This is a genomic window from Nostoc sp. EspVER01, from assembly GCF_034530635.1.
Lineage (GTDB): Bacteria > Cyanobacteriota > Cyanobacteriia > Cyanobacteriales > Nostocaceae > Nostoc.
Genome location: NZ_JAVRCS010000014.1, coordinates 115,344 through 162,385, shown reverse-complemented (window position 1 = coordinate 162,385; position 47,042 = coordinate 115,344). Strand labels below are relative to the sequence as shown.

Annotated in this window: 39 protein-coding genes (1 of these 39 only partly in view); 28 read left to right on the top strand and 11 right to left on the bottom strand. The window is 41.6% G+C overall.

Going from position 1 to position 47,042, the window contains the following annotated elements:
* Positions 1–93 precede the first annotated feature (93 nt).
* The 13 genes from RMX69_RS14900 to RMX69_RS14840 all read left to right on the top strand — a co-directional run bounded on the left by RMX69_RS14900 (position 94) and on the right by RMX69_RS14840 (position 16,066).
* Entirely contained in the window at positions 94–1,257 is a 1,164-nt protein-coding gene (locus RMX69_RS14900) for a hybrid sensor histidine kinase/response regulator (RefSeq protein ID WP_322637904.1), read from the top strand.
* A gap of 1,139 nt (positions 1,258–2,396) precedes the next feature.
* A complete protein-coding gene (locus RMX69_RS14895; protein ID WP_289798972.1) occupies positions 2,397–3,122 on the top strand; it encodes a helix-turn-helix domain-containing protein in 726 nt (241 codons plus the stop codon).
* The gene (locus tag RMX69_RS14890; protein WP_322637903.1) at positions 3,016–5,736 is read left to right on the top strand and encodes a peptidase domain-containing ABC transporter; all 2,721 of its coding nucleotides are present in this window, start codon (positions 3,016–3,018) and stop codon (positions 5,734–5,736) included. The genes RMX69_RS14895 and RMX69_RS14890 overlap by 107 nt, the downstream gene beginning before the upstream one ends.
* 153 nt (positions 5,737–5,889) lie before the next feature.
* On the top strand, positions 5,890–7,413 hold the full coding sequence (locus RMX69_RS14885; protein WP_289798970.1) for an HlyD family efflux transporter periplasmic adaptor subunit: 1,524 nt from the start codon (positions 5,890–5,892) through the stop codon (positions 7,411–7,413).
* A 125-nt stretch (positions 7,414–7,538) separates the two neighbouring features.
* Positions 7,539–8,306 (top strand): peptidylprolyl isomerase, encoded by a 768-nt coding sequence (locus tag RMX69_RS14880; RefSeq protein ID WP_322637902.1) that lies wholly within the window; start codon positions 7,539–7,541, stop codon positions 8,304–8,306.
* A 1,123-nt stretch (positions 8,307–9,429) separates the two neighbouring features.
* Positions 9,430–9,657 carry a hypothetical protein gene (locus RMX69_RS14875; RefSeq protein WP_289798968.1) on the top strand — a complete coding sequence of 76 codons (228 nt, stop codon included), beginning with the start codon at positions 9,430–9,432 and terminating at the stop codon, positions 9,655–9,657.
* A gap of 119 nt (positions 9,658–9,776) precedes the next feature.
* Complete coding sequence (locus RMX69_RS14870) at positions 9,777–10,004, top strand: hypothetical protein (protein WP_289798967.1); 228 nt, start codon at positions 9,777–9,779, stop codon at positions 10,002–10,004.
* A 119-nt stretch (positions 10,005–10,123) separates the two neighbouring features.
* The gene (locus RMX69_RS14865) at positions 10,124–10,351 is read left to right on the top strand and encodes a hypothetical protein (RefSeq protein ID WP_289798966.1); all 228 of its coding nucleotides are present in this window, start codon (positions 10,124–10,126) and stop codon (positions 10,349–10,351) included.
* Between the two features lie 147 nt (positions 10,352–10,498).
* A complete protein-coding gene (locus RMX69_RS14860) occupies positions 10,499–10,738 on the top strand; it encodes a hypothetical protein (RefSeq protein WP_289798965.1) in 240 nt (79 codons plus the stop codon).
* 626 nt (positions 10,739–11,364) lie between these two features.
* A complete protein-coding gene (locus tag RMX69_RS14855) occupies positions 11,365–12,528 on the top strand; it encodes a phosphotransferase (RefSeq protein WP_322637901.1) in 1,164 nt (387 codons plus the stop codon).
* 599 nt (positions 12,529–13,127) lie between these two features.
* Entirely contained in the window at positions 13,128–14,228 is a 1,101-nt protein-coding gene (locus RMX69_RS14850) for a T3SS effector HopA1 family protein (protein WP_322637900.1), read from the top strand.
* Positions 14,225–15,265, top strand: coding sequence for an aldo/keto reductase (locus RMX69_RS14845; RefSeq protein WP_322637899.1), 1,041 nt, complete (start codon positions 14,225–14,227; stop codon positions 15,263–15,265). Before RMX69_RS14850 ends, RMX69_RS14845 begins: the two co-directional genes overlap by 4 nt.
* A 30-nt stretch (positions 15,266–15,295) precedes the next feature.
* Positions 15,296–16,066 carry a peptidylprolyl isomerase gene (locus RMX69_RS14840; protein ID WP_289798961.1) on the top strand — a complete coding sequence of 257 codons (771 nt, stop codon included), beginning with the start codon at positions 15,296–15,298 and terminating at the stop codon, positions 16,064–16,066.
* Between the two features lie 199 nt (positions 16,067–16,265).
* Here RMX69_RS14840 and RMX69_RS14835 read toward each other — a convergent pair whose 3' ends face one another.
* The 3 genes from RMX69_RS14835 to trmB all read right to left on the bottom strand — a co-directional run bounded on the left by RMX69_RS14835 (position 16,266) and on the right by trmB (position 18,510).
* On the bottom strand, positions 16,266–16,703 hold the full coding sequence (locus RMX69_RS14835; RefSeq protein ID WP_289798960.1) for a nitrogen fixation protein: 438 nt from the start codon (positions 16,701–16,703) through the stop codon (positions 16,266–16,268).
* 161 nt (positions 16,704–16,864) lie between these two features.
* Positions 16,865–17,095, bottom strand: a complete 231-nt coding sequence (locus RMX69_RS14830; protein WP_289798959.1) for a hypothetical protein — start codon at positions 17,093–17,095, stop codon at positions 16,865–16,867.
* Between the two features lie 761 nt (positions 17,096–17,856).
* Entirely contained in the window at positions 17,857–18,510 is a 654-nt protein-coding gene (gene trmB, locus RMX69_RS14825; protein WP_289798958.1) for a tRNA (guanosine(46)-N7)-methyltransferase TrmB, read from the bottom strand.
* Between the two features lie 399 nt (positions 18,511–18,909).
* On the opposite strand from trmB, the gene RMX69_RS14820 reads away from it, so the two are divergent.
* The 3 genes from RMX69_RS14820 (at position 18,910) to RMX69_RS14810 (ending at position 21,125) form a co-directional block, all read left to right on the top strand.
* Positions 18,910–19,638, top strand: coding sequence for a MotA/TolQ/ExbB proton channel family protein (locus RMX69_RS14820; protein WP_322637898.1), 729 nt, complete (start codon positions 18,910–18,912; stop codon positions 19,636–19,638).
* A gap of 42 nt (positions 19,639–19,680) precedes the next feature.
* Positions 19,681–20,373 carry an ExbD/TolR family protein gene (locus RMX69_RS14815; RefSeq protein WP_289798956.1) on the top strand — a complete coding sequence of 231 codons (693 nt, stop codon included), beginning with the start codon at positions 19,681–19,683 and terminating at the stop codon, positions 20,371–20,373.
* A 389-nt stretch (positions 20,374–20,762) separates the two neighbouring features.
* Positions 20,763–21,125 carry a phage holin family protein gene (locus RMX69_RS14810; protein ID WP_289798955.1) on the top strand — a complete coding sequence of 121 codons (363 nt, stop codon included), beginning with the start codon at positions 20,763–20,765 and terminating at the stop codon, positions 21,123–21,125.
* Between the two features lie 75 nt (positions 21,126–21,200).
* On the opposite strand, the gene psb29 is transcribed toward RMX69_RS14810, so the two are convergent.
* On the bottom strand, positions 21,201–21,908 hold the full coding sequence (psb29, locus tag RMX69_RS14805; RefSeq protein WP_322637897.1) for a photosystem II biogenesis protein Psp29: 708 nt from the start codon (positions 21,906–21,908) through the stop codon (positions 21,201–21,203).
* 209 nt (positions 21,909–22,117) lie between these two features.
* On the opposite strand from psb29, the gene RMX69_RS14800 reads away from it, so the two are divergent.
* Positions 22,118–22,714, top strand: coding sequence for a chromophore lyase CpcT/CpeT (locus RMX69_RS14800; protein WP_289798953.1), 597 nt, complete (start codon positions 22,118–22,120; stop codon positions 22,712–22,714).
* A gap of 85 nt (positions 22,715–22,799) precedes the next feature.
* On the opposite strand, the gene RMX69_RS14795 is transcribed toward RMX69_RS14800, so the two are convergent.
* Entirely contained in the window at positions 22,800–23,168 is a 369-nt protein-coding gene (locus RMX69_RS14795) for an STAS domain-containing protein (RefSeq protein ID WP_094351701.1), read from the bottom strand.
* A 252-nt stretch (positions 23,169–23,420) separates the two neighbouring features.
* Entirely contained in the window at positions 23,421–24,461 is a 1,041-nt protein-coding gene (gene hemF, locus RMX69_RS14790; protein WP_322637896.1) for an oxygen-dependent coproporphyrinogen oxidase, read from the bottom strand.
* Positions 24,462–25,060: 599 nt separating this feature from the next.
* Between hemF and RMX69_RS14785 the strand changes: the two genes are divergently transcribed.
* From RMX69_RS14785 to RMX69_RS14750, 8 genes are all read left to right on the top strand, one after another.
* The gene (locus tag RMX69_RS14785) at positions 25,061–25,585 is read left to right on the top strand and encodes an SRPBCC family protein (protein WP_289798951.1); all 525 of its coding nucleotides are present in this window, start codon (positions 25,061–25,063) and stop codon (positions 25,583–25,585) included.
* Between the two features lie 250 nt (positions 25,586–25,835).
* Entirely contained in the window at positions 25,836–26,906 is a 1,071-nt protein-coding gene (locus RMX69_RS14780) for an Mrp/NBP35 family ATP-binding protein (protein WP_322637895.1), read from the top strand.
* 160 nt (positions 26,907–27,066) lie between these two features.
* The gene (rodA, locus tag RMX69_RS14775; protein ID WP_322637894.1) at positions 27,067–28,380 is read left to right on the top strand and encodes a rod shape-determining protein RodA; all 1,314 of its coding nucleotides are present in this window, start codon (positions 27,067–27,069) and stop codon (positions 28,378–28,380) included.
* Positions 28,381–28,540: 160 nt separating this feature from the next.
* Positions 28,541–28,738, top strand: coding sequence for an NAD(P)H dehydrogenase subunit NdhS (locus RMX69_RS14770; protein WP_094351697.1), 198 nt, complete (start codon positions 28,541–28,543; stop codon positions 28,736–28,738).
* Between the two features lie 120 nt (positions 28,739–28,858).
* The gene (locus RMX69_RS14765) at positions 28,859–29,515 is read left to right on the top strand and encodes an HAS-barrel domain-containing protein (protein ID WP_322637893.1); all 657 of its coding nucleotides are present in this window, start codon (positions 28,859–28,861) and stop codon (positions 29,513–29,515) included.
* 148 nt (positions 29,516–29,663) lie between these two features.
* A complete protein-coding gene (locus tag RMX69_RS14760; protein WP_322637892.1) occupies positions 29,664–31,802 on the top strand; it encodes a cation:proton antiporter in 2,139 nt (712 codons plus the stop codon).
* Between the two features lie 513 nt (positions 31,803–32,315).
* Positions 32,316–33,266 (top strand): UDP-glucuronic acid decarboxylase family protein, encoded by a 951-nt coding sequence (locus RMX69_RS14755; RefSeq protein ID WP_322637891.1) that lies wholly within the window; start codon positions 32,316–32,318, stop codon positions 33,264–33,266.
* Positions 33,267–33,414: 148 nt separating this feature from the next.
* Complete coding sequence (locus tag RMX69_RS14750) at positions 33,415–34,806, top strand: UDP-glucose dehydrogenase family protein (RefSeq protein WP_289798946.1); 1,392 nt, start codon at positions 33,415–33,417, stop codon at positions 34,804–34,806.
* Positions 34,807–34,977: 171 nt separating this feature from the next.
* On the opposite strand, the gene RMX69_RS14745 is transcribed toward RMX69_RS14750, so the two are convergent.
* The 5 genes from RMX69_RS14745 to RMX69_RS14725 form a co-directional block, all read right to left on the bottom strand.
* The gene (locus RMX69_RS14745; protein WP_322637890.1) at positions 34,978–35,772 is read right to left on the bottom strand and encodes a DUF2993 domain-containing protein; all 795 of its coding nucleotides are present in this window, start codon (positions 35,770–35,772) and stop codon (positions 34,978–34,980) included.
* Between the two features lie 649 nt (positions 35,773–36,421).
* On the bottom strand, positions 36,422–36,727 hold the full coding sequence (locus tag RMX69_RS14740; RefSeq protein WP_100898458.1) for a DUF4090 family protein: 306 nt from the start codon (positions 36,725–36,727) through the stop codon (positions 36,422–36,424).
* A gap of 207 nt (positions 36,728–36,934) precedes the next feature.
* Positions 36,935–37,189, bottom strand: coding sequence for a hypothetical protein (locus RMX69_RS14735; protein WP_289798944.1), 255 nt, complete (start codon positions 37,187–37,189; stop codon positions 36,935–36,937).
* A gap of 72 nt (positions 37,190–37,261) precedes the next feature.
* The gene (locus RMX69_RS14730; protein WP_322637889.1) at positions 37,262–40,363 is read right to left on the bottom strand and encodes a phosphoenolpyruvate carboxylase; all 3,102 of its coding nucleotides are present in this window, start codon (positions 40,361–40,363) and stop codon (positions 37,262–37,264) included.
* A gap of 84 nt (positions 40,364–40,447) precedes the next feature.
* On the bottom strand, positions 40,448–40,702 hold the full coding sequence (locus tag RMX69_RS14725) for a hypothetical protein (RefSeq protein WP_289798942.1): 255 nt from the start codon (positions 40,700–40,702) through the stop codon (positions 40,448–40,450).
* A 458-nt stretch (positions 40,703–41,160) separates the two neighbouring features.
* On the opposite strand from RMX69_RS14725, the gene RMX69_RS14720 reads away from it, so the two are divergent.
* The 3 genes from RMX69_RS14720 to psbA all read left to right on the top strand — a co-directional run.
* A complete protein-coding gene (locus RMX69_RS14720; RefSeq protein ID WP_322637888.1) occupies positions 41,161–44,178 on the top strand; it encodes a DUF1574 family protein in 3,018 nt (1,005 codons plus the stop codon).
* Between the two features lie 97 nt (positions 44,179–44,275).
* Positions 44,276–45,775 (top strand): MBOAT family protein, encoded by a 1,500-nt coding sequence (locus tag RMX69_RS14715; RefSeq protein ID WP_322637887.1) that lies wholly within the window; start codon positions 44,276–44,278, stop codon positions 45,773–45,775.
* A gap of 352 nt (positions 45,776–46,127) precedes the next feature.
* Positions 46,128–47,042, top strand: the 5' portion of a protein-coding gene (psbA, locus tag RMX69_RS14710) for a photosystem II q(b) protein (RefSeq protein WP_289798939.1). It continues 168 nt past the right edge of the window; the window shows 915 of its 1,083 coding nt (coding positions 1–915); its start codon is at positions 46,128–46,130; the stop codon falls past the right edge of the window.

The following is a 47,042-nucleotide window of genomic DNA, read 5'->3' as shown; positions in this document are numbered from 1 at the left end:
TAATGAGTAATGAGTAATGAGTAATGAGTAATGAGTAATGAGTAATGAGTAATGACAAGATAGAGCAGCAATAGGGGGTGAAACCTGAAGATTATGGTTGTAAGCTACTCAGTAAAAATCTTGTTAATTGAGGATAACCTCGCTTCTGCCAGGTTGTTACAAGAGTTTCTGAAACAAGCCCAGTCCCAAGAGTTTACTCTGGTTCATGTGATGCGATTGGGGGAAGCACTTCAGGAACTAAATCAATGTAATTATGACGTTATTTTATTAGATTTAACTCTACCTGACAGTCAAGGATTGTCATCTCTACCTCCTCTGATCGATCGAGCGCCAAGTATACCGATTGTTGTCCTAACCAATACAAATGACGAAGAACTGGCAATTGAGGCAGTGCGGCAGGGGGCACAAGATTATCTAGTCAAGCGCCAGGTAAATGTAGATGTGTTGGTTCGTTCTTTGCGTTATGCGATCGAGCGCAAGCAAGTTTTAGAATCATTACGCACAGTCAATGAAACGTTACAAACTAGGGTTGAAGAACGAACTGCGGAACTGGTGAAAGCTAATGAACTCAACCAGTTCAAATCTGAATTTGTCTCAATGCTCTCCCATGACATCCGCAATCCGCTAAATACTATTCTTTTGGCTGCTGGATTGCTACAAAACCAAGATGAAAGATTAACCAAAGAGAAAAAACAGAATCATTTGAAAATGATTCGGTCGGCAATTAAAAACATGGCAAAGCTATTGGATGAAGTCACATTCATCGGTAAAGCTGATTCTGGTAACATGGGTTTTGAAGTCATCTGCTTAGATTTAGAAGCTTTTTGCCGCCAAATGGTCGATGAAGTTCGATTGATTGCAAATGATAAGCAACTGACTTTGGTGTTCGCCAGTTTTGGGCAATTAAATGACGCTTTATGGGATGAAAGCTTACTGCGGCACATTTTGGGCAATTTACTTAGCAATGCAATTAAATACTCACTACCGGGCGGCATGGTGCGCTTTGAACTAATTGGTCAGGAAAAAGCGGTAATTTTCCGAGTTCAAGATTGGGGAATTGGCATTCCTCAAGAAAATCAAAAACGACTGTTTCAGCCTTTCCGACGTGCGGACAACGTGGGAAATATACCTGGTACTGGCTTGGGGCTAGCGATCGCCAAAAAATGTGTCGATGCACACGGGGGAGAAATTGTAGTTAATAGTCAGGTTGGAGTCGGTACTACATTTACTGTCACTCTCCCTTTGATCGGAATTTAATTTGCCATTTGAGAACAAATAAATAAGTTCGTTTAAGACGGAAGTTAAAAAATATTGATTGCATATTAGCAGAAGTTAGCGCTTCTATCTGTGGATAGAATTATATTGTTTCTGGTTTATGAAGTTGAACTTCATAAACTATTGGTATCAACACTTCTCAAGTCCTAATCTCTTTTTTATACCATTCATAGTAATTTTCAATAAATTTTATAATTTCGGCTGCTTCTTTTGCCTCAAACATACTTCAGCAAAGAGTTCCGATAAATTTCCTAATTATTCTCTCATGAAAGTTATTGAAGACATATAAAATAGTGATTTTACATAACTTTACATAAAATATAGTTTTTGAGTAAGCATTGTAACGCCGATTTATCACTCTTATTCTTAAAGCCTTACAAAACCTAAATTTAGGCGTTTCATGTTGGTTCAAAACTTTGACGCATCCAAACCGAAATGTAGTCTGGGCAAAGGTTGTGGTAAATGCGATGCGTGCGGTGGGCATAGCCATTACAGAAATTGTGACAAATGCAGGTAAAAAAACTTAATTGCTCGTTCTTCAGAATTTACAAAGTTGATTTGTAGTTAATCTATATCTACATTGTAATTTTAAAGTAAAAATGAATACTTGTAAAATCTAGTGCCATTACGCGTTGTATATTCACTTAAAAACTGCTTTAAAAGTAATTTTCATCCTTAATAACAGAGATTTTGTGATGACTATTTTTCCTCTCGTTGCAAAAAATTATCTTTACAAAAATTTTATTAAAATTTAGCGAGTATTTCCGTAATTTATAAATTAGGAATTGTAATCTAATCTATATCTACAAAAGCAATACACGAAACCTGGCTGTAAAAAAATATCACTTGTTAACATTCAAGTCCTTGTATTGAATGAAAAACAAAACATGATAGTTATTACAGCTACAGCGTTTCCTAATCAGATGAGGTACACCATAGTCCCCTCCTCGCTTGCGGGGAGGGGTGGAGTTCTTGTACCTCACTCAACTGAGAACCGCTATGTAAGGAAAAATTAGCTTTTGCATATTTCTACTTATTTCTACGTAGAGTAGAAATAAGTGCTAGATCATGATTAAACATCAGGCATTCGTATATCTAAAAAACTAGTGAATTGTATGTGTATGTACGACTACCAAATGAGAATTGGAAGCAAGGATACAATTTTAACGAACAGTAAATATTTAACATCATTTCAGCGAAAATTACTGTTAGAAAATTTGGAAAAAACTTTACCTGAATCTTACCGACAGCGCATTGAAATCATGTTGTTGGCAGATGAGGGAAAAACTCAAACGGAAATTTGTCAAATTTTGGGGTGTTGTCCAGCAACAGCAAGATATTGGATACACATAGCCCGGACTGGGATGGCGCACCTATGGCAAGATTGTCCTATCGGTCGCCCTAAAGCAATAAATGACCAGTATTTAGAACGTTTGAAAGAACTGGTTAGTAGTAGTCCCCGCGATCATGGCTATGTTTTTCGACGGTGGACAACAAACTGGCTGGGGAAACATCTGGCAAAAGAATTTGGTATTGAGGTAAGCGATCGCCATATTAACCGACTGCTCAAACAGATGGGGTTATCCACGCTACCAAAACCCAGCAATTCTGAACAAAGCAGCACTGAACAGATCCAAGGTTCCAAAATTTTGATTAGTGACCTGAAATCGGCAGTTATTCCTGATAATTCCGAATTTTTACCTATTAACTTTGCAAAATTAGGAAAAGATGTAAATATTCATGGCGCAAGATATATCTGCTCAATTAGTAACTCTGCAAGATTTCAACAATACTCTGGGTTATTCTCTTTCGACAGAGGAATATCAACATTGTCTTCAACAAGGTAAATTTATCAACCCAAAAGTCGGCAAATTCTGGCAAGGAACTGATGCTCAACCAGGAATTTATATTGCGATCGCTGGTAAGGTCAGGTTGCTAGATAACGCCGATGAGTTAATCGCCACTTTAGAGGCAGGTGACTCATTTGGAGAATTTACCTTGTTTAAGGAGGGTGACTTTAAACCTTACGCTGCCAGGGCTTCAGTAAATTTGCAACTGTGCTTTGTTTCGGGTGAAGTGTTGTGGCCATTGATGGCTAAATATCCCCAAATTCGGGAGCATTTGTGGGCTAAGGCGCTATCTCGTAATCCCCAACAGATGGACTCAGATAACCCCCCAATACTGCCATCGGACTCACATGAAACACATATATTTTCAACGCCAGCAGTAAAGCCACACGAGAAAAAGATCAGCAAAGCCTATTTTCCCAACTCCACACAGCGAGTGGGGCATTTATTACAGCGTGTGATTCGGCGCTATCCGTATTTTGCTCAACAGAGTGGATCGGATTGCGGTGCAGCTTGTTTAGTAATGGTATCTCGCTATTGGGGAAAAAACTTTAGTGTAAATCGCCTGCGGGATATGGCCAATGTTGACCGCAATGGTTCGTCGCTGCGGGGGTTATCGGCGGCGGCGGAAAGTATTGGGTTTTCCACGCGACCTGTGAAGGCGAGTCTTGACCAATTGGCAAAGCAAAAATTGCCTGCGATCGCCCATTGGGAAGGCAAGCATTACATTGTTGTCTACCAAATTACCCCCAAACACGTCATTGTAGCCGACCCTGCCATTGGGCAACGCAGCCTCAGCCATACCGAATTTAAAGCCAACTGGACTGGTTACACATTGCTGCTGCAACCGACAGCCATGCTCAAGGACACCAAAGAGACTTCTACCCCCTTTTGGCAATTCTTTGAGTTGATGAAGCCTCACTCTTTGGTAATTCTGGAAGTGTTTGTCGCTTCTTTATTTATTCAGATATTTGGACTTGTTACCCCCCTATTCACACAGTTAATTTTAGACCGAGTGGTGGTGCAGCGTTCTGAACTCACCTTAACAGCGGTGGGTTTAGGGTTACTAATTTTTAGTTTATTCCGTGTGGCAATGACAGGGTTGCGGCAATATCTGTTAGACCACACGGCGAATAAGCTCGATTTAGCATTAATTGTGGGATTTATTCGCCATACCCTGCGGCTACCCTTGAGTTACTTTGAGTCTCGTTATGTTGGAGATATTATCTCTCGTGTACAGGAAAACCGCAAAATTCAACGCTTCCTCTCCGGTGAGGCATTATCCATCCTGCTAGATTTACTCACTGTCTTTATCTATTTAGGATTGATGTTTTGGTACAGCTGGAAAATGGCGTTGCTGGTGTTGGTGATTGTACCACCTTTTGTCCTGCTGGCATTGATTGCCACACCTTTTTTACAAAAGATTTCTAGAGAAATCTTTAATGCTGTTGCCCAGGAAAGTAGCTATCTGATTGAAGCCCTTTCTGGTATACGAACAGTTAAATCCACAGCGGTGGAACAGACGGTGCGTTGGCATTGGGAAGAGTTATTAAGTAAGGAAATAAAAACTAACTTTTCTGGGCAAATTATCAGCAATCGCCTGCAAATATTCAGCAACACAATTGAAGCAGTAGTAACAACTATCTTGCTATGGTTTGGGGCGTACCAAGTGATTCACAACCAGCTAACCATTGGGCAATTGGTAGCATTTAATATGTTACTGGTCAATATTATTACGCCCTTCCAACGATTAATAGTTTTGTGGAATCAATTGCAAGAAGTGGTGATTGCAGTAGAACGCATTAATGATGTCTTGGATGCCGAACCAGAAGAGGATTTGCAGTATCAGATGCGGCAATCTTTACCACCGATTCAAGGTAACATTCGCTTTGACAACGTGACGTTTCGCTATCACCCTGAAAGCGATATCAATGTTTTAGAAAATCTCAGTTTTGAAGTCCACAGTGGGCAAATGGTTGCCCTGGTGGGACGGAGTGGTTCAGGGAAAACCACGATTTCTAAGCTGGTTTTGGGGTTATATCCCCCCACAGATGGCAAAGTGTTGATTGATGGTCACGATATTACCAGTCTTTCATTGCGTTCTCTACGCGAACAGGTTGGGGTAGTTGACCAAGATACCTTTTTGTTTGGTGGAACGATTCGGGAAAATATTAGCTTGGCGCATCCTGGAGCTACTTTAGCAGAGATTATTGAGGCGGCGCGGTTGGCGGGCGCTGATGAGTTTATCAAAAAGTTACCTATGGGTTATGAAACCCAGATTGGTGAAGGAGGGGGACTGTTGTCTGGAGGACAGCGACAAAGAATTGCGATCGCTAAGGCGTTGTTAGGCAATCCCAAGCTGTTGATTTTGGATGAAGCGACTTCCCATCTGGATGCAGAGTCAGAAAGGATTATTCAGACGAATTTAAACACAATTCTTCAGGGGAGAACCACCTTAATAATCGCCCATCGCCTCTCAACTGTGCGGAATGCAGATTTGATTTTGGTGCTGGATCGCGGCGTGTTGATTGAGAGTGGGACTCACCAAGAGTTGATGGCGAAGCGGGGACATTATTTTTATCTCAATCATCAGCAGCTAGATGTTGCGGGATGAAAGAAGAGGACAGTTCGGATAGGACTTGATTCCCCCGCAGCGACCCCCTTAAAAAAGGGGTAAAGATCAGAAAAAGCCCCCCTTTTTAAAGGGGGTTGGAGGGATCTCCAATGTCCCCACTCCCAAAATCCAAAATTGATATCAGGAAAAATCATGCCAAACACATTAAATGGAAAGCTTGAAACTAAAATTTATGAGGTAGAACAGCGCGAGGAAGTTTTAACGGAGCAAACACCAGCTAGATCAACTGATGATTGGGCTTACGTGACCAAGGATTTACTTGATAGCTTACCCCAAGTTTGGACAAGAGGGTTGCTATATTTTTTAGTGGTGTTTGTATCGATCATTTTACCCTGGGCGATGCTATCTAAGGTGGATGAAACGGGTACGGCAAGAGGGCGACTTGAGCCAAAGGGAAAGACAGTTAGGCTGGATTCTGCTGTCGCAGGTACTGTTGCCGAAATTCGGGTAAAGGAAGGTGATTATGTTAGAACTGGGCAGACTTTATTGGTGTTAGAATCAGAATTAGTTAAGGCAGAATTGCGACAGGCACAGGAGAAGCTAGAGGGACAATTAAATCGACTTTCTCAGTTAAAATCATCAAAAAGTCAGTTAGTTGTATCTTTGACAACTCAACAGCAACAAAACCAATCTCAACAGTTAGAAAAGCAGACTCAAATCGATCAAGCGCAACAGAATCTGAATGCTCTTAAGAATTCCTATGATTTACAAAAAGACGAAAAATTGGCTCAAGTCAATCAGGCACGGCAAACTCTTGAGCATAGTCAAACTGCTAGTAAGTTAGTCAGCAGTAGTTTGGCGAGTGGCGAGCGAGAAGTTGAACGCTATCGCAGTCTTTGGCAGTCAGGGGTTGTTTCAGAAACTAATGTTGTTCAGAAGCAAGATATAGCTAAAGACAGGCAACAGTTATACGAACAAAATAAGTCAGATATTCAGCAGGCTAAACTACGTTTGGTAGAACAACAAAGTAGTTATGAGCGGACTATTCGCCAAGCCAATGCAGATATTGAACAGGCACAATTGCGAATTAAAGAACAGGAAAGAAGTTATCAAACTTTGACTCGTTCTGGTCAGTTGGCCCTGCTAAAAATTGACGAACAACAGAAGAATTTACAAACAGAAATTACTACGCTTCAGGCAGAAATTGCTCAAAATAGAAGTCAGATTGTCTCGTTAAAATTCCAGTTAGGACAACGAGAGTTAAGAGCCACCGTCAATGGTAGAGTATTTCAGCTACCGATACAACGGGCTGGGTCTGTGGTGCAGTCAGGAACAATGGTAGCAGAGATTGCGCCTCAAGCTTCGCCTTTAATGGTTCGAGCGCAAATGGCGACAACAGAGAGTGGTTTTTTGCGAAAAGGGTTGCCAGTAAAGTTAAAGTTTGATGCTTATCCATTTCAAGATTATGGCGTGATCGAAGGAGAATTGTTAGAGATTTCTCCTACTACCATAGAGGTGGATACACCTAATGGAAAAGTAGCAGCTTATGACTTACAAATTGCCCTAAAACAAAATTGTCTTGTTTCGGCTAATAAGTGTATTACCTTGCATCCTGGGGATACGGCGACGGCTGAGGTAATTGTGCGCCAGCGTCGGATTATTGATTTTCTGCTCGATCCATTTAAGCAGTTGCAGCAGGGCGGTTTAAAGTTATAGAGCGATCTCATATTATGTATTCCTAAACCTAACCACCTAACCTTTTTACAAGTAAAGAAGAAGAACACAAAGCTGCACTTCAGATAAAAACATTTAATGCCGTCTATCTACTTAGGAATAACATCATGCTACAAACTATCACTATTACCAACGAAGATATTGTTTCTCAAGTCAAACTATGTTGCAAAATTCCTGAGTTTGTTGAGGCAATTATTGCCCGCAAGGTTGTAGAAAACGCCGCATTTGAGGCGAGTCTCAAAGTAGAGACAGAGGAGCTTCAGATAGCAGCAGACCAAATCCGGTTAATGAACAAACTCAATAGTGCTGATGAAACCTGGGCGTGGTTGGAAAAACATAGTCTTTCCATAGATGATTATGAAGAAATTGTCTATAGCACCGTCATTTCTAATAAGTTAGCCGCTCATCTGTTTGCAAATAAAGTTGAACCCTATTTCTTGGAACACCAGCTAGATTATGCCAGTGTGGTCATGTATGAGGTTTTTCTGGATGATGAAGATTTGGCGATAGAACTCTTTTATGCAATCAAAGAAGGTGAGATAAGTTTTTATGATATTGCTCACAAATACATCCAGGATAGGGAATTACGTCGCAAAGGTGGATACCGGGGGATAGTGTATCGTCAGGATTTGAAGCCGGAAATCTCCGCTGCTGTCTTTGCTGCCAAGCCCCCCCAACTTCTCAAACCTATAGTGACATCTTCGGGAGTACATCTGATTTTGGTGGAGGAGATTATTCAACCGGAATTAGATAATGAGCTATACCAAAAAATTGCTTCAAATTTGTTTTCTGAATGGCTAAAGAAACAAATCGCTAAAGTTGATTTTGTTAAGCTGTTAGACTCTGATTTTTTAAGCTCTAATTCCGAAGCCTAACCTTAAGTCCTATTCTATTAGACATTTCCGAAAAAGAATCTCAAACCCTTATCCTGTCTAGATAAAACCTAATTTCTGGAGATATTTATTGGCAACAGGTGAACTTATTATATTTCTTTTCCCGTATCCTCTTGACAAAATTAGCATGGCTTTTAACCTCTTACAAATGGGTTTGGAGAGAGGTTAAAAGCCATGCCACAATATGTATTTTTCTTTTTTAAGATAAAATAACCATGCTAAATTTCCCTTGAAAAGAGAGACTCCGATTGCAGTTCTCTCTTTTTAAGGCTTCTTAGGGGAATCAATCAGTACCTAAAATTACTGCCAACCACTTTTCAAACAACCTCTCAAAGATGTAGTCGCTCAGACACGACATTAAAAGACAAAACTCTTACACTAATGTCTGTAAAAGTAGTCATCAAACCATTGACTTTTTCAATACAAGGGACTTTCAAAGAAAAATTATTCCAAAAAAAACAAGAGATAGCAGGTATTTAATAATAATTTTTATAAAAGCAGTTACCAACAGCAACCTCTTTTATCCTAATACGGTTCGGTTCAGATCCCCTCACCTCTGATAACCATCTTTTAAGCGGGTAAAAGCTGGTTATAGGTAAGCCTTTTTAAGGGGGAGATTGGGGGGATCTCCAAAAGATTAAAACGTTAACCAAACCGTATTGCCTTTTCTCCTATACAGTCTTATTTAGAGAGCCTTGTGTAGCAAGACCTTTGGAAGAAAATCGGACTAACCCTTTTTTATTACTCTCAACAGATAAAATTTGAGATTAGTCCGTGCAAGTGGACTTTGCCTCTGTAGCAGCAACTTCCAGTCGCCTAAATTATTCTTTTTCCAGAGTATATAAAAAAGTATTAATTATGCAATAAAGCCATACCGAACTATAAAAAGGTATAAGCCTTAGTAAAGCTCTATCCCAATATAATCTACTGTCAAAGCTATATTTTAATTTAGAGACATAAAAGCTTTAGTTGTGTCTATAAAAGCAACTTAAAAAGCTTGATTTTCAAAGTTTATTCAATAACAATGAAATCAAGGGGTTAAACAAAGTAAAGTTTAATCTTCTAGAAAAATTAGCTCAACTTAATTTTTTGAAGGAGAAACATCATGGCTTCCATTAAAATTTCTGAATTACGTCCTGCTGGTTCTGAATTGTTCCAAGATTCTGAAAGCTTTCTTCAGGAACTCGGTGCTCAAGAAATGGGAATCACAGGAGGTGCAACAGCAGCGATAACTCTAACTCTAATCAACAACAGTGTAATTGTTAGGACTATTATTGGCAATACTGCCAATGCTAACACATTCGGTAACGTCAACACAGTTGTTGGACAGTAACTTCAAGTTGTTGTTACTTAATCTGGCTACTAGCTCATAATCAAATCAAGGGTTAAACAAAACCAAGTTTAATCTTCTAACAAAATTAGCTCAACTTAATTTTTTGAAGGAGAAACATCATGGCTTCCATTAAAATTTCTGAATTACGTCCTGCTGGTTCTGAATTGTTCCAAGATTCTGAAAGCTTTCTTCAGGAACTCGGCGCTCAAGAAATGGGAATCACAGGAGGTGCAACAGCAGCAATAACTCTAACTCTAATCAACAACAGTGTAATTGTTAGAAGTGTGGTTGGCAATACTGCCAATGCTAATACATTCGGTAACGTCAACACAGTTATTGGACAGTAACTTCAAGTTGTTGTTACTTAATCTGGCTACTAGCTCATAATCAAATCAAGGGTTAAACAAAACCAAGTTTAATCTTCTAACAAAATTAGCTCAACTTAATTTTTTGAAGGAGAAACATCATGGCTTCCATTAAAATTTCTGAATTACGTCCTGCTGGTTCTGAATTGTTCCAAGATTCTGAAAGCTTTCTTCAGGAACTCGGCGCTCAAGAAATGGGGATCACAGGAGGTGCAACAGCAGCAATAACCGTATCTCTAATCAACAACAGTGTAATTGTTAGAAGTGTGATTGGCAATACTTTCAATGCTAATACCGTAGGTAACGTTAACACAGTTGTTGGACAGTAACTTCAATTCAGCTGTTGTTACTTAATCTGAGTACTAGATCATAATCAAATCAAGGATTAAACAAAACTAAGTTTAATCCTTGTAGACTGAATTTAGATGTGTTTACCCTGCATTGTAATTGACTCAATATCACAAGGAGAAAAGTAAATGCCCAATATCAAAATTTCAGAACTATATCCCCTTGGTTCCGATTTATTCCAAGATTCAGAAAGTTTTCTCAATGATATGACCAATGATGAGATACAGTCTCTCACAGGAGGTAGAAAACGCGGAGGACTGGTTGTCAACGTAGGTTCTGTTAATATTAATATAAATACAGCCTTTAGTGCTATTGCAAACACTATCAATGCAAATTCAATAGGTAATGCAAATTCAGCAGTCGGTTGATGATTAGCTAAAATACATCTTTAAGCTAAAAAAGTGGCTTTTTATAAATGTTTTAATGCTTCGTATATCATATCAATTGTATGGAGCATAAATGCTTTAAAAAAAGCTACTTATCTTAACCAATACATCTAGTTAAGTAAGTCAACGCTAAAAAACTCATTTCATTTATGTAATTAAATGTAAAATTAATGTATAAGTAATTATTTGAAATTTAATAAATTTTAGATCATTTATTTTAAAAAGTAATTATTATATAATATATAAAGCGTATTTAAGTTAGGAGCAATAAATTAACACTATCAAGATTAAAAATCTGTCTAACTTTTGGCTATCTTTCTATTTCAATTCTGAAACGTTTTTTAATGAGTTAACAGAAGATGAGCTAAACTTGTAAAAGGAGAATTAATAGATATAGAATTATTGCTTATAGCTTTTATTAACGAGCTTTTTAGCAAATTAGCAATCCCTACTTAACAAAACGCAACAAGTATTAATGGGCAAGGCTTTAATGCTTATACATGCAATAACATCAATACATCTCCATAATCAACGATAAAATTATTAGGTAGAGATCCTGGTAGTCTTGTTGGTATAAAATAACATAATCAAATGTTAATTGTTGAAATATGACTTTATCTTTGAGTTCTCAAAACATTTTTGATTATTTAATTAAGCTAGGTCTTTGTACTCCAGAAGACCAAGAATATAGCCAAATTGAACCGAAATACGCCAAAAACTTTAACTTATTACTGACTCTTACAAACCAAAGTAAACTTCTAATAAAACAAGAACCTCTTAACCAAGAAGGGAAAACATCTGGTGAATTCTTTCGGGAATGGCAAATTCAAGAATTTTTCCAGAAATTTCCAGAGTTAAGCCAAATGCGCGGCTGGATATCAGAGGGAGTGCATTTTAATCCAGATGATTCCATTATCATTTTTAATTACTTGGATAACTATCGTGACGTGATGGCTTTCTATAGCAAGGAAAATGTTTTTCCCACAGAAATAGCCTCTGCTATAGGCACAATTTTAGCCAGCATTCATAGTTTAACTTTCAACCATACAGATTATAAAGCTTTTTTCACTCAAGAACAGGGTAATCAATCCTCTCAAAACCTTCCTCATTTAGTTAAAAAACTGGGACGGATTGGCCCAGAAATTTTTGGTTCTGTTCCTGCTGATGGTCTGAAATTTTTTTCCTTGTATCAACGATATGACAGTTTAGGCCAAGCCATAGCTGAATTGGGAAATTCTTTAAAATCTAGTTGTCTAACACACAATGATCTGAAATTAAATAATATCCTTTTAGCTAATGATTGGGAGCAAGGTTTTGGCAACAGTACGATACGATTGATTGATTGGGAGAGGTGCAGTTGGGGAGATCCAGCTTTTGATTTAGGTACGCTCATCGGTAGCTATCTAAATATCTGGTTGAATAGTATGATTACCAGCAAAAATATGAGTATCGATGAATCCTTGCGGATGGCGACAACTCCCTTGGAGGCTATACAACCTTCTATTGCTGCTTTAGCGATCGCATATTTAAATCACTTTCCAGAAATCTTAGAGCATTGTCCTGACTTTTTACAGCGAGTTGTACAGTTTGCTGGTTGGAATTTGATTATCGCTATTCAATCAACCCTGCAATACCAAAAATCTTTTGGTAATACGGGTATCTGTATGCTGCAAGTGGCTAAGTCTTTATTGTGCCGTCCAGAAGCATCGATTTCTACAGTTTTTGGAATGCAAGCATCAGAACTTACATCCACAAGCTTATCTACCGTTTAACTTCAAGCAAAACAAGCCTTTTACTCATCTTGAAAAGAGGGCGATTGGTGCAGCGTCTCGTAGATAGAACGTCGCAGTCCCACCCTTGAGCAATATTTGATTTCAAGACGCTTGCGGACTCGCTACCGCTACCCTATCAAATGAGTGATGGAGTCGGTGAATAATCGCCAATTTATGTGTTTTTTCTGGTAAAATACTTGTGGTTTGCTTCATCCACACTAGTGTCTGATAAGCCTCTGTCCAGCTATATAATGACTACTGGCAAGAGACTCCGTTACAGAGCATAGAAGTTAAGTCAGCACATTTTGATTAATACAAGTTACCAATTGGTTTGAGAGGTAGCGCAAATAAGCCAGCATCTCATCTAGGGCAGTAAAACTTGTATGGTATAAGGTAAGAAATTCATAGTCTGCGGTAGGTCATTTCGTGGACTTTAAACAAAGCTCAACGCCTCCGTTCACATAGCTAGCGTCTTCGTAGGAGAAGCTGTCTTCTGGATTAGTTGAGAAGCCTAAACTGTACAGCTTGTTGTCAGTGTCGGAGTATGTCACAAAATGGCATTTTTCTTCCCATCTCCCTTTAGTTAAAGGCAAGCACCTATGCAACTACTAGATCCGTTGCCAATACAATTAGCAGCTATTCCAGAATCATTGCAGCATTCATTGCAAGATATAGTTAATAAAATTCACATAGAATCGAAATTTTGTATTCGCCATCCCGACTACAAACCCGTTGAAGTTACAGCTGAGACACTTCCACGATTTCAGCAATTGCCTTCAGATGTACAAGATAAATATTTAAACGCTCAACTATCTAATTTTCTCTACGGTATTTATTACAACGGTTCTCTCAAACGTGCTTTAGCAGTTGATGGGGAGGAAACAAATTTAGCAGTCAACCAAAATTTAGAAAATAACACCTTTCTCGGCGTAGATGTGGTATTTTACAATCGCCTCCATGAAAGCAACAAGGGTGAAGGCTACTTTAGTCCCGATTGGCTGGTGGTGAAAGAAGAATCAGATGGCGCTTTAGCAGTACACAAGGGTGGTTTGACTCTGCACATTGAACGCAGTAAACATTTACAACCGCAAGACGAAGCTGTGACTGTAGGAAATCCAGTTGCGATCAAACTACCCAAGAATTTGGTGCAAAACGGTTTTTACATGGCGGTTAGTAATGCAGGCTCTTACAGTGGTGAAAATATAGTAAGAGTCTATTTCAACTTAACTACTGATGGTGCAGTTGCAGTCATGGAAAGCTTGACTACTCAACTTAATGCCATCGCTCTGCCTTTCAACTTTAAAGCGTTATATAATCCTTCAGATTATGGGCGTCATGACTCAGCGGTACTTTACTTTGACAAAAACAACTATGAAGTTGTCCACCCAGTACTAGAAAAGGTTTATGCAGAACATCAATCCCATTTTCTGCCAGAAGTGCCTTTATTTACTAAACTTATCGCACCAGGGTTAGCGATCGCTGAAGAACCAGATCAGAAATTTGGCGAAAAAGAAAGCTTTGGGATGAATCGCTGTCAAATTATAACCAATGGTTTGATAGAAGCTTGGGAGCAAGAGGATAATTCGCCAGAAGGTCGGATGACATCGATTTTGGCACAATTCTCCGCACTGGAAATTGATCTGCAACGTCCTTACCTCAATGCCAAGTCTGATGATATTTACCCAGCTTTAAAGTCATGAAAATTACTCATCTTGCTCCTGATATTCAGACTCCTAATGTTCAGCCACAGTTAACATCTGCTGAGGAACTTGCCATTGCTAATAGTAGATTTGCTCAATCAGATCTACCTTTCTACCGCAAACTTGGGCGGACTGACTTAACTGTTAGTTGTTTAGGACTAGGAGGTGGAGGCCACATCTCCAGTGAGGATACCCTTTACGCCTTCGACCAAGGCATCAACTACTTTTTCTACTCCAGCGATTTACATCAATATCTTTATAGTTCGATGCGTCCTGCGCTCCGCCAATTATGCGGACGCGGTTCCTCAATGCGTGAGAAGGTAGTTCTGGCAACTGTCAGTTACATGATTAGAACCCCAGATACAGCATTCACCTATTTATTCGATCAATTTATCGACTTAGGTATTGACTACATTGATGTGTTTTTCTGGGGCTGGATTGATGAGCATAATCATCCTGCTTTTGAGAAGTGTATCAGGGCCTCTGACGATATCCGTGGCCCGGGGTCAGTAACTCAGCGCCAAATAGAAAGAGTATTTGGTATTTCCGAAAAGATGAAAGAAATGGGTGTGGTGCGCTATATTGGTGCTTCTTTTCACGACCACGATTTAGCAAAACAGTGGCTAAATAGCCCTTTTTTGGATGTTGCGATGGTGAGGCACAATGTGGCACATCGTACAGCCCAAAAAAAGGTGTTCCCCCATTTGGATGCCAACGATCCCTATAGACCAGGGATTGTCACCTTTAAGTCCGCAGGTATGATGGGTGCGCTCTGGGAACCCCCGGCTGGTTTACCAACTGGATGCTGGCAACCTTCAGTCCCAGATTTATATCGCTATTCTTTAAGTCAAAACTCTGTAGATGTTGCGTTAGCAGGTTGGCAAACTCGTGAACATGTAGATGCAGCAATTCAGGGTGTGCAAAAGGGCAAACTTACCCCTGAAGAAATCGACTACCTCAACCTTTACGGCGACTTACATCGCAACCACATCAAACCTCACGAAATCCCTACAGAACGTTTGCTTGTTGGCAGATAGAAAACACTATTACTTAGATATCATTAAGCCATGACCGAACAATTAGAACAAACTTTACCGCCCAAGGTTTTAACCAACGAACCCGTGCAATCTCATCCAGCAACCGATGCAGAAATTTTGACATATCTGCGTCATTCTGCTAGGTTTGCAGAAATTGCGATCGCTGCTGAACGTGAGGCATTAGTTTTAGCTAACTGCAACCAGTTAGGAATTGAAATATCTGATGATGAATGGCAAGCCGCTGGCGATGCTTTTCGCTTGGAACGCAAGTTATGGGGAAATGCAGAAACTAGTGCATGGCTGGAGGAGCAGCGCATTAGTGTAGATGAGTGGTCGCAAGGAATTAAAGTAGTACTGTTGGAGAAGAAGCTTAAAGAACATCTGTTCGGTGCAACAGTCGATGGCGCTTATGTTTCCAACCGCGACAACTACAGACGGGTAGCGCTATCGCAAATTCTGGTTACTGATCTGGCAACTGCTTGGAAAATCGTGCAAATTCTACGCGAAGGACAAGCTTCTTTCTGTGCTTTGGCTTTGGAACATTCTAAGGGTCAGCAGTCACAAGAAAATGGCGGTTTTGTAGGAGTTCGCTATTTAGTAGAACTGGTACCGGAAATTGCCAAACCTCTTACTGAAGCTAAGGAAGGTGAAATTATTGGCCCTGTGCAAACAAAAGTGGGGTATCACGTTATGAGAGTGGAAAAGTGGTTCCCGATAGAATTGAATCAAGCAGTGAGAGAACAAATTATGGACTCGTTGTTTCAAGCGTGGTTGCAAAATTTGAAAAATACCCACGATTAGGATTACATAAACATAGGAATGAAAATGAATGTAGAGACGTAGCACTGCTATGTCTCTACATGGGTTTTGGATAACTATTTAGTATTTTTTGAGTTTATAATCAAAGCTCTTTAAACATTTAGCTTTTGTGTTTATCTAATATGAAAATTCTCCTCATTAATCAATAAGTTTTTTGAAAAATATTGAACTTTGATTTGTTCTAATCAGATATTGGTGCCGCTACCTTAACTGCTAACTCAGATGCATTGTAGTTATCTGTAATAACTTGCGGACAACGCATACAAGCGGCTCTACCTTCTTGTTGCCACCACCGACAATTTCGGCGTATGGAACAGGGGGATAGTTCTTCTGCTACTACAGGTAACTTTTCTACAATTCGCATCGCTAGACGGCAATCTTGTCCATCAAAATGCTGACAACCTTTAGTAGCGCAAGGTGCTGCCATTCGAAAAATTTCCGCAGGTGTAATTGGACTAGCTTTTGCTATTAGTTCATCTGTGATAGGTTGGGGCTTTTTGAGATAAGCTACACGGGGTTCTGTTACTGTCCCAACGACTACGCCAAAGACAACACTATCCCAAGATTCGGGCCTAGCACTGGGACAGAGTGTAGTTTTATCCACAACAATGTCTTCCATCAATTGAGCCTCCAGTGGAGATAATATTTATGAATACAACGTCTCATACCATTTCTTTGTGAGGCTGCGCCAAATTTTCTTTCTTCTTTGTGTCCTTTGCGCCCTTCTCTAACGAGATGCTGCGCGAATGCGGTTCGTTCCTCATATAGTTTGGCGCATCTTCATACAGAATTGGTATCAGTTGGATTGGGTGCTATGATTCCTATAGTAGTAAGAATAAAAGGTGCTAATACTCCACCTGCAACGTTTTTTGCTTCTTCGTCAGACATAGATAAAAAAGCTTCTTCTGAATTCAAAACTTCGTTCCGACGTGTCACAGCATTTTTCACAGCATCATCAATCAAATCGCTAATCTCAATTTGACTGTTATACTTTCTTTCTTTCGCTTTCATCTTGATTTTCCTCTAATTTTTGACTAGTGATTATTTTTAGGCAATTATTATATTTATTAGTGTAATTGCCTATAGCGATTCTCGGTTGAGTGAGGTACAAGAACCCCACCCTCAACCCCTCCCCGCAAGCGAGCTATCCATTAGTCACATCTTTCTTTACAATCTTGAAACCTATGCTCTATAGCCGTCTTAGACACTGAAGAGTTAGGCATACTTGACAAATTCGCTTTTAATATTGTCGCTAAAACTGCGTTTTTATTGAGAATAAACAACGAACCAATAAGGGTTATAAAAGCCTGAGTCAATACTCTCACAAATGTTAAGAAAGATCCGGGTAATGGATAGGCAAGCGAGGAGGGGGCTAAGATGTACCTCATGTGATTAGGAAACGCTATAATATACCTTTATGTTAAAAACAAATAAAGCTAATTACTCTATTTTTTAGAACTTGAATAAGACAGAAATAAAACTTTTATGTCCCTAAAAAACGATAAATTTTGAGTTATTCTTATTTTATGTAGGGGGACATATAAGTTCCTCAAGCTGTAAACTCTTACATACCAATTAAACTTTCATATCATATTTCAGGCAATTTCAACCATTAACTAAAACATTTATGTCCCGAAAATATTGCCAACTGACAGAAAATATCTAATGTTTAAGTTGACTCTATATAAACTTAAAAAAAGATAGAAACTCTAAAATCTCAAGATAACAAGCCATATTGGCCATGGCGCTAGACTATCGCTCTAAGGCTATCACTACTCCTCATTCGCAACTTCTTGCTTGACAAACAAAGCTCGATAAACAGGCTCACCCTTTTTTTGCGTGCCTACTTCCCGTTCTGTGGGGACTGGGAGTGGATTTTCAGCGAACCATTCTCCTGTACCAACTTTCTGGTAAGCTGGATGAGCGGCAAAGCGATCGCGCATTTCTACAGCTACAAATTCCATATCTGATTGCAAAAATACCAACCCCCCAACCGCAAGATACTTAGCTAAGTCTGCCACTAGTTCTGGTTGCACTACACGACGTTTAGCGTGGCGGGTTTTAAACCAAGGATCGGGAAATTGAATAGTAACGCGTTGTAAACTTCCTGGAGGCAGGGAAGATAAAAGTGAGTGCAGTGAGTTATTCACATTGCAAAATAAATAGTGCAGGTTGGTTAAACCTAATTCAGAACGTAACTTATTCGCCTCCACCACCAGCGGTTCCCGAATTTCCAAGCCGAGAAAATTCCAGTTGGGTTCTATCTTGGCCATATTCAACAAAAACAGGCCCTTCGCGCAGCCAATATCTAAATGTAGTGGTTGATTTGGCTTTGCATAAATTTTTTCCAAGTCTTGGGGACTTGCTGGTGTTTGATACTTTTTACCAAGTGGATTAACATGCTGGCGGACTCGGACTGCTGCCAAAATTTGTTCTCCTTAACGTGAAAATATCCTGTGGTGAAATTTCAGGTTATATCAATTCAAAAAATGTTTGCGACCAAACACCCACCCTCACTGACACGCACCCTCCCCGAAGCCTTGGAGAGGGTTGGAGTAGGGTCTTATCTATGTATCGCATTGTTTTTTCAAATTGGTATTACAAGGAAGTCTAGCAAAAGTATGCCAAAAATTATCGGTCTATCATTCAATTGCCTACCTAGCAGCAAGTTTGTACAACAGTATCATTCAAATACGTCATTTTTGCACTGTTTTTTTAGGTTTTCGAGAAATTTATATTTTGGAAGTCCCTCATTTTGCATTAATCTCTAGAATTAAAATGCTTTAACACATTTGCTCTAATCGTGGAGGGAGGAAACTTAAACAGTGGATATTTTAGATTTGTTTTATAAGGGTGGGCCAGCAATGTGGCCTTTGCTAATTCTCTCGATTCTGGCGTTGAGTGTCATTTTCGAGCGTATATGGTTCTGGTTGCGAATTTTGACTCAGGAAAAGCAAATAGTCGATCGCATCCTGGATGCTGCCCAGGATAATTGGGAAGTAGCTGCGGACATTGCAAGACAAGCAAACCATCAACCTGTTGGGCGCTTTCTCTACGCCCCTCTACGTTTTGCGAAAAGTGATGCGGAAACCTTTCGACTAGCACTGGAGGCTACGGCAGAAGACGAATTAGCCGGGATGCGGCGGGGCGAAAAACTTTTAGAAGCCGTGATTGCTCTAGCGCCGTTACTAGGATTGTTGGGAACAGTTTTGGGTTTAATCCACTCTCTGCGTTCAATTCGGATTGGCGATTTGGGAACTGAATCTACTGCTGGGGTGACTACTGGTATTGGTGAATCCTTAATTAGTACGGCAAGTGGGCTAATAGTCGCCATTATTAGTTTGGTATTTTACCGCCTATTTCAAAGTTTTGTAGTCAACCAAGTCAAAGTTTTTCGGAAAGCAGGGAATGAAATGGAATTGCTCTATCGCCAGTCTCCTCCTGACTTTAGCAATAGGACATCAGCAATTGTGCCAGAAAATTTCACTCCACCCCGCAAGCCAGTAAAAACTAGGTTGCCTGAACCTCCTGAACCCCCAAATACACCTAATTAAGAGTCAATAATTCAACCCCTGAACCAGGCTTGAGAGTGAGACATGAAAGTTAATCTACATACTCCAATTGAAGAAGTCCAAATTCAAATCATCCCTTTAATTGATGTCGTTTTTTGTATCCTGACATTTTTTTTATTAGCGGCTTTACAATTTACACGGCAACAGGCAATAAATGTTGATTTGCCTAAAGCCAGCCCCAGTACAGTCTCTGGAATAACATCACAGAGTGGAAGTGTGATTGTTACCATCGATGCTGTGGGTAATACTTACATAGAAAAACAGCCTGTAAAACAGGAAGATTTGAGACAGAGTTTAAAACAGTATCTGCAAGCAAACCCTAATGCCGTTGTCGTGCTGAATGCTTCGCGCACCGCAACTTACAATGATGTGATTGAGACATTGGATTTGCTACGACAAGTAGGGGGCGATCGCGTTTCTTTGGGAATTATTCCTGGCCCATCTCAACCATCCATAAACTCGCCTAACGAGCCTGCTGTCCCCTCTTTTCCAATCAATCCTGGTGCTGCGCCACTTCCAGGCATCAATCCCGAAGGGAATATTACCCCAAAATTCCCCTTAGCACCTAATTCTGTACCCTTTCCTAGCATCACTCAGCCTCCAACTGGGCAAGGCATCAGTCCTATCAATCCTGGTATTTCTCCTGTAGTTCCTAACTCAACAGCGCCTCAAGCGCCTGTAGCACCCAAACAAACTCAACCTCCTCTTAAAAGATGAGATAGAGGGGCATAGGGCATAGGGCAATAATTAATAGTTATTCTCCCTTTGCCTCCCCTGCCTCCCCTGCTCCTCTGCTCCCCTGTTTCCTCATCCACCACTCCCCACTTCCCCTGCAAGCTTTTTCCCAAACCTAAAGATATCTAGAATAAATCTTGGCTAGATAAAAAAAAGCTGCTAATTTACAAATAATTGGTTGAGCTTTAAATATTTTTTCACCTATAGACTGAGCAATTTATCACCAATTACCATCCACATTTCATACCAAATTGGGGAAGGATGTCCAAATAGGTTAACAGATTGAAAAGCACTTGTATCAAGCGTCTTTCAGTGTGTCCTAGTTACGAATTACGAATTACGAATTACTAATTAGTATCAGGGGTTGTGGCATGAATATCGTGACGCTTTTAATTGTTTGGGTCGTAACCGCTATCAGCTTGTTGATAATTAGTAAGTTGCCTTTGGGAGTTGAAATTGATACTCCTGGTAAAGCGTTTCTTTCTGCCGCAGTGCTTGGTATCGTGACGGCAATAGTCAGACCGATTTTAAGCCTCATTTTTGCAGTACCAAACCTACTCACTTTGGACTTATTATCCGGCATTTTCACATTTATGATTGCCGTGGTTTGTTTTAGTATTGCTGCTTGGTTAGTAGAGGGCTTTCGCTTGCGCTACGGAATTTGGAGTGCTGTTATTGGGGCATTTACGCTGACTATAATTAACAGCTTAATCTACAAAATATTGGGCGTCTAAAGCTAAGAGTTAGGAGTTAGGAGTTATTAACAATTCCTCACTCATAACTCCTAACTCATCACTGCCAAATTCTAACTATTCGTTGGAACTTGGGGGAGCAAGTGGGGTAGTTGATTGTTGTTTACGTTGCTCGCGTTTTTTGCGATCGGCTGAGAGTATATCTGCCATCACTACTAGCGCTTGCGCCATTTTATCTAGGTTAGAACGGTATAACTCCAAATCCTTGTTGAGTTTGTCATCAGAAAGATGCAAGCCAGCAGCGATCGCTTTTAGCGCCTCAGTGAGTTGCTTTTCATCTTTGACTAATTCGGGATCTGACTGTTCTAATAACGAAAATACACCAATTGCGAACAAACGGTTGTATTTAAAGTTAGGATTATTGGCGATTGCTTGTAGGGTTGCTTGCAAGTCAGCATCTCTATCTAAGTAAGTAGTTTGGTCCAGCCACCCAATTAAATCTTTGACTGGCAAACCTTTAGCTACAGTTTGCAATCTCTGGGCATCCTGTCGATATTGTTGCGGATCTTTTTCTATAGCCTGACATAAGGCGTTAAAAATTGATTCTTGATCCCGTTCTGGTTGATAGCCTTCCATGAAGCGATCAAAAGTAGTGACGACACCCAAGGCATAAATTGGATTGTAGCTAAAATCGATATTTACTGACAGCAGATGCATTTCCACCATCAATTCTTCTACTACCCGACGATAAATAGTGTTGATCGGACGGGTGTGAAGATTGTAGAAAGTTCGCTTTGTATCAGAGACTGTACGGACGTTATTCACAAAGAAAAAAGAAATGTTAAGGGCGACGTATCTTTATTTTCTCGCTTAAAGGCTACTTTGCCAAGTTGAGCTTTTTGCGGGTGATGGTTTCATTTACAATATATACATATTAGAAGTATTTTATAAACTGATAGCTACAGGAGATCAGACCTTTTCTCTTAAAAAACTAGCCAAAAATTATTATCCTTAATGATTTATTTTTTGTATTTATGAACTTATCGCCAAAGTTAATTGCTTTAGGTGAGTACTTAGCTGGTAAATTTGATAATCGGGAACAAGCCATAGCAGAACCAGTTTGGTATGTCCACCTGTGCCTGTGGCAAAGACCAGTTAATCTGTTCGCAGAAGATAGTATCACCTTATTTGCCGAACAGGCTAACGTTATTACCTTAGATCAACCTTATCGCCAGCGAATTATCCGGTTGCGTCAAAGCAGCGACTCTGACGCAACGGTGGAAGTTCAATATTATATGCCTCAAGATCCAGGTGCATTAAAAGGCGCAGGTGATAATCCTGCTCTACTAAACACACTGACATCCGAACAATTAGATTTACTACCAGGTTGTATCCTAACAGTTACTCAGGAGAAACTAGCTGGCGATCGCTATAATTTTACCGCTACCCCACTACCAGAGAGTCATTGTAGCTTTACTTATCTTGGCAATAGTATCCATGTTTCTTTAGGTTTTGCAGCTACAGCGACAGAATTTCACAGCTACGACAAAGGAATTGATCCCGCAACTGGAAAAGCAACCTGGGGAGCTATTATGGGGCCTTATCGCTACACCAAGCGGAATCAGTATTGAATAACATAAAGTTATGAGTTATGAGTTATGAGTTATGAATTTTGAATCAACTCCTCACTCCTCACTCTTAACTTCTAACTCTTTTTTAGCTGGCAATGCTACGAGGTACACCTTCTAAAGCTTCCTCTTCTGTTTCAAAGATTTCAAAAACAGTATCCATCATCGTCACTTCAAACACGAGTTTGGCTTCTGGGTGTACATTACAGATGCGGAAACTGCCCTTGACTTTATCAGCATCACGCATTCCAGCTACCAAAGATGTAAGACCAGAACTATCAATAAAATTTACCTGAGCCAGATTTACAACTACATGGCGACTGAGTTTGGAAATACACTCTTGTAACTTCAGGCGAAATTGCCAAGCCGTGGTGATATCCAGACGGCCTGATGGTGTCAAGACGATAACGGTGTTTCCGTCTTGGGTTGTATAAGTTTTTTGGTCTATATGAATCACTAAAGCCCTCCCCGTGGCATTCCTTTTAAGATTAACTAGTGACAGAATTTTCTAATGCTGTCACTTGAGATTAACAAGCTATAGCTAAATTTGTCACCTTTTTCAGGTAAGTGCTTAACTTTAGTAGTTATAACTCACCAAAATAGTGGGGAGTGGGAAAGATGAGGGAGATGAGTGAGATGAAGGAGTTGGGGGAGATGAGGATAAATTATCATAACTCCTCACTCCTAACTCTTAACTCAGCACTCAGCACTATTTAGGTGTCCAGTTAATCCAATCTTGAGGTTTGAGGAAAGTTTCATACAACTCGGCTTCAGGGGAATTGGGTTCCGGTTGATAGCCGTATTCCCAGCGCACTAAAGGAGGTAGGGACATGAGAATTGATTCGGTGCGTCCATTGGTTTGCAGACCAAAAATAGTGCCTCGGTCATAAACCAAGTTAAATTCTACATAACGTCCCCGGCGGTAGAGTTGAAAATTGCGTTGGCGATCGCTATACTCTATCCCATTGCGCCGTTCTACAATTGGTACGTAGGCTGGTAAAAATGCTTTACCACAGTCTTGCACAAAAGCAAACAAATCTTCCCAATTGCGGGTTGCTGGTGTTCCCACCTGGTTGCTATAAATAGCCGCTTCTCCATTGGGATTTGGCCCGCGGTATAAAGCACCCTGGCCATCTTGGTAATCAAAAAATAGACCACCGACACCCCGTGTCTCATCACGATGCTTGAGGTAGAAATATTCATCACACCACTTCTTAAACACTGGGTAATACTCTGGGTGGTGTTGGTCGCAAGCCTGTTTTAACGTTTTGTGTAAATGTGCCGCATCTTCAGCAAAGGGGTAATAAGGTGTCAAGTCTAAACCACCACCAAACCACCACACTGGCCCCGCTTCAAAGTAGCGATAATTGAGATGAACTGTGGGCACATAAGGATTACGAGGATGTAATACCATTGAAGTGCCTGTGGCATAAAAGCCATGCCCCGCGGCTTCAGGGCGTTGGGTTAAAATTGAGGGTGGCAAATGGGAACCCTGAACTTCAGAAAAGTTTACACCTGCTTGTTCAAATATTGCACCATCTCGCAGCACGCGCGATCGCCCTCCCCCTCCTTCTGGGCGTTCCCAACTATCTTCATTAAATTTAGCCACACCATCTAGTTTTGCCAATGATTCGGTAATTTCGTCTTGCAGTTGTTTCATAAACTGACTGACCCTAGTCTGGGCATCAGGTGCTGGCAAAGACTTTGATGATTCTGCTTCTACAGTTGGTGTTTGCGAGTTGGTCAACATAGATTCCCGAACCTAAATTACAATTTCCAGAAAGCCACAAATTTTTCATTTTAAAATTTGGGGGAAACAAGCGCCAACAATCTAGCTCTATTTGCCCAACCCGCTTTTTCTTCCTGGGTTAAGCATTTATTCGATTGATGGGCATCACTAGAGTTATTTTCCCTCAAATGCGTATAGGCTTGTATATTGAATTAATTTTTTTTGAAATTCTTAATTGGAATATTCTGGTATAAAGACTAAATTTTAGTCTTAAGCTTGAATTATCAAGGATTTGACTGGTCTACTCAAAACTTTTTTGCCATATTGCTGATGTCGGCTGTTTGGGTCTGTATTGAATCGAGGCTTGCTATGTTTAGGGCATTTTTGAGAAAGTTTTAATTTAATGTGATCTCGACAAGTCTTATTTGACCTCTCCTCCAGCCCCTCTCCGACGCGGAGAGGAGAGCAAAAAACGGAATTTTTCTTGCTCCTCCCTTTCCGAAACGGAAAGAGAGGCTGGGAGGGAGAGGTTCATCGAACTCACGTTAATTTAGCAGTTGAACGTAATTGCACACCATACCAGAGTTACCAGAAAGTATCTAGGGAGGAGGATTAGGAAAATGCAAGGTTGGTTATCCAAATTCATCCACCGCAAACGTCGTCGGTTTTGCGCTTCTCTGGTGTGGACATATCGAGAGATTAGTTCTGCTTCTGTAGATGAACTGTGGCAAAAAGTGGTTGACTTAACAGATGTTTCCTGGCATCCACAACTTAAGAGTACTAATGTTCCTCACGGATTAGTACCCAAACCAGGATTAATTTTTCAAGCTGTAACACGCTTTTCGCCGATACCCATCAGAATTTTTGTGGAACGCGTCAATCCCAGAGAGATGTTGAGTATCCGAGTGATGGCGATTCCTGGAATAGAGGAACGGGTAACTTACCAAGTAGAGTCAACGGTTTGTGGTACTTGTTTGTCTTATTCTGTAACTCTACGGGGTTGGTTATCGCCCCTAGTTTGGTCTTTATCCCGTCCTTATGCAGACCGCGTTGCACGCTCTTTAGTCGAGGCCGTAGAAAAGACGGCATTACCAGCGGTATCTGGTAATAAAAAATCTCTTAATGACAGTTGTTTTGATTTTTAGGTACTGGGGAGCAGGGGAGCAGGGGAGAAGAGGTTTCCCCTCAGCAAGAGTGGCAGCGTGCCCTTCTGTCTCTTTTAAATGCCCATGACCAAAGAAAGTTAAGATTCTATTAGGTAATAATGCTATTTGCTAAGTTTTGTCACGGCAGTAACAGTGATAAAACTTAGCTGACCTTACTTAAGAAGGCATCCAGTTAATAGCTAAGATATTCCCCCCAAGTGTATTTATTCTTTTTGAATTTTGAATTTTTATGTACGATGTCCTCGATTCCCGCTCTGTTTTAGAAGTTTTGCGACCAGTGGAAGACCCAGAACTCCGCAAAAGTCTGGTAGAACTGAATATGATTCGCAACGTAAAAATTGATGGTGGTAAGGTTAGTTTCACTTTAGTGTTAACCACCCCTGCCTGTCCTTTACGTGAATTTATTGTCGAAGACTGTCAGAAAGCTGTCAAAAAACTCCCAGGCGTGACAGATGTCAGTATAGAAGTGACGGCAGAAACACCACAACAAAAAAGTTTACCTGATCGCACTGGTATTTCTGGAGTGAAAAATATTATTGCTGTTTCCAGCGGTAAAGGTGGCGTTGGTAAAAGTACGGTGGCGGTGAATGTCGCAGTGGCTCTAGCTCAAACTGGGGCGAAAGTCGGTTTGCTAGATGCTGATATTTACGGCCCCAATGACCCCACCATGCTGGGTCTGGCTGATGCCCAAATTGTTGTGCGTTCTACTGAAACCGGTGAGATCCTGGAACCTGCTTTTAATCACGGCGTCAAATTAGTTTCGATGGGCTTTTTGATTGACCGAGATCAACCAGTAATTTGGCGGGGGCCTATGCTCAATGGTGTAATTCGCCAGTTTCTCTATCAAGTGCAATGGGGAGAACTGGATTATCTGATTGTAGATATGCCACCAGGAACCGGAGATGCTCAGTTAACTTTAACCCAAGCAGTACCAATGGCAGGGGCAGTAATTGTCACCACACCGCAAAACGTAGCTCTGTTAGATTCTCGCAAGGGATTGCGGATGTTCCAGCAGATGAATGTTCCGGTATTGGGGATCGTGGAAAATATGAGCTATTTTATCCCCCCCGATCAACCAGATAAGCAATATGATATCTTTGGTTCCGGTGGTGGCTCCAAAACAGCTGCGGAATTGGGAGTGCCACTGTTGGGGTGCGTACCGCTAGAAATTTCCACGCGAGTTGGTGGTGATAGCGGTGTACCAATAGTTGTTGGCGACCCAGATTCAGCTTCAGCAAAAGCATTAACAGCGATCGCTCTTACCATTGCTGGTAAAGTATCAGTTGCTGCCCTGACATAATTATAAATTTTAATTTCTATCTACTTCCTGGGCTATGGCTTGGGAATACTAGAAATTGGGTGTTAGGGATTAGAGAAGTTGGGGAAGAATAAATATTGATTATTGACTAATTCTCAAACTCCAATCCCCAACAATTAAAGCTAAAGTCTAAACTGGCACAATGTTGTTAAAACGATCGCTCCCCAAAATTCGCTGGAAGTCTTGGGTTAAGCCCTGGCAGCATGTAGATTGGCTACTTTTTTGTTTGCCGATTGCTGTCAGTATATTTGGCGGCCTGATGATTCTCAGTACGGAACTGAAGCAGCCAGTAACTGACTGGTGGTGGCACTGGATGGTAGCGGGTATCGGCGTGCTTATAGCCCTGTTTTTATCTCGCATCCGTTACGAACTTTTGATGCAGTGGCACTGGGTAACTTATGCAATAACGAACTTCAGCTTAATCATAGTGATGATTGCTGGTAGTAGCGCCAAAGGGGCACAGCGGTGGATTCCTATTGCTGGTTTCAATGTCCAACCCTCAGAATTTGCCAAAGTCGGCATGATCATCACCTTAGCTGCTTTGCTACACAGGCGCACTGCTTCTACTCTCGAAGGTGTTTTCCGTGTTCTGGCAATCACCGCTGTACCTTGGGGATTAATATTTTTACAGCCAGATTTAGCAACATCAATGGTTTTTTGTGCGATCGTCTTAGGAATGCTTTACTGGGCAAATGCTAACCCAGGCTGGTTAATTCTGATGATTTCTCCGGTGGTTGCCGCCATTTTGTTTAGTATCTCTTGGCCTTTATCAGCACCAATAGTTTTATTTAAAGAACTATCTTTTGGCCCATTAGGGATAGTTTGGTCAGTTGCGATGGCTATTGTGGGCTGGCAAACTCTTCCCTGGCGTCGATTTGGTTTAGGTGCTATCGGTGCATGGACTCTCAATATCCTGGGTGGTGAATTAGGAGTCTTCGCCTGGAAGCATATTTTGAAAGAGTATCAAAAAGACCGACTAACTGTATTCATGAATCCCGATCACGATCCACTCGGTGCTGGATATCACTTAATCCAATCTCGCATTGCTATTGGTGCTGGTGAAATCTGGGGATGGGGTCTGTTCAAGGGGCCCATGACACAACTGAATTTTGTACCAGAACAGCATACAGACTTTATTTTCTCCGCAGTGGGCGAAGAATTTGGTTTTGTCGGTTGTTTAGTAGTGCTGTTTGTCTTCTGCTTAATTTGCTTCCGTCTACTGCATGTTGCCCAAACCGCCAAAGATAACTTTGGTTCCTTGTTGGCTATTGGCGTTTTGTCCATGATTGTGTTTCAGCTGATTGTCAACATTGGTATGACTGTTGGTTTAGCACCTGTGGCAGGAATTCCCCTACCTTGGATGAGTTATGGGCGTTCTGCGATGCTGACTAACTTCATTTCCTTGGGAATAGTAGAATCGGTAGCAAATTTTCGCCAAAGACAGAAGTATTATTGATTCGTCATTAGTCATTAGTCCTACCCTGTGGGTTCGCCTTTGGCGTTCTCGTAGAGTAGCCGCTGGCGCGTCTATGTCCTTTGCTAATGACCAATGACTAATGACAAATGACTATTAACAAGTATTAAGCTATTAAAAGGAAACAAGCGAGGCTAAAAAAATGATTCTGCCTGGAGCAACTGTTCGCGTCAAGAATCCCGCAGATACCTATTATCGCTACGAAGGACTCGTCCAACGGGTGAGTGACGGCAAAGTAGCCGTATTATTTGAAGGTGGTAACTGGGATAAATTAGTTACCTTCCGCCTGAGCGAATTGGAACTCGTAGAAACCACCGCCGGACGTAAAAAAGCCAAATAAGACTTAGTTAGGAGTGAGAAGTTAGGAGTTAGGAGTTATTATTCCTCAACTCCTAACTCCTAACTCTTAACTCTTAACTCAGCACTGGCTCAACGCCCCGCTATCGCTAACAGCACTCTCATGCGCCTCCCCCTACCACAGTTTGCCACTGGCGATCGCCATCCGAACCACATTGCGGAGGTGATTGAAACTACTAGTACCGAATTTTTAGCTCAGTGTTTAGAGCCAGAAGATTTAAGCTTTCCCTCCATGCCACCTTTTGGTAGTTGGGTCTGTTCTGTAGATGAAGAATCTGGCAATCAAATTTATGCTGTAGTTTATTATGCCACAACTATGCCCATAGATTCCGTACACCGGGCGAGAGCATTAGGGTTATCCTTGCAAGACTTACGGGAGGAACAACCTCAAATATTTGCCATGCTCCATACAGAATTCCGGGCTGCGATCGTGGGATTTGAACTATCTTCGCAAAATCAAAGTTATAACCAAAGAGTATATCAGTATCTTCCACCCCGTCCCCCGCAAATTCATCAAGCTGTTTATCGATGTGAACCAGAAGCTATCATTAAATTTACTGAAGAACTAGATTTTTTACGGACACTGCTGTGTATAAATGGTGCGCCAATCGAGTCTTTAGCCGCAGCTGCCATTCGAGATGTATACCAGTTACGCAAAGCTGACCGACAATGGCTAATTAAAGCTGGACGTAGCTTAAGTGTGCTACTGAAAGATGACTATGATCGCTTACGGTTCATTTTGAGTCAAATCCACCCGTAGGTAGTTAATTCTTAAATAATCGCTTAGTTAGTGTAAATTAAGAAGATTTTTGATTTTTCGTCAGGTGGCTTCTCTATTTATTCATATTGATCGGGCGATCGCCGCCAAGGTAATCGCTGTTTTACCATAGCCCCTTCAATTCCTATATATGGAACTAATATCACAAGTTCTTGTTCTGGAACCAACTTCCCAAGTTCTTGGCAAAGAACCAATTGTTCCCTTTGCTATTTTGCTGGTGGTCATCTTAGTTATACCCATCATGTTTGAGCGGCTAAGATTACCAGGATTAGTGGGTTTGGTTTTCTCAGGACTGGTACTTGGACCCTCCGGTTGGAATCTTTTTCAGTCTGACTCACCGATGATTAACCTACTATCAGACATTGGGTTAATTTATTTGCTGTTTGTCGCTGGGCTAGAAATTGATTTAGAACAGTTTCGCCGGAAAAAAAGTCGTGCCTTTGGGTTTGCTAGCTTTACTTTCTGTGTACCCCTACTCATGGGAACCTTAGTAGGGCTGATTTTAGGCTATGGCTGGAATACTTCAATCTTAATTGGCTCTTTATTCGCTTCCTATACCCTTTTGGCATACCCCATAATCAGCCGTTTGGGAGTGATAAACAACGAAGCTGTTACTGTCACCATTGGAGCTACGATTTTTACAAACATTGGTGCAGTACTAATATTAGCCATTTGTGTAGCGGTCTCTCATACTGGTGCATTCAGCTTTGCGAAACTACTCACTTTGTCTGGTTGGTTAATTATTTACTCTGTGGCCGTTGTGACAGGCTTTGATTGGGCAGGCAAAGAATTTTTCAAACGGTCTGGAGACGATGAAGGAAACAAGTTTTTGTTTGTGTTGATTTCTGTATTTCTGGCAGCTGTGGGCGCTCAATTGATTGGGGTAGAAAAAATTGTTGGTGCTTTTTTAGCGGGTTTGGCGGTGAATGAAGCGGTGGGTGAAGGCCCAGTCAAAGAAAAGGTGGTATTTATTGGCAGTGTGCTGTTCATTCCCATTTTCTTTGTTGATCTTGGCTTACTGATCGATCTACCCGCTTTTGCGAACAATCTGAACACGCTCAAGCTAACGCTGTTAATCGTAGTTGGTTTGATTATCAGTAAATTGATCGCCGCTTTGTTGACAAAACTGGTTTACCGCTATAAGTGGCAAGAAATGCTAACGATGTGGTCGCTGTCACTTCCCCAGGTTGGTACAACGTTAGCAGCAACGTTAGTGGGATATCAGGCTGGGTTGCTGCCACTGGAAGTATTACACAGTGTGATTGTCTTAATGCTTGTCACATCAACCTTGGGGCCGTTGATCACCAGTCGAATAGCTGTTGGTTTGAATTCCCCACCAGATGAAGATCCAGCACCACCCCTAGCTGAGGAAAACACATCAGAAACAGACAGTGCTTTTACTATAGTCGTACCTATATATAATCCTCAGACACAGCAGTATTTGATTGAAATGGCAGCGTTATTAGCACGTCAGTCTCATGGCAAAATTATACCCCTGGCGATCGCAGCAGCAGCTGCTCACATGGATGCGCCCCAGTTAGAAGCGTCTCTACAACGGAGTGAGTGGTTGTTGAATAAAGCCACGACACAAAGTCGAGCCTTGGGCGTAGCCGCAGAACCAATGCTGCGAATCGATGATGCTTTTGCTGAAGGAATTAGCAGAGCGGCTCGCGAACAAAAGGCTAATTTAATTGTGATGGGTTGGGGTAAACGGACTGGGTTACGAGCGCGTTTATTTGGGAATGTGATTGATGGTGTACTTTGGGCATCTCATTGTCCAGTAGCCGTGACACGTCTAGTAGAATCACCGAAAAAAATTCAGCGGATCTTAGTACCAATAGAAAACTTAACAGCACCGACATTACAACCTGTACAATTTGCCCAGATGCTAGCAGAGGCAAATCAGAGCCACATTACTGTGCTGAATGTGTGCGATCGCCGCACTAGTTCTAGTAAAATTGCTTGGAGGCGATCGCATCTCTCACTATTGGTATCTAAATTGGCTTTGGCCAATGCCCCAGAAATTCAAATTATTGCTCACGAAAATGTTGCCCAAGCAATTTTGCAGGCAGCAAGATTATATGATTTAGTAATTTTACCTTTTATACGTAATCGTACCAGTCCCGGAGGGTTAGCGATTAGCGATGTCACAACCCAGCTAGCCAGACAACTCACCTGCTCAATTATCATGCTTGGAGAACCGCAACGCACTCAAAGCACAAATTTAATTCTGTCTACTACGGTTAGCAGCATTACATCTGCTGTATGATGTAAGGCGGAATACAGTTCAAGTAAGTGGACTTGGGCTGCGTTAGCGTAGTCCGCACTTCTCTTACGAGACGCTGCGCGAACGACAAGCTCAGTGACCGCCGGAGGCATCAAATTTCCAAAAATATTGGCAATCAATGAATCGGCTGTAGGGATTTACATCTGTATTATTTGCATATATTTGTAGCGCGAGTGTCAACCCGATCTCGACTAATTTTTTGTATCCAATTAAAAACTCAATAGCCGTAAAAATACTTTATATTTTTGAAGATTTGATAAAGATAGGCTGAACAACAAACAATTTTTAAACAATTTTTGTTATTTTGCTAATTAAATTCTTAAGAAAACAGGTAAAAATATAACAAAACTACAACCGTGAAAAAATAAGTAAGTTCAACAACAATTTTTGATTGAGCCTTGTTCTTTTTTTTGTTTTGTATTTTTGTACCCAAGGTGGGTAATCTAAAAGTAAGTGCAATAGCTACTGAAAATATTTGTAAGTAACTGGGAAACTATGAGAATTTTGGTGACGGGCGGTGCTGGGTTTATTGGTTCCCATCTCATCGACCGACTAATGGCTGCTGGGCATGAAATAATATGCTTGGATAATTTTTACACTGGTCATAAACGCAACATTTTGAAATGGTTAGGCCATCCGTACTTTGAATTGATCCGTCACGATATTACCGAACCAATTCGGTTAGAAGTGGATCAAATTTATCATTTAGCTTGTCCTGCTTCACCAGTACATTACCAGTACAACCCAGTTAAAACTGTTAAAACTAACGTGATGGGAACACTGAATATGTTGGGGCTAGCTAAACGTGTGAAAGCACGGTTTTTCCTAGCTTCCACTAGTGAAGTATACGGAGATCCAGAAGTTCATCCTCAAACTGAAGAGTATAGAGGTAGCGTCAATCCCATTGGAATACGTTCATGCTATGACGAAGGTAAAAGAATTGCTGAGACTCTAGCATTTGATTACTACAGGCAAAATAAAGTTGATATTCGAGTTGTGCGAATATTCAACACCTACGGGCCGAGAATGTTAGAAAATGATGGTCGGGTAGTGAGCAACTTTATAGTTCAAGCCTTGCAGGGTAATCCTTTAACCGTATACGGTGATGGTTCGCAAACTCGTAGTTTCTGCTACGTTTCCGATTTAGTAGAAGGATTCATCCGCCTAATGAATAGCGACTACATTGGCCCAATGAACCTGGGTAATCCTGGTGAATACACGATTTTACAATTGGCACAAACAGTGCAAAATATGATCAATCCAGACGCGCAGATTAAATTCGAGGCACTACCTTCGGACGATCCCCGACGTCGCCAGCCTGATATCACAAAGGCAAAAACTTGGTTAAATTGGGAACCTACTATTCCTCTGGAAGAGGGTTTAAAACTAACAATAGAAGATTTTCGCGATCGCATTCAAAGCGATGTCAATAATTCAACCACCTGAGTGGCGTCTAGCGTCACTCTGAATTTTTATGCAGGCTAATCCCATCGGTAGCTAGTATATTTAGTTGCTGAGTTTTCCCAAATGTGTAAGTGTAAAATTGATAACTTCTTTTTGAAGATTAAGCCCAAATAAGTGAGGAGTTAAATAAATGCGTGTTTGCGTTATTGGTACTGGTTACGTTGGTTTAGTTACAGGTGCTTGCTTGGCTCATATTGGGCATGATGTAATTTGCGTAGACAACAACGAAGAAAAAGTTAAGTTAATGAAGTCTGGGCAGTCTCCAATTTTTGAGCCAGGACTCTCAGAAATTATGCAGTCTGCCATTCAAACAGAGAAGATTCATTTTACTAGCGATCTTGCTGCTGGAGTTTCCCACGGAGAAATTCTGTTTATTGCTGTGGGAACGCCACCTTTACCCACTGGTGAAAGTGATACTCGTTACGTCGAAGCTGTAGCCCGTGGGATTGGAGAAAATCTCAACGGTGGTTATAAAGTCATAGTGAATAAATCTACAGTACCCATTGGCTCAGGTGACTGGGTGCGGATGCTTGTTCTAGATGGTGTTGCAGAGCGGCAGAAAACACTGATACCCGCGGGTGGAGTGCCAAGTGATGAGAAATTACCTGAATTTGTAGCCGAGTTTGATGTAGTCAGCAATCCAGAGTTTTTGCGCGAAGGTTCGGCAGTTCACGACACCTTTAACCCTGATCGCATCGTACTAGGAGGCAATAGCCAAAGAGCAGTAGCCTTAATGCAACAACTGTATGCCCCGATTGTAGAACGCAAGTACGCTGAAGATCAATCTTTACCCCCAGTGCCAATTCTGGCAACAGACCTGAGTTCGGCAGAGATGATCAAATACGCTGCGAATGCCTTTTTAGCCACTAAGATTAGTTTTATTAACGAAGTTGCTAATATTTGCGATCGCGTCGGTGCTGATGTCACCCAAGTAGCCAAAGGTATCGGTCTAGATTCACGCATTGGTAACAAGTTTTTACAAGCTGGTATTGGTTGGGGTGGTTCTTGTTTTCCCAAAGATGTCTCAGCTCTGATTCACACTGCTGATGACTATGGTTATGAAGCCCAGCTACTAAAATCCGCTGTCAGTGTCAACGAACGTCAGCGGTTGATTGCTTTGGAAAAACTCCAACAAGTTCTGAAAATTCTCAAAGGCAAAACAGTCGGACTACTCGGACTGACCTTCAAACCCGATACCGACGACTTGCGAGACGCCCCAGCACTCATCCTAATTGAGCAGCTAAACAGACTTGGAGCCAAAGTCAAGGCCTACGACCCCATTATCTCCCAAACAGGTATGCGTCATGGTCTTTCTGGGGTGTTAGTAGAAACCGATGCTGAAAGACTAGCTGATGGCTGTGATGCTTTAGTACTCGTCACCGAATGGCAGCAGTTCAGCACTCTGGATTATGTGAAGATGGCAAAACTGATGGCCCACCCCGTTATCATCGATGGTCGTAACTTCCTCGACCCCGAAGCAATGATACGCGCTGGATTTCAATATGTAGGCGTGGGAAGATAGAAAGTTAGGAATTAGGAGTGATAAATAAAAATTAATTACAATCTATAATTAACAACTCCTAACTCCTTTCAAAATCAAAACCTAAAGATTTAAATTACCGCCTAAATGATTTTAGGCGGTATTTAATTTGTTTAAATCACTCTACTTTAATTTGTTGCCTATAATTTTGGATTAAGGACTATTTGGAATACGTTCAATTTCAGCATATCCACTGAAAATAATTTTTTTACCTTCAGTTTCTAATCGGTTGAGGCGCATTTTCACTCCATCAAGGTCAAAACGATCCAAATCGACCATATTATCTAAAATTTCTACCAGCGCTACGCTCAAGGTTTGTGAGATTTCCCGTTGTGCTTCTGGCACTTCGTCAAGTTGAATTTTCGGATCTTTGAAAGAAACTCGCCGCCGTCTTTCAATACCTACAGTTAAAATCATGCTCAAGGGTACGAGTTCGCCATTGTTTAAATCTGCTTTTGCTACAAGCTGTAAGCGATTTTCTGGCAATAGCTGTACCTGAACATCTGTAAAGGAGACTGGTTCACCGCCAGATAATTCTGTCAGTGATGGTACGGTGAGGTTAAGCAGGCGCTTTTTCACCAGTTCCGCATTAAAAGCTTGGTTTATGCCTGCTTCTGACAAGATTACTTGAGCGATCGCTTGAGTGGGCTGTTTAAGGCTAAGTTTTCCACTTAAAACCGAGCCGAAGTCAATGGCCACCGCATCAGTTTCAAACGACATCTCCTCAACCGCGAAATCTCTCCGAATCACCAAGCCACGACCGCTCATTTTGAAGCTATCAATGCTGCCTTGCAAGAGCTTGCTGGAGGGGTAGCAGCGCACAAAGACTTCTACTGACTCGCTTTGAGTAAACAGGTGGCGAATCGTTTGGCTGGCGACTGTGTTGAGCATTCGCTCTCCCCAATCTGTGCTTTTAGGATCTTGTAAACCAGTAAGTCCGCCGAACATGTGGTTTTGGGTCTCTAGAAGTTCTTTGTACTTTTGTAACAAATCGTGAAGAATACAGCAAGCGATCCCGTGATTAATTGTACTGATGGATAGGCGTAGGATAGCTGATGGTTGACGAGATGACGTATTAAATATTACTAATTAAACTTAGTAGGAAGAAAGTCGCAGCATTCATGACACTAGTAATCATACGCTAAAGTTTTATGTAGTAATGGGTTGAGAGTTAACACCCCACTTTTGGGTGTTAAGTGCGACTTTTAAGCAAGCTGCGTAGGCGCAGCCCGCACTTCTCTACGAGACGCTGCGCGAACGGCTGCGCTCAGTGACCGTCGTAGACATAGCTTGTCCAATAAATATATAGCTAGCGATCGCTCCACAGTTTTTATAATCTTAAATTCATTAATAAAGTTATTACAATTGGATGATTATATACCAGTGACGCTAGTCTAGATTGGTCATAATCGCGCACTCCGAGCCAGAGAAAATAGTTTTAAAAGTTATTGGCGGGATGCTTGGGTAAAAATGAATTTTGCTTGGGAGCGAATAAAACCAGAAAGATATCAGTGCGAAGGAGTGTCAGAGTTTGTCGCCAGACATCGCTAAAGTATCTTATTTCAACGAACTCCTAACTCCTAACTCCTAACTTTATTTATTTACCACTATAAAAAAAGGCAATTTCTTTTTCTTTTAGAGGTGCAAAACCAGCATCTACGAGTAATTGGTCGAGTTCTGCTTGGGGAATGTGTTTTGCACCAATCCGCACAATACGCGATCGCATCGTATTAGATACGCCACTGCGCTGTCTATTGCCTTCTAGTGCCATAACTTTACCATAAAGTTCTAGCTTGGCAGGTGGAATGGGAGAACCATCAAAATCAATTCCCTGTGCGATCGCTTCGTCAATCGCATCAGCTCCTGTAGTAGTCTGATTCCCTGGGTTAGTTTCGGTAGGCATGTTGATTTTCTCTTCTTCGCTATGGGTAGATTTTACCAGCCTTGCTGACACCAAAGCTGCCAACCTTCAAACTCACCGAAACACTTCTGAGTGCTGAGTAACGTTAGCGGATAGCTAAGGTTTAGCCCGTGCTGAGTAAAAAAGTAATCATCGTATTCAACGTTTTAACTATAGGGTAACTCAGTACTCAGCACTCCTAAAGTTAGACTAATCACGAGCTTGTCGCGTCACCACACCACCAACAAACGCCCCTAATATAGTTCCTGTCCATAGTCCTGTTGTACTACCTTGCCACATTGCACCTGGTGTCATCCAAGCATTGCACATCTCCTTTAAACCCCAAGGTTGGTTCTGGCACTTTTGGCTATGCAGCATCATGGTGATTTGCCCACTGGTGTAAGCGCTCAAAAAACCTGATGACAGTGCCAAGAAAGTGCAAATTAAAATTCTGTTTTTTGTCATTTGTCATTTGTCATTGGTCATTGGTCATTATGCCCTATGCCCAATGCCCAATTCCCAATGCCCCATTCCCAATCAACCTGTATTTCTCATCCCGGCTGCAATACCATTAATAGTTAACAATGCTCCTCGCAGTAACTCGCCTTTGCTGTAACGAGAATGAATGACTCCAGAAGTAGCAGCAGTATTTTGGGACTGCCGTAGACGCTTGAGTAGTGAAACTTGGATAAATCCCAAGGGTACAATTGTCCCATTACGTAACTGCACAGATCGTTGCAATACCGGATCGCCATCTAACAGCCGATTGTGATCGGTGATTTTTAACACTAAATCTCTTGTCAGATAGAACTCGCTGGCAATTTGGTCAAAAACCTTGGCAAAACGAAGTTGATCTTCTGGTTTTGAGAGTTCTTGGACGTAGTGGTGTGCCATTTGCATATCTACTTTTGCCAAAGTCATCTCGGCCTTAGAAATCACCATCTTGAAGAAGGGCCATTTAACGTAAAAGTAGCGTAGCAATTTCAAGTGTTCTTCTGGTTCTGCGTTCAGGAATTCTTGTAATGCTGTGCCAACCCCATACCACGAAGGAAGTAAAAAGCGAGTTTGCGTCCAGCTAAATACCCAAGGAATAGCTCGCAGACTGCTTAAATCTTTCTTACCAGATGGACGGCGTGCGGGACGGGAACTAATTTGCAGTTGGCTAATTTCTTCAATGGGAGTTACTTCGTGGAAGAAATCAACAAAATCAGGCTGTTCGTAAATTAAAGCACGATAATGTTGGCGCGATCGCGCTGCTAATTCTTCCATAATCTCATTCCAGGGTTCAATATCATCAAACCCTGTTCGCAGCAGACTAGCTTGAATCACGGCAGTGGTGATGGTTTCCATGTGGTACAAAGCCAAGTCCAACAAGGAATATTTGGAAGCTAAAACTTCTCCTTGTTCGGTAATCTTGATTCGCCCATTGATACTATGACCTGGTTGAGCCAAAATAGCTTCGTAAGCGGGACCGCCACCTCGTCCCACAGAACCGCCGCGTCCGTGGAAAATCCGCAAACTTACATCATAGTTTTCTGCTATTTGTTGCAGTGATTTTTGGGCTTTATGAATTTCCCAGTTGCTGCTTAAAAAACCAGAGTCTTTGTTGCTGTCAGAATACCCCAGCATGACTTCTTGCAAGTTTGTGGGAAGCGGGGAGGAAGCAGGGGAGCAGGGGAGCAGGGGAGCAGGGGAAGTAGGGGAGGATGAGTTTTCATCCACAACACTCTCTGCTTTTGTCTGTTCGTAGCCGCCGGCTAATAAAGCACGATATAACGGCAGTTCAAACAGTTTCCGCATAACGCTTCTGGAGCGTTGTAAATCTTCTACTGTCTCAAATAGGGGGACTACTTGAATAGTTCCGACGGCGATGGCGGGGTCAAAAAGTCTGGCTTCTTTGGCTAACAGTAGTACTTCTAGCACGTCGCTCACGTCGCGGCACATGCTGATAATGTAAGTTTGGCAGATGTTGAGACCAAATTCTTGTTGGAGCGATCGCACGACGCGAAAGGTTTCAATGACATCGTTGGTTTTTTCCGAAAATGGCAATTCTGCCGGAATTAATGGCCGACGGGTTTGCAGTTCTCCTGTAAGCCAAGCAACTCTTTGCTCCTCGGATAGTTCGTTGTAAGGTTGAGGTAATATTTGCAGGTATTCCAGGATTTCATTGAGCGCGTCGGCGTGGCGAGATGATTCTTGGCGGATATCTAACTGTGTCAAGTTAAAGCCAAAAATTTCTACCTGACAGATGAGATTTTCTAATTCTCGACAACTTAAACCTGTTTCTGTCAAGTTGCGCTGAATCATGCGCAGTTCTGCTAAAAAATCGGCTCCCGAACGATACAAGGGGCTATCTTGATTTGTTGGCGTTTCCCGATTGTACAAAGCGAGATTGCGATCGCGAGTATTTTCCAGCCGTTTCAGTACGTAAGCCAGTTTGAGCCGATAGGGTTCTTGTCGATAACGCAGTGCCAGTGCGTCATATACCTCACTCAACTGGGATTGATCCGCTTCTAAAGATTCCAGTAAGTCTGGTAAAACATCACTCCAGTGCATCGACACACTCAACAATTCAATCAGATTTTTCACTGACTGAATATATCTCCCCAGCACCATTTTGCGCTGATAGCAAGCCGTTTTCCAGGTAATTTCGGGTGTCACTGATGGGTTTCCATCTCTGTCTGAGCCTACCCAGGAGCCAAAAGAGCAAAAGTTTTTACTCGGTGGTTCTAGCCAAGGAAAGGTATTGGATAGAGTGTGTTTGAAACGTTTATACAGTTGGGGAATGCCATCAAATAAAACTTCTTGGAAGTAGTGCAGGGCATAATCTACTTCATCTAGCACTGTGGGTTTAAACTGGTGAAGTTCGTCTGTACGCCACCACAGGCGAATCTCTTCGAGCAATTGTTCGCGGACATCTACTGCTTCCCAAGGATATGCTCCTGGCGTAGTCCCAGAGTGATTTTCCAAAGTATCCAGTTTTTGCAAAAGTTGTACCACCTGTCGCTGCTTATCGCGGATGGTATGACGAACAATTTCCGTCGGATGCGCTGTAAAAACTAAGCGTACATCCAGATGTGCAATTAGACGTTGAATTTGCTGGGGTGGTACATTCAGCTTGAATAAATAGGGAAACAAGGCAGCAAAAGTACCTTTTGGTTTGACTTGCGCCTTTTCGAGATAATTCTTTTTGAGAAAGGCTGCTGCTATTCCTTTGCTAACAGGCGCGTCATCTTCTCTTTGATTGGAGGAATAGTTAACATTAGACGGTGTTTCCGGCTCTATTTCCTCTGTTTCTGCTTCATAACGGCTCAATTGCTGCCGTTGTTCGTATTCCTGCTCTATGATGTTAATCAGCTGAAAATACAGAGCGAAAGCACGAGCCGCGCGTATTGCTTCGTTGATATTTAGTTGTTCAATTAATTTGACGGCTGAAGATGCTTGGTCATTTGTTGCTTGTCCTTCGGGCGAACATAAATCGCGCAACTGACGCAACAAGTCCACCATATTTTGACCGCATTCTTGCCGGAGAACTGACTCCCACAATTCTTCCACTACCTGGAGACGATGGCGCAAAAATAATTCCGACACCGGGTATATATCAGCAGTTTGAGACGAAGAGTATAAAAGGGAACCCATATTCTCTATTCTTGTAAAGCTAATTACTGTTTACGGTTCTAGGTTTTGCACTTAATGCTCACCGGGTTGTTCCTGAGCAAATAATTATTTGGTGTATATCTTCTCATCTTGATTGATTTCGTGTTCATCTGGGAAGTCTAGATTGGGTAGGCGATCGCCTCGAAATAATTCTTCACTAGCTTCTCCTATGGCTTCTAGTGCTCTTACTGTAGTTTTTCCAGTAATCAGCAGCAGTAATATAGACGCTGTACCTATTTGTAAAAGGAACGATTGAGGAATGGGAAACAAATCCAGATTGGATGCGGGTTTAGGTGAAGACTGTTGGTTGGTAGGAGGCATTGCTAATTTTTGGTTATGGGAAGCATGAGTAAGAAGGAGTTAGGAGTTAGGAGTTAGGACTTAGGAGTTAAGATGGCTCCAACGATAAAGGGAGGGAGTTTAATGAGATAAGCTTATTGTTTGTTTCACCCGTCAGGGGCATTAGAGCAGTGGGACGCAAATCCGGCTTTCAAGGACAAGTTATCAACCAGTCATATAGAATTATTCTGACTTCTGGCTCCTAACTTTTAACTCCTAACTCCTAACTTCTGATTTCTGACTCCCTATTAGTAAAATAAACGCAAAACTCAACATTAGTCAGACTTGCAACCTATACAAGACTATCTTGTCCGATTTTGTGAGCTACGAAGGTAACAAAATTGTTAAAAAAAAACGTCAGAGTGTGATAGACCTATGGTTCTAGTTTACAAGTGCAGGCACTATCCCCCAACCATCGCTTCCTGTAAAGTTAACTGAGCATGAAAACAGTATTACCAGATCGCCAGCAATCCTTAGTGCAATGGGTGAGCCAAGCAACAGGGATCAACACTTTCGGAGTGAAAGTCCGGTTGCGGGGAAATGACCTTCATATTCTTTGTGAAGGTACAGAATGTCCGCAGCGTTGGCGTACTTTGTCTGATTTGCTGCAAGCACTACAGCAAACAAACTTAGATATCCTCACAAGCAGCGAACAAACTTCAATATATCAAGTATTTGTCTATGGTCGCAGAAAAGGGGAACAGCGCCCCTCATGGTGCCATCGAGTTCACTTGAATCAAATAGATAAGCATCTCGATCAGGTGCAACAAGCACTGCTAGCAGACTCGGAAAAATCAAAACAACCGGGTGGGGCGCTAATTGTCTCTAACGAAAGTTTGGCACGCCAAGGAAATCCAGAAGCGATCGCTCGATATCTAAGCGAAACTCTGAGTACGTTAGGTGTATCGATACAGGTAAAGATTAAGCTATATAAGCCCAAGAATTCTCAGCCAGAAGAAAATCGCCTGTGGATATTTTGCCAGTCGAGTTATAGCCCTGATGCATCGTTGCTTGCCGAACCCATAGCACAAAAGTTGCGTTATCTCAAGCTTTCCGGCTACCAAGATGCCGTAATTGTTTCTCAGGTGAGCGGCGAAACTGCCCCTGATTGGCTGCTGCGGGTAGATTTGACACCACCAGAGGTAATGCTGAAGGAGTGGGCGCGTTGGGGAGATATCCAAGCGATCGCTCGATTATTAACTGAGGTACTATCAGGATTAAAAGTTGGTGTCCAAGTTTCTTTGAAAGAATCAACGCTACATATTTTTTGTATCCCAGCTTTCGATCCTTTAGGAACTGCCCCAATTCCAGACAAGGTAGTGTGCTTAGAGGCGATTTTACCGCAACTAGAAGCGATCGCTCCTCAAGGCATTCTCGCCGCCACCATATACGGGCAAAAAGCAGGTGACAAGGAACCCACTTGGATTGATTGGCTGGCTTTACCCGCAGCAAACCATCCCGCCTTTGCCCTATCACCACTTGATTTGGCAAATACTGGTGATGAACCAGCGATCGTATTTTTAATAGAGCGCTTACTCAATCCTGATTTGGATTGGCGATTATTGACAGGTGGAATTCGCGTACTTCTACTGAACAAAAATGGTTTATTGCACATTATGTGTGATGCACCTGTTTGTCCACAGCGGCAACAAGTAGCAAGTAAAATTACGCAGTTTATCCGTCAGTTAAAAATTTCCGGTATTATAGGAGTACGTATCTACGGTCGCCGGGCTGGGAATAAAGAACCTTTTTGGCATTATGGCGTCGATCTTGAACATCGCCAACGTTTAGTACCAGAAGCAACCCCAGAATTTGCTGCTACTTCTATATACATCAACGATTTAGTAACACCTGAGACTAGTGAGCCAATTTTGCGCCCAGACTTAACGACAGAAGAAGTTCAAAATTTTGTAACAGAAGTAGCGCGAGATTGGATAGCAACGGCGAGTTCAACCGCGAGAAAATTCCTCTTGAAAAGCCAGCTATTTACCGAAAGCAACGAGCCAGCCGAACGTAATCATGATGTTCAAGGAATTAAAATTGCTCTAGTTTGGGGAACACTGGGATTATTACTCACCCTCCAAACCGATTGGGTATTGGGTCGAATTATTGCACGTAATACGCCCAGTTCGCCAAAAGTCGCTAGTGTTACCCTCCCATCTTCGTCTTCCGAGCAAAAAGCATCTTTGACATCTGGGAAAAATCAGACTGAGAAAACAACATTTTTTAGCAGCACTTCCAAAACAAAATCTCCTCCAAATCAGAGTTCTGTCTTTAACGCTTCGGAATTTACCCAGAGTGATGATACCCCAAAAAATAATTTGGCAGCCGCACCACTGAAGGAAAAAGCAACCGCAACAGCTATTCTTTTAGCAGCGCGATCGCAGATGCCAAGTTTTAATGTCAGGCAATTAGACGAGCAACTAGCACTGTATAAACAGCGTTTAGCTAGAACTGGTAGTCCCCCGGACGTGTTGATTATTGGCTCCTCCCGCGCCCTCAGAGGAGTAGATCCCGCAGCACTTTCTAAAGCTTTAGCAACTCAAGGCTATCCAAATGTTGACGTGTTTAACTTCGGGATCAACGGTGCTACGGCACAAGTTGTAGACTTTGTGATTCGTCACGTACTAGAACCATCAGAACTACCCAAAATAATTATCTGGGCAGATGGTGCGCGTGCTTTCAACGGTGGACGCGAGGATATTACCTTTAAATCGCTGGCTGCATCAGCTGGTTATAAACAAGCATTTCAAAAAACACCAACAACGGCAAGTAGCAATGATTTGCCAGAAAATACGGTAAATTCGGGAGAAGAAAAGACAAAGGAAGAAAAACAGGAGATTAGTACTTATGAAGCCGTCAATCAGTCGTTAAATCAGGCTCTAGCCTCTGTTTCTACTAGCTATCAAAACCGCGACCAAATTAAAAGTTTACTACAAAAACAATTGCTCGTATTTGGTAAGAATCAGGCAGTTGCATCACAAAAACAGTTGACAGACGGGACTTCGGATGAAAGTATTTCCCAGCAAGCCGTTGACTTTGATGGCTTTCTACCCTTGTCTATTCGCTTTAATCCCGCGAGATACTATCAAAAACATTCTAGAGTTCCCGGAAATTATGACAACGACTATAAATCTTTCCAAGTAGAAGGACAGCAAGATACTGCTTTTCAAGAAGTGCTTCAGTTTACCCAGTCCCAGAAAATCTCCTTAGTGTTTGTCAACATGCCTCTGACGGCAGATTATTTAGATCCAGTGCGTAAACAATATGAGCAACAATTTCAGCAATATATGTTGCGTTTGGCTACTAATCCCAACTTTATTTATCGTGATTTGAGTCAACAGTGGCCAAAAGTAAATGATTTCTTTTCCGATCCTAGCCACCTCAATCGTTTTGGTGCATACGAAGTCTCGAAAAAGCTAGCTAACGATCCGATGATTCCTTGGCCGGTGAAGTAGGAAGTATGGGAAGCAGGGGAGCAGGGAGACAAGGGGACAAGGGGGATTACTAAAGCTAATGCTCAATGACAAATGACTAATGACTAATGACTAAAAAATGAACTTTATATCAATTTTCTATGGACTGTTCCTGTTGAGTGTGTTAGGAATTTACTGGTCTTTAGCACAACATAAATTGCGGTTGTGGACGCTGCTAATTGCTAGTTTGGTTTTCTATTCATCTTTGCACATTCAATACATACCATTACTATTAGCATTAACGTTTATCAATTTCCGTATAGGGCTGGAAATTGGTAACAACACATCACCAGGAAAACATTCTCTTGATTGGCAAATTTCTAATGAAGAGTGGCAATTTGCTCAAGTTGATTGGAATCGTCGCCGTCTAAAGGTTTTGTGGGTGGGTATAATTCTAAATGTTTTACTGCTATTAGCTTTTAAGTATTTTACCCCTTTATTCAAGTTTGTTTTTCATGTCCAAACAAACTCATCAGATAGCTCTTTTAAATTAATTGCACCTTTAGGAATTTCATTTTTCACCTTTGAATGTATTGCTTATTTAATAGATGTCTATCGCGGTGCCCCTGCTACTGATAATTTTCTTAAATTTGCTACATACAAATTATTCTTCGTCAAACTGATTTCAGGGCCGATTACGCGCTATCACAACTTAGCAAATCAATTCAATACACTAGAATTACCTAGTACTAATAGAGTTGCTGAAGCGCTGTGGTTGATTGCTAGGGGCGCAGTCAAAAAAGGTATTTTTGCAGACCACTTGGGAATTTTTGTAGATTTATGTTTCGGTAATTTGCAACGGGCGGGTAGTACCGATTTGTGGTTAGCTACATTCGCTTATGGCTTGCAATTATATCTAGATTTCAACGGTTACGTAGATATTGCCCGTGGTAGTGCTATGCTTTTCGGCTTGGTTCTACCTGAAAATTTCGACTTTCCTTATTTCAGCACCAATATCTCAGAATTTTGGCGGCGCTGGCACATGACTCTGGGAGATTGGCTACGTAACTATGTCTACTTTCCGTTGGGTGGTTCCCGTCGGGGTTTAGTCCGTACCTGCTGGAATTTATTTCTTGTGATGCTAATTGCTGGTATCTGGCACGGTGCCGCTTTGGGTTATGTCGTTTGGGGTATACTCCACGGATTGGCTTTGGTGGTTCATCGACTTACAGATTCTATAAGCGATCGCTCTGAAAATCTAGAACAATTCTGGCAAAATCCTCTGGGTATCTTTGTCGCTTGGTTCTTAACTCAACTGATGGTTTTTACCTCTTGGATTTGGTTCCGTCTACCTAATCTCCAAGACTCTTCTTTAGTAATTCGGCATCTTTGGGGTTATCCGGCTGACGCCCAGTTTGCTGAAAAAGTCTATGTAGAAGCCTTAAATATGAGCCAACCCCAACTCGCTTGGGTACTTCTAGGTTTAGCTGCGCTTATGACTGTAGTCTATGCATTCAATCGAATGCTGAAGTTAGAGTTTAACTGGCCTCTTAAGCTTGTCTTCGTCCCCCTATGTTTTTACGCTGTTTGGTTATTAGCTCCTGAAGGCAGTTTGCCCTACATCTACTTTGATTTTTAACTGGACTATCAGACAATATAGAACTTATTATCTCGTTACAAATCAGCAAGACTTAAAATGTTTCTAAATGGTAAATTGTAAAGAAGTGTAAAGGAAAAAAACTAGGCGATCGCATCATTGAAAGTGATAGCTAGATTGTAGTTTAAATGGCTTAAAAAGCCTCAATCCATTACTTTCATGACTATTGTTTATAGTAGAAAACTTTACAGTTAGATGAGCTTTGTTAAAGTATTTTATTACAGAGTATTAAGTCACAGATCGCGTCAAAATAAATTAATGTAGACTGTATTTCAACAAGCAAAAATAAACTCCGCTTGTTCCATATTTAACAACCCATTGCACTTATAAAACAATGACCACAACCCTACAACGGCGCTCTGACGCTAACGTATGGAATCGCTTTTGCGAGTGGATCACCAGCACCGACAACCGTATTTACATCGGTTGGTTTGGTGTTCTCATGATCCCAACCCTACTAGCTGCTACAACTTGCTTTGTGATTGCTTTCATCGCTGCTCCTCCCGTGGACATCGACGGCATCCGCGAACCAGTTGCAGGTTCTTTGATCTACGGAAACAACATCATCTCTGGTGCAGTTGTTCCTTCTTCAAACGCAATCGGCTTGCACTTCTACCCAATCTGGGAAGCTGCTTCCTTAGATGAGTGGTTGTACAACGGCGGTCCTTACCAGTTAGTAATTTTACACTTCTTGCTCGGTTGCGCTGCCTACCTTGGTCGTCAGTGGGAACTTTCTTACCGCTTAGGTATGCGTCCTTGGATCTGCGTAGCTTACAGCGCACCTCTGGCTTCCGCTACCGCAGTATTCTTGATCTACCCCATCGGTCAAGGTTCATTCTCTGATGGTATGCCTTTAGGTATCTCTGGAACATTCAACTTCATGATTGTGTTCCAAGCAGAACATAACATCTTGATGCACCCCTTCCACATGTTAGGTGTGGCCGGTGTATTCGGCGGTTCATTGTTCTCAGCAATGCACGGTTCTCTAGTAACTTCTTCCTTGGTGCGTGAAACCACCGAAACCGAATCCCTTAACTACGGTTACAAATTCGGTCAAGAAGAAGAAACCTACAACATCGTTGCAGCCCACGGCTACTTCGGTCGTTTGATCTTCCAATACGCTTCCTTCAACAACAGCCGTTCACTGCACTTCTTCTTAGCAGCATGGCCTGTCGTCGGAATCTGGTTCACCGCCTTGGGTGTCAGCACGATGGCATTCAACCTGAACGGTTTCAACTTCAACCAATCA

What these genes read in the sequence shown, in the direction of transcription:
- RMX69_RS14735 (WP_289798944.1), bottom strand. Translation starts at nt 37,189, where the DNA reads ATGACAAAAAACAGAATTTTAATTTGCACTTTCTTGGCACTGTCATCA.
- RMX69_RS14800 (WP_289798953.1), top strand. Translation starts at nt 22,118, where the DNA reads ATGAACTTATCGCCAAAGTTAATTGCTTTAGGTGAGTACTTAGCTGGT.
- RMX69_RS14860 (WP_289798965.1), top strand. Translation starts at nt 10,499, where the DNA reads ATGCCCAATATCAAAATTTCAGAACTATATCCCCTTGGTTCCGATTTA.
- RMX69_RS14745 (WP_322637890.1), bottom strand. Translation starts at nt 35,772, where the DNA reads ATGTTCGGCGGACTTACTGGTTTACAAGATCCTAAAAGCACAGATTGG.
- RMX69_RS14845 (WP_322637899.1), top strand. Translation starts at nt 14,225, where the DNA reads ATGAAAATTACTCATCTTGCTCCTGATATTCAGACTCCTAATGTTCAG.
- RMX69_RS14815 (WP_289798956.1), top strand. Translation starts at nt 19,681, where the DNA reads ATGAAAGTTAATCTACATACTCCAATTGAAGAAGTCCAAATTCAAATC.
- RMX69_RS14785 (WP_289798951.1), top strand. Translation starts at nt 25,061, where the DNA reads ATGCAAGGTTGGTTATCCAAATTCATCCACCGCAAACGTCGTCGGTTT.
- RMX69_RS14770 (WP_094351697.1), top strand. Translation starts at nt 28,541, where the DNA reads ATGATTCTGCCTGGAGCAACTGTTCGCGTCAAGAATCCCGCAGATACC.
- RMX69_RS14840 (WP_289798961.1), top strand. Translation starts at nt 15,296, where the DNA reads ATGACCGAACAATTAGAACAAACTTTACCGCCCAAGGTTTTAACCAAC.
- RMX69_RS14760 (WP_322637892.1), top strand. Translation starts at nt 29,664, where the DNA reads ATGGAACTAATATCACAAGTTCTTGTTCTGGAACCAACTTCCCAAGTT.
- RMX69_RS14885 (WP_289798970.1), top strand. Translation starts at nt 5,890, where the DNA reads ATGCCAAACACATTAAATGGAAAGCTTGAAACTAAAATTTATGAGGTA.
- RMX69_RS14725 (WP_289798942.1), bottom strand. Translation starts at nt 40,702, where the DNA reads ATGCCTCCTACCAACCAACAGTCTTCACCTAAACCCGCATCCAATCTG.
- rodA (WP_322637894.1), top strand. Translation starts at nt 27,067, where the DNA reads ATGTTGTTAAAACGATCGCTCCCCAAAATTCGCTGGAAGTCTTGGGTT.
- RMX69_RS14870 (WP_289798967.1), top strand. Translation starts at nt 9,777, where the DNA reads ATGGCTTCCATTAAAATTTCTGAATTACGTCCTGCTGGTTCTGAATTG.
- RMX69_RS14880 (WP_322637902.1), top strand. Translation starts at nt 7,539, where the DNA reads ATGCTACAAACTATCACTATTACCAACGAAGATATTGTTTCTCAAGTC.
- RMX69_RS14740 (WP_100898458.1), bottom strand. Translation starts at nt 36,727, where the DNA reads ATGCCTACCGAAACTAACCCAGGGAATCAGACTACTACAGGAGCTGAT.
- RMX69_RS14730 (WP_322637889.1), bottom strand. Translation starts at nt 40,363, where the DNA reads ATGGGTTCCCTTTTATACTCTTCGTCTCAAACTGCTGATATATACCCG.
- RMX69_RS14855 (WP_322637901.1), top strand. Translation starts at nt 11,365, where the DNA reads ATGACTTTATCTTTGAGTTCTCAAAACATTTTTGATTATTTAATTAAG.
- RMX69_RS14715 (WP_322637887.1), top strand. Translation starts at nt 44,276, where the DNA reads ATGAACTTTATATCAATTTTCTATGGACTGTTCCTGTTGAGTGTGTTA.
- RMX69_RS14895 (WP_289798972.1), top strand. Translation starts at nt 2,397, where the DNA reads ATGTACGACTACCAAATGAGAATTGGAAGCAAGGATACAATTTTAACG.
- RMX69_RS14780 (WP_322637895.1), top strand. Translation starts at nt 25,836, where the DNA reads ATGTACGATGTCCTCGATTCCCGCTCTGTTTTAGAAGTTTTGCGACCA.
- RMX69_RS14755 (WP_322637891.1), top strand. Translation starts at nt 32,316, where the DNA reads ATGAGAATTTTGGTGACGGGCGGTGCTGGGTTTATTGGTTCCCATCTC.
- RMX69_RS14720 (WP_322637888.1), top strand. Translation starts at nt 41,161, where the DNA reads ATGAAAACAGTATTACCAGATCGCCAGCAATCCTTAGTGCAATGGGTG.
- RMX69_RS14850 (WP_322637900.1), top strand. Translation starts at nt 13,128, where the DNA reads ATGCAACTACTAGATCCGTTGCCAATACAATTAGCAGCTATTCCAGAA.
- RMX69_RS14890 (WP_322637903.1), top strand. Translation starts at nt 3,016, where the DNA reads ATGGCGCAAGATATATCTGCTCAATTAGTAACTCTGCAAGATTTCAAC.
- RMX69_RS14900 (WP_322637904.1), top strand. Translation starts at nt 94, where the DNA reads ATGGTTGTAAGCTACTCAGTAAAAATCTTGTTAATTGAGGATAACCTC.
- hemF (WP_322637896.1), bottom strand. Translation starts at nt 24,461, where the DNA reads ATGTTGACCAACTCGCAAACACCAACTGTAGAAGCAGAATCATCAAAG.
- RMX69_RS14830 (WP_289798959.1), bottom strand. Translation starts at nt 17,095, where the DNA reads ATGAAAGCGAAAGAAAGAAAGTATAACAGTCAAATTGAGATTAGCGAT.
- RMX69_RS14750 (WP_289798946.1), top strand. Translation starts at nt 33,415, where the DNA reads ATGCGTGTTTGCGTTATTGGTACTGGTTACGTTGGTTTAGTTACAGGT.
- RMX69_RS14835 (WP_289798960.1), bottom strand. Translation starts at nt 16,703, where the DNA reads ATGGAAGACATTGTTGTGGATAAAACTACACTCTGTCCCAGTGCTAGG.
- RMX69_RS14810 (WP_289798955.1), top strand. Translation starts at nt 20,763, where the DNA reads ATGAATATCGTGACGCTTTTAATTGTTTGGGTCGTAACCGCTATCAGC.
- RMX69_RS14875 (WP_289798968.1), top strand. Translation starts at nt 9,430, where the DNA reads ATGGCTTCCATTAAAATTTCTGAATTACGTCCTGCTGGTTCTGAATTG.
- RMX69_RS14765 (WP_322637893.1), top strand. Translation starts at nt 28,859, where the DNA reads ATGCGCCTCCCCCTACCACAGTTTGCCACTGGCGATCGCCATCCGAAC.
- RMX69_RS14865 (WP_289798966.1), top strand. Translation starts at nt 10,124, where the DNA reads ATGGCTTCCATTAAAATTTCTGAATTACGTCCTGCTGGTTCTGAATTG.